Annotated in this window: 54 protein-coding genes, 2 tRNA genes and 2 pseudogenes (2 of these 58 cut by a window edge); 31 read left to right on the plus strand and 27 right to left on the minus strand. The window is 70.4% G+C overall.

What is annotated here, in order from left to right:
• Positions 1-776 carry the final stretch of a M3 family metallopeptidase gene (locus tag RV983_RS23485; RefSeq protein WP_475987707.1) on the plus strand. 1,246 nt of this gene lie to the left of the window's left edge, so the window shows 776 of its 2,022 coding nt (coding positions 1,247-2,022); its start codon lies off the left edge, out of view; the stop codon is at positions 774-776.
• A 27-nt stretch (positions 777-803) separates the two neighbouring features.
• Here RV983_RS23485 and RV983_RS23490 read toward each other — a convergent pair whose 3' ends face one another.
• The gene (locus tag RV983_RS23490; protein WP_475987708.1) at positions 804-1,163 is read right to left on the minus strand and encodes an ArsR/SmtB family transcription factor; all 360 of its coding nucleotides are present in this window, start codon (positions 1,161-1,163) and stop codon (positions 804-806) included.
• Positions 1,164-1,181: 18 nt separating this feature from the next.
• Here RV983_RS23490 and RV983_RS23495 point away from each other — a divergent pair, with 18 nt between their 5' ends.
• The gene (locus RV983_RS23495; RefSeq protein WP_475987709.1) at positions 1,182-2,228 is read left to right on the plus strand and encodes a cation diffusion facilitator family transporter; all 1,047 of its coding nucleotides are present in this window, start codon (positions 1,182-1,184) and stop codon (positions 2,226-2,228) included.
• A gap of 11 nt (positions 2,229-2,239) precedes the next feature.
• Here the strand turns inward: RV983_RS23495 and RV983_RS23500 are convergent, their stop codons facing one another.
• Positions 2,240-2,668 (minus strand): hypothetical protein, encoded by a 429-nt coding sequence (locus RV983_RS23500; RefSeq protein ID WP_475987710.1) that lies wholly within the window; start codon positions 2,666-2,668, stop codon positions 2,240-2,242.
• 80 nt (positions 2,669-2,748) lie between these two features.
• On the opposite strand from RV983_RS23500, the gene RV983_RS23505 reads away from it, so the two are divergent.
• From RV983_RS23505 to RV983_RS23570, 14 genes are all read left to right on the plus strand, one after another.
• Positions 2,749-3,384, plus strand: coding sequence for an FxLYD domain-containing protein (locus RV983_RS23505; RefSeq protein ID WP_475987711.1), 636 nt, complete (start codon positions 2,749-2,751; stop codon positions 3,382-3,384).
• A gap of 924 nt (positions 3,385-4,308) precedes the next feature.
• Entirely contained in the window at positions 4,309-4,674 is a 366-nt protein-coding gene (locus tag RV983_RS23510; protein WP_475987712.1) for a hypothetical protein, read from the plus strand.
• A complete protein-coding gene (gene pstC / locus RV983_RS23515; RefSeq protein ID WP_475987713.1) occupies positions 4,671-5,705 on the plus strand; it encodes a phosphate ABC transporter permease subunit PstC in 1,035 nt (344 codons plus the stop codon). Before RV983_RS23510 ends, pstC begins: the two co-directional genes overlap by 4 nt.
• A gap of 1 nt (position 5,706) precedes the next feature.
• Positions 5,707-6,945 carry a phosphate ABC transporter permease PstA gene (pstA, locus tag RV983_RS23520; protein WP_475987714.1) on the plus strand — a complete coding sequence of 413 codons (1,239 nt, stop codon included), beginning with the start codon at positions 5,707-5,709 and terminating at the stop codon, positions 6,943-6,945.
• A gap of 50 nt (positions 6,946-6,995) precedes the next feature.
• Positions 6,996-8,726: a phosphate ABC transporter substrate-binding protein PstS gene (locus RV983_RS23525; RefSeq protein WP_475987715.1), complete on the plus strand. Its 1,731-nt coding sequence runs from the start codon at positions 6,996-6,998 to the stop codon at positions 8,724-8,726.
• Positions 8,723-11,254 (plus strand): hypothetical protein, encoded by a 2,532-nt coding sequence (locus RV983_RS23530; RefSeq protein ID WP_475987716.1) that lies wholly within the window; start codon positions 8,723-8,725, stop codon positions 11,252-11,254. The genes RV983_RS23525 and RV983_RS23530 overlap by 4 nt, the downstream gene beginning before the upstream one ends.
• Before the next feature lie 99 nt (positions 11,255-11,353).
• Complete coding sequence (locus RV983_RS23535) at positions 11,354-12,352, plus strand: hypothetical protein (RefSeq protein ID WP_475987717.1); 999 nt, start codon at positions 11,354-11,356, stop codon at positions 12,350-12,352.
• An 86-nt stretch (positions 12,353-12,438) separates the two neighbouring features.
• Positions 12,439-14,013, plus strand: coding sequence for an Ig-like domain-containing protein (locus tag RV983_RS23540; RefSeq protein WP_475987718.1), 1,575 nt, complete (start codon positions 12,439-12,441; stop codon positions 14,011-14,013).
• 130 nt (positions 14,014-14,143) lie between these two features.
• Positions 14,144-15,997, plus strand: a complete 1,854-nt coding sequence (locus tag RV983_RS23545; protein ID WP_475987719.1) for a hypothetical protein — start codon at positions 14,144-14,146, stop codon at positions 15,995-15,997.
• Positions 15,998-16,043: 46 nt separating this feature from the next.
• Positions 16,044-16,946 (plus strand): hypothetical protein, encoded by a 903-nt coding sequence (locus tag RV983_RS23550; protein ID WP_475987720.1) that lies wholly within the window; start codon positions 16,044-16,046, stop codon positions 16,944-16,946.
• Positions 16,947-16,960: 14 nt separating this feature from the next.
• Positions 16,961-18,259, plus strand: a complete 1,299-nt coding sequence (locus tag RV983_RS23555) for an Ig-like domain-containing protein (RefSeq protein WP_475987721.1) — start codon at positions 16,961-16,963, stop codon at positions 18,257-18,259.
• Positions 18,256-19,248, plus strand: a complete 993-nt coding sequence (locus tag RV983_RS23560) for a sortase (RefSeq protein WP_475987722.1) — start codon at positions 18,256-18,258, stop codon at positions 19,246-19,248. The genes RV983_RS23555 and RV983_RS23560 overlap by 4 nt, the downstream gene beginning before the upstream one ends.
• A gap of 40 nt (positions 19,249-19,288) precedes the next feature.
• Positions 19,289-20,092 carry a phosphate ABC transporter ATP-binding protein gene (locus RV983_RS23565; RefSeq protein WP_475990433.1) on the plus strand — a complete coding sequence of 268 codons (804 nt, stop codon included), beginning with the start codon at positions 19,289-19,291 and terminating at the stop codon, positions 20,090-20,092.
• 9 nt (positions 20,093-20,101) lie between these two features.
• Complete coding sequence (locus RV983_RS23570) at positions 20,102-20,665, plus strand: flavoprotein (protein WP_475987723.1); 564 nt, start codon at positions 20,102-20,104, stop codon at positions 20,663-20,665.
• Between the two features lie 448 nt (positions 20,666-21,113).
• Here the strand turns inward: RV983_RS23570 and RV983_RS23575 are convergent, their stop codons facing one another.
• Positions 21,114-23,555, minus strand: coding sequence for a SpoIIE family protein phosphatase (locus RV983_RS23575; protein ID WP_475987724.1), 2,442 nt, complete (start codon positions 23,553-23,555; stop codon positions 21,114-21,116).
• A 238-nt stretch (positions 23,556-23,793) separates the two neighbouring features.
• On the minus strand, positions 23,794-24,153 hold the full coding sequence (locus RV983_RS23580) for a hypothetical protein (RefSeq protein ID WP_475987725.1): 360 nt from the start codon (positions 24,151-24,153) through the stop codon (positions 23,794-23,796).
• 22 nt (positions 24,154-24,175) lie between these two features.
• On the opposite strand from RV983_RS23580, the gene RV983_RS23585 reads away from it, so the two are divergent.
• Complete coding sequence (locus RV983_RS23585) at positions 24,176-24,781, plus strand: LysR substrate-binding domain-containing protein (protein ID WP_475990434.1); 606 nt, start codon at positions 24,176-24,178, stop codon at positions 24,779-24,781.
• Positions 24,782-25,153: 372 nt separating this feature from the next.
• Here RV983_RS23585 and RV983_RS23590 read toward each other — a convergent pair.
• Together RV983_RS23590 and RV983_RS23595 are read right to left on the minus strand one after the other, a co-directional pair.
• Positions 25,154-25,297 (minus strand): annotated as a pseudogene (locus tag RV983_RS23590) (NUDIX hydrolase); the annotation flags it as partial.
• A gap of 430 nt (positions 25,298-25,727) precedes the next feature.
• Positions 25,728-25,800: transfer RNA gene (locus RV983_RS23595), tRNA-Arg, on the minus strand.
• Between the two features lie 333 nt (positions 25,801-26,133).
• On the opposite strand from RV983_RS23595, the gene RV983_RS23600 reads away from it, so the two are divergent.
• From RV983_RS23600 to RV983_RS23615, 4 genes are all read left to right on the plus strand, one after another.
• Positions 26,134-27,768 carry a dynamin family protein gene (locus tag RV983_RS23600; protein WP_475990435.1) on the plus strand — a complete coding sequence of 545 codons (1,635 nt, stop codon included), beginning with the start codon at positions 26,134-26,136 and terminating at the stop codon, positions 27,766-27,768.
• A 4-nt stretch (positions 27,769-27,772) separates the two neighbouring features.
• Positions 27,773-29,425, plus strand: a complete 1,653-nt coding sequence (locus tag RV983_RS23605; protein ID WP_475987726.1) for a GTPase — start codon at positions 27,773-27,775, stop codon at positions 29,423-29,425.
• Positions 29,426-29,541: 116 nt separating this feature from the next.
• Entirely contained in the window at positions 29,542-29,988 is a 447-nt protein-coding gene (locus tag RV983_RS23610) for a single-stranded DNA-binding protein (protein ID WP_475987727.1), read from the plus strand.
• A gap of 234 nt (positions 29,989-30,222) precedes the next feature.
• Positions 30,223-31,635, plus strand: coding sequence for a Cys-Gln thioester bond-forming surface protein (locus tag RV983_RS23615; protein WP_475987728.1), 1,413 nt, complete (start codon positions 30,223-30,225; stop codon positions 31,633-31,635).
• 448 nt (positions 31,636-32,083) lie between these two features.
• Here the strand turns inward: RV983_RS23615 and RV983_RS23620 are convergent, their stop codons facing one another.
• The 11 genes from RV983_RS23620 to RV983_RS23670 all read right to left on the minus strand — a co-directional run bounded on the left by RV983_RS23620 (position 32,084) and on the right by RV983_RS23670 (position 39,081).
• Positions 32,084-32,524, minus strand: coding sequence for a VOC family protein (locus tag RV983_RS23620; RefSeq protein WP_475987729.1), 441 nt, complete (start codon positions 32,522-32,524; stop codon positions 32,084-32,086).
• Between the two features lie 462 nt (positions 32,525-32,986).
• Positions 32,987-34,252 (minus strand): tyrosine-type recombinase/integrase, encoded by a 1,266-nt coding sequence (locus RV983_RS23625; protein ID WP_475987730.1) that lies wholly within the window; start codon positions 34,250-34,252, stop codon positions 32,987-32,989.
• Entirely contained in the window at positions 34,252-34,449 is a 198-nt protein-coding gene (locus RV983_RS23630; RefSeq protein WP_475987731.1) for a helix-turn-helix transcriptional regulator, read from the minus strand. The genes RV983_RS23625 and RV983_RS23630 overlap by 1 nt, the downstream gene beginning before the upstream one ends.
• A 2-nt stretch (positions 34,450-34,451) precedes the next feature.
• Positions 34,452-35,846, minus strand: coding sequence for a replication initiator protein RepSA (gene repSA, locus RV983_RS23635; protein ID WP_475990436.1), 1,395 nt, complete (start codon positions 35,844-35,846; stop codon positions 34,452-34,454).
• A gap of 5 nt (positions 35,847-35,851) precedes the next feature.
• Positions 35,852-36,040, minus strand: a complete 189-nt coding sequence (locus RV983_RS23640; protein WP_475987732.1) for a hypothetical protein — start codon at positions 36,038-36,040, stop codon at positions 35,852-35,854.
• Positions 36,041-36,135: 95 nt separating this feature from the next.
• Positions 36,136-36,405 carry a hypothetical protein gene (locus RV983_RS23645; RefSeq protein ID WP_475987733.1) on the minus strand — a complete coding sequence of 90 codons (270 nt, stop codon included), beginning with the start codon at positions 36,403-36,405 and terminating at the stop codon, positions 36,136-36,138.
• Between the two features lie 16 nt (positions 36,406-36,421).
• Positions 36,422-36,610, minus strand: coding sequence for a mobile element transfer protein (locus RV983_RS23650; protein ID WP_384290315.1), 189 nt, complete (start codon positions 36,608-36,610; stop codon positions 36,422-36,424).
• Positions 36,611-36,615: 5 nt separating this feature from the next.
• A complete protein-coding gene (locus RV983_RS23655; RefSeq protein ID WP_475987734.1) occupies positions 36,616-36,795 on the minus strand; it encodes a hypothetical protein in 180 nt (59 codons plus the stop codon).
• A 15-nt stretch (positions 36,796-36,810) separates the two neighbouring features.
• Positions 36,811-37,503, minus strand: coding sequence for a DUF2637 domain-containing protein (locus RV983_RS23660; protein ID WP_475987735.1), 693 nt, complete (start codon positions 37,501-37,503; stop codon positions 36,811-36,813).
• An 83-nt stretch (positions 37,504-37,586) separates the two neighbouring features.
• A complete protein-coding gene (locus RV983_RS23665; RefSeq protein WP_475987736.1) occupies positions 37,587-37,769 on the minus strand; it encodes a hypothetical protein in 183 nt (60 codons plus the stop codon).
• An 88-nt stretch (positions 37,770-37,857) separates the two neighbouring features.
• A complete protein-coding gene (locus RV983_RS23670; RefSeq protein WP_475990437.1) occupies positions 37,858-39,081 on the minus strand; it encodes an FtsK/SpoIIIE domain-containing protein in 1,224 nt (407 codons plus the stop codon).
• 177 nt (positions 39,082-39,258) lie between these two features.
• Here RV983_RS23670 and RV983_RS23675 point away from each other — a divergent pair, with 177 nt between their 5' ends.
• Entirely contained in the window at positions 39,259-40,227 is a 969-nt protein-coding gene (locus RV983_RS23675) for an IS5 family transposase (RefSeq protein WP_475987737.1), read from the plus strand.
• Here RV983_RS23675 and RV983_RS23680 read toward each other — a convergent pair.
• The 3 genes and pseudogenes from RV983_RS23680 to RV983_RS23690 form a co-directional block, all read right to left on the minus strand.
• A complete protein-coding gene (locus RV983_RS23680) occupies positions 40,172-40,630 on the minus strand; it encodes a hypothetical protein (protein ID WP_475987738.1) in 459 nt (152 codons plus the stop codon). The two genes, RV983_RS23675 and RV983_RS23680, sit on opposite strands and share 56 nt — an antisense overlap.
• 195 nt (positions 40,631-40,825) lie before the next feature.
• Positions 40,826-40,960 (minus strand): annotated as a pseudogene (locus RV983_RS23685) (plasmid transfer protein); the annotation flags it as partial.
• 3 nt (positions 40,961-40,963) lie between these two features.
• Complete coding sequence (locus tag RV983_RS23690) at positions 40,964-41,293, minus strand: SCO3933 family regulatory protein (protein ID WP_389245129.1); 330 nt, start codon at positions 41,291-41,293, stop codon at positions 40,964-40,966.
• 156 nt (positions 41,294-41,449) lie between these two features.
• On the opposite strand from RV983_RS23690, the gene RV983_RS23695 reads away from it, so the two are divergent.
• The 4 genes from RV983_RS23695 (at position 41,450) to RV983_RS23710 (ending at position 44,327) form a co-directional block, all read left to right on the plus strand.
• Entirely contained in the window at positions 41,450-42,244 is a 795-nt protein-coding gene (locus tag RV983_RS23695) for a GntR family transcriptional regulator (protein WP_475987739.1), read from the plus strand.
• A complete protein-coding gene (locus RV983_RS23700) occupies positions 42,241-42,906 on the plus strand; it encodes a YdcF family protein (RefSeq protein ID WP_475987740.1) in 666 nt (221 codons plus the stop codon). The genes RV983_RS23695 and RV983_RS23700 overlap by 4 nt, the downstream gene beginning before the upstream one ends.
• A 470-nt stretch (positions 42,907-43,376) precedes the next feature.
• Positions 43,377-43,946 (plus strand): hypothetical protein, encoded by a 570-nt coding sequence (locus RV983_RS23705; RefSeq protein ID WP_475987741.1) that lies wholly within the window; start codon positions 43,377-43,379, stop codon positions 43,944-43,946.
• A 234-nt stretch (positions 43,947-44,180) separates the two neighbouring features.
• Positions 44,181-44,327, plus strand: a complete 147-nt coding sequence (locus RV983_RS23710) for a hypothetical protein (protein WP_475987742.1) — start codon at positions 44,181-44,183, stop codon at positions 44,325-44,327.
• Positions 44,328-44,591: 264 nt separating this feature from the next.
• Here the strand turns inward: RV983_RS23710 and RV983_RS23715 are convergent, their stop codons facing one another.
• On the minus strand, positions 44,592-44,864 hold the full coding sequence (locus RV983_RS23715) for an 8-oxoguanine DNA glycosylase OGG fold protein (RefSeq protein ID WP_475987743.1): 273 nt from the start codon (positions 44,862-44,864) through the stop codon (positions 44,592-44,594).
• Between the two features lie 1,848 nt (positions 44,865-46,712).
• Here RV983_RS23715 and RV983_RS23720 point away from each other — a divergent pair.
• Complete coding sequence (locus RV983_RS23720) at positions 46,713-47,252, plus strand: hypothetical protein (RefSeq protein ID WP_475987744.1); 540 nt, start codon at positions 46,713-46,715, stop codon at positions 47,250-47,252.
• A gap of 3 nt (positions 47,253-47,255) precedes the next feature.
• On the opposite strand, the gene RV983_RS23725 is transcribed toward RV983_RS23720, so the two are convergent.
• The 3 genes from RV983_RS23725 to RV983_RS23735 form a co-directional block, all read right to left on the minus strand.
• Positions 47,256-48,314 carry an IS630 family transposase gene (locus tag RV983_RS23725; protein ID WP_475987745.1) on the minus strand — a complete coding sequence of 353 codons (1,059 nt, stop codon included), beginning with the start codon at positions 48,312-48,314 and terminating at the stop codon, positions 47,256-47,258.
• Positions 48,315-48,542: 228 nt separating this feature from the next.
• Positions 48,543-48,664: transfer RNA gene (locus RV983_RS23730), tRNA-Lys, on the minus strand.
• Positions 48,665-49,336: 672 nt separating this feature from the next.
• Positions 49,337-50,071: a hypothetical protein gene (locus RV983_RS23735; protein WP_475987746.1), complete on the minus strand. Its 735-nt coding sequence runs from the start codon at positions 50,069-50,071 to the stop codon at positions 49,337-49,339.
• A 568-nt stretch (positions 50,072-50,639) separates the two neighbouring features.
• On the opposite strand from RV983_RS23735, the gene RV983_RS23740 reads away from it, so the two are divergent.
• The 4 genes from RV983_RS23740 (at position 50,640) to RV983_RS23755 (ending at position 54,253) form a co-directional block, all read left to right on the plus strand.
• Complete coding sequence (locus RV983_RS23740; RefSeq protein WP_475987747.1) at positions 50,640-51,173, plus strand: hypothetical protein; 534 nt, start codon at positions 50,640-50,642, stop codon at positions 51,171-51,173.
• 230 nt (positions 51,174-51,403) lie between these two features.
• The gene (gene ettA, locus RV983_RS23745; protein ID WP_475987748.1) at positions 51,404-53,068 is read left to right on the plus strand and encodes an energy-dependent translational throttle protein EttA; all 1,665 of its coding nucleotides are present in this window, start codon (positions 51,404-51,406) and stop codon (positions 53,066-53,068) included.
• Positions 53,069-53,075: 7 nt separating this feature from the next.
• Positions 53,076-53,555 carry an acyl-CoA thioesterase gene (locus RV983_RS23750; RefSeq protein WP_475987749.1) on the plus strand — a complete coding sequence of 160 codons (480 nt, stop codon included), beginning with the start codon at positions 53,076-53,078 and terminating at the stop codon, positions 53,553-53,555.
• Positions 53,552-54,253 carry a DUF8185 domain-containing protein gene (locus tag RV983_RS23755; protein WP_475987750.1) on the plus strand — a complete coding sequence of 234 codons (702 nt, stop codon included), beginning with the start codon at positions 53,552-53,554 and terminating at the stop codon, positions 54,251-54,253. Before RV983_RS23750 ends, RV983_RS23755 begins: the two co-directional genes overlap by 4 nt.
• A 64-nt stretch (positions 54,254-54,317) precedes the next feature.
• Here the strand turns inward: RV983_RS23755 and RV983_RS23760 are convergent, their stop codons facing one another.
• The 3 genes in view from RV983_RS23760 to RV983_RS23770 are tightly spaced (at most 41 nt apart) and all read right to left on the minus strand, a layout consistent with a single transcriptional unit that may run on beyond the window.
• Positions 54,318-54,731, minus strand: coding sequence for a globin (locus tag RV983_RS23760; RefSeq protein WP_475987751.1), 414 nt, complete (start codon positions 54,729-54,731; stop codon positions 54,318-54,320).
• A 29-nt stretch (positions 54,732-54,760) separates the two neighbouring features.
• Entirely contained in the window at positions 54,761-55,765 is a 1,005-nt protein-coding gene (locus RV983_RS23765; RefSeq protein WP_475987752.1) for an FHA domain-containing protein, read from the minus strand.
• A 41-nt stretch (positions 55,766-55,806) separates the two neighbouring features.
• A protein-coding gene (locus RV983_RS23770; protein ID WP_475987753.1) for a VWA domain-containing protein crosses the window boundary here: on the minus strand, positions 55,807-56,750 show its 3' portion. Its footprint extends 406 nt past the window's final position; only the last 944 of its 1,350 coding nucleotides appear in the window; the start codon falls outside the window, past its right edge — the gene reads right to left on this strand; its stop codon occupies positions 55,807-55,809.

The following is a 56,750-nucleotide window of genomic DNA, read 5'->3' on the forward strand; positions in this document are numbered from 1 at the left end:
GTGCCTGGATGAACAGCCTGGTCAAGCAGTCGCACCTGTTCGGCAGCAAGCCCGTGGTCGTCAACAACCTCAACATCGCCAAGCCCGCGCCGGGCGAGGCGGCACTGCTCACCTTCGACGAGGTCCACACCCTCTTCCACGAGTTCGGCCATGCCCTGCACGGGCTGCTCTCCGACGTCCGGTACCCCTTCTTCTCCGGTACCGCCGTCCCGCGCGACTTCGTGGAATACCCCTCCCAGGTCAACGAGATGTGGGCGACCTGGCCGCAGGTGCTGGCCCACTACGCGCGCCACCACGAGACCGGTGAGCCGATGCCCGCGGAACTGGTGACCCGCATGGAGGCCGCCGAGCGCTTCGGGCAGGGCTACCGTACGGTGGAGTACCTGGCCGCCGCCGTGCTCGACTGGGCCTGGCACTCCATCCCGGCCGGCCATGACCCGGGCGACGCGGAGGAGTTCGAGGCCGCCGCGCTGAAGGAGGCCGGGCTCGCGCTGCCGGCGATCCCGCCGCGCTACCGCAGCACCTACTTCGCGCACATCTTCGCCCACGGCTACAGCGCCGGTTACTACTCCTACATCTGGAGCGAGGTACTGGACGCCGACACCGTCGAGTGGTTCAAGGAGAACGGCGGCATGCGGCGGGAGAACGGCGACACCTTCCGGCGCGAACTGCTCTCGCGCGGCGGCAGTGTCGACTCGCTCGCGGCCTACGAGGGATTCCGGGGGCGGGCGCCGGAGATCGCGCCGCTGCTGACCCGCCGCGGCCTGGCCGGCTGAGCGGGAGCCGCGGGAGGCCCTGCCGGGTCAGGCGTGCGGCCGTGCTCCGCTGAGGCGGTGGTCGGCGAGGTTCAGCGCCTCGTCGACCACCCGGCGCAGATGTCCGTCGGCCAGCCCGTAGATCATGCGGCGGCCTTCCTTGCGCACGGTCACCAGCCCGGCCAGCCGCAGTTTCGCCAGGTGCTGGCTGACGGCCGGGCGGGCCGCGCCGCACATCCCGGTCAGCGTGCCGACGTCGGCCTCCCGCTGCCCCAGGGCGTGCAGGAGCCGGAGCCGGGTGCGGTCGGCGAGCAGCCCGAGTGTCTCGGCGGCGAGGGCGTACTGCTCGGCGCCCGGGTCTCGCGGGTGCGCATCCTGTGCAGGTGATAGGTGCATGCGTGCGCTCATACGCACATAATGACAGTCATGGACGAGCACCGGCACCCCCACCCGCACGACGGTCACGGTCAGGCGCACGACCACAGCCATGACCCCGGCGGCGGCCACGGCCGCGCGCACCCCCGGCCCCACTCCCACGCCGCCACGGACAAGCTCGACCGCGCCCTCGAAGGCTCAGCGGAGGGCATCCGCGCTCTGTGGATCTCCCTCGCGGTCCTCGGCGCCACCGCCGCCGCGCAGGCGGCCGTCGCCGTACTGTCCGGTTCCGTCGCCCTGCTCGGCGACACCGTGCACAACGCCGCCGACGCGCTGACCGCCCTCCCGCTCGGCCTGGCGTTCCTGCTCGGACGCCGCGCCGCCACGCGGCGCTTCACCTACGGCTACGGCAGGGCCGAGGACCTGGCCGGAATCGTCATCGTCGCCACCATCGCCGCGTCCGCCGTCGTCACCGGTTACCAGGCGATCGACCGCCTGCTGGACCCGCGGGACGTCTCCCATCTGCCGGCTGTCGCCGCCGCCGGGCTCGCCGGATTCGCGGGCAACGAATGGGTGGCCCGCTATCGCATCCGCACCGGGCGGAAGATCGGTTCGGCGGCGCTCGTCGCGGACGGGCTGCACGCCCGAACCGACGGCTTCGCGTCGCTCGCCGTGCTGCTCGGCGCGGGCGGCGCGGCACTCGGCTGGCGCGCGGCCGACCCGGTCGTCGGGCTGCTCATCGGCGCGGCCATCCTGCTGGTGCTCCGTGACGCGGCACGCGAGGTGTTCGGCCGCCTCATGGACGCCGTCGACCCCGCGCTCGTCGATGCCGCCGAGCGAGCGCTGCGCGACCGGCCCGGCGTCCTGGACGTCGCCGAACTGCGGTTGCGCTGGATCGGCCACCAAGTGCGGGCGGAGGTCGCCGTCGTCGTGGACGGTTCGCTTGACCTGCGGGCGGCGCACCAAGTGGCCGTGGACGCCGAACACGCGCTGCTGCACGCCGTCCCCCGGCTGAGTGCCGCCCTCGTCCACCCCGACCCGGCTCCGGCGGCCGGCCTCCCCGATCCGCACGCCGGCCTGGCCCACCACGGGACGTGAGGAACCGCCGTTCAGCCGGGCCCTGTGCCGCGGTCGGCCGCCGCCTGCGCGGCCGCCCTCCGGACCCGCTCGCCCAGCGCCCGCAGCCGGTCGGCGGGGGCGCCGAGTCCGTTGAGCCGCAGGCGGTCGGTCTCCGTGCGGGTGTCGGCATTGGCGGTGAAGGCCAGATTGAGTGCCTGCCGCACCATCCAGTGGTCGTACGTCAGCAGCCGGACGGCCTCGTCACGCGCCGCAGCCTGCTCCCCGTCGGCGGGCAGGTCGCGCAGTCGCTGGGTGATGCCCTGCAGCACCGCCGCCTGCCGGCTGCCCGCGCGGGCCACCTCCGTCGGCACGGGGCCCGGCTCGCCGCAGGCCGCCACCACGCGGTCGGCCTCCGGCTGGGCGGCCACCGCCTGGTCCAGGAGCGCGACCAGCGCTGCCAGTTGCTCGTACGAGGACATGGCTCCTCCGGTCGGCGTTGCGTGGCCACAGACCCCCAGTGTGCGCCTGGGGGGCGTCGGGCGGGGGATGGGCGCGGACCATGAGGAACGATCTGTACCGGACCGGTCACGGCAATATCACGGACCGCTCGCATGTCTGCGCGGACCGTGAGGGCGATGTCACGGTGTCCCCCACACCCAAGCCTCAGGGGGCTCCTGTGACACCGTCGGCGCACACGCAACCACCGGGTTCGCACCGGTCACAAGGGCCCGGTGGGGTCCAGCCGCCGAAGAAGTCGGGCGCCGGCAAGATACTCGGTTTCGGCATCGTCGCCATCTTCGCCGTGATCGGCGGCAGTGTCGCATTCGCCCTCCGCGCCGGCGCCGGTGACAGTTCCGGCGGCGACGCCCCGACGGTGAGCACCGGTCCGACGCAGGACGCCGCCGGGCAGGAGCAGTTCAAGGCCGATGTGAAGATCACCTCGTGCGGGCTCGCGGCCTTCACCAAGTGGCCCAGTGCCGAGGTGACCATCACCAACCACGGGGACCGGAGCGCCGGCTACCAGGTGCGCGTGGCGTTCACCGACGCGACAGGGGCCCGGATCGCGCAGGGCGTCGCGACGACCGCGGGGCTGGCCGCCGACGCGTCCGTCAGTGAGAGCGCACAGGGAACCGTGGCGGCGGCAGGCGAGATCGCCTGCAAGGTCATCGAGGTGGGCCGCACCGCCCCGAATTGACGCGGTGCGGGAGGAACGGCTCCGGGTCGCCGTTCGCGCCGGCTTTTCCGTCGCCGGGTGACTCCGGTTCGCCATGCCGGCCCGCGGCCGGGAGCCGCGGGTATTCCGCGCGAATGGCGCGCCGGCGGTTTTCGCACGGACCGGTGCGCGGTCCTGAGTGCCGGGTGGGACGGCTGATCGCCCGCGCCCGGACATGTGGCCGTCCTCCGCGTGAACGCCTCGCGGTGACCGGCGAACTGGCGAGAAACGTCCTCCGAACAGGTTCCGCATGCGCGCTCCGCGGCCGGCCGCGAATGACGGGAATCCGGGCCTGTCATTACAACTGCACTTGTCCGTGCGACTGTTGACGATCAGTCTCATGCAAGTGCCGCTCGATGCGTACTGCTTCTGTGCGAGGTTGCCTGCGTCGGACCGTGGCTGAAAAAGCGGAGCGTCACCGGGGCCTTGATCATCATCACCTTGTGTGGATCTGCACGTCTCGTTCATCTTGCATCCGTTCGGCGTTCTCTCCCCCTTGAACACAACCCCCTCATGTGCCGCGACTGTCAGGACCGCTTGGGGATGTATTTCGGCCTGTTGCGCGAAAAACAAAAGGGGAGGGAGGTCGGCCCTATGGTCCGGCCGCGCGTTCTGTACATGTTCACCCAGGGGGATGGCAGGTACCTGCCAGGGGTGCAGCATGTGCGTTCGGGGAATCCGGGCGATCCGGACCTCTCCCCGGAGGGGTCGCCGCGTATCGCGAGACCCGAAAGACCCGAAAGACCGGGAAGACCCGACCGACAGGACCGCCACGACCGGGCCGACCGGCAGGAACGGTCCGAGGGTCATCCCCCCGCGGTCGGCTGGCGGCTGGTCGGTGCCAACAACCGTGAACTGGGGCGCAGCGCCCGCGCGCACGCCTCACTGACCGAGTGTCAGGCAGCCGTGCTCATACTCCGCGAGAACATCGGGCAGGTCCGCGCGCAGCTGGCCATGGCCGATGCCGGCAACACCTGGACGTGGCGGGTCGCGCTCGGCGGCAAGGACGTCGCCGTGTCCGGCCGCACCTACCAGCGCCAGCGCGAGTGCCAGCAGAACCTGGGCCTGTTCCTGGCCGCCGTCACGGTCGCGGAGATGACCGAGGGCACAGCCCACCGGCCGCGGTTGCGCGGTCTGCGGGCCGCAGCTCAGCCGGGGTCTACGCGAGAAGACTCCGACGAGGGCCGCGGTACGTGCGACGCCCAGGACGCCCGGAGTCCGCGGGACACCACGCCGCCCAGCGGGCTGCGGGCCGGGGCGGGGGTCCGATGACCGTCGCACTCCCCGGGTTCGGCCGTTCCTCAGAGCCCGGTCCCGACCAGGCGGACGACGCACCCCGTGACATCCGCGGCAGTGCCGAGCCCGCCGACCTCGCCTTCCGCCTCGTGGCGCGGGGGAGCGGCGCCGCGGTGCTCGTCATCATGCTGCTGGTCGGCGTCTTCCTCACCTACCGGGCGTGGCAGGCGCTGAGCGTCGCCGGCTTCTCCTTCCTCACCACGGCGGCCTGGGAACCCGATGCCCACCACTTCGGCATCGCGGCCGTGCTCACCGGCACGGTGCTGATCGGCCTGGTGGCGATCGCCTTCGCGCTGCCTCTGGCGGTGGGCACCGCGCTGTACATCTCCGAGTACGCGCCGCGTCGCCTCCGGCGCACCCTCGTCAGCCTCGTGGACCTCATGGCGGCGGTGCCGAGCGTGGTGTACGGCCTGTGGGGGGCCTTCTTCCTCCAGGCCCACGTCGTCGGACTGTCGCGCTGGCTGGCCACGTACTTCGGCTGGATCCCGATCTTCAAGGTCGCGGGGACCGACCCCGACGACCCGCTGGCGACCTCCACGGTCTACACGTCCTCCACCTTCATCGCGGGGATGGTCGTGGCGCTGATGGTGACGCCGATCGCCTGCTCGGTGATGCGGGAGGCCTTCTCCCAGGCGCCCGTGGGCGAGCGGGAGGGCGCATTCGCGCTCGGCGCCACCAAGTGGGGCATGGTGCGCACCGTCGTGCTGCCCTTCGGGCTCGGCGGCATCATCGGCGGCACGATGCTCGGCCTCGGCCGGGCGCTGGGCGAGACGATCGCGGTGTACATGATCATCTCCCCGGTCTTCGCCATCCAGCCGCACATCCTGCAGAACGGCGCCAACTCCGTTTCTGCGCTCATCGCCCTGCGCTACGGCTCGGCGAGCACCTTCGGCATGTCGGCCCTGATGGCCGCCGGCCTCGCCCTGTTCCTCATGACGCTGGTCGTCAACTTCATCGCCTCCTCGATCGTTGCGCGCAGTCGCTCCGGCGCGGGGGTGGAGGCCTGAGATGAACGACCTCCTCACCAAGGAGCGGACGGCCCCTGCCGCCCGTCCCGCCGAGCCCGCCGCCGAGATCCGGCGCAACACCTCCGGTGTGCATCTGACCGACCTGCTGTCGCTGGCAGGAGCCCTCGTCGCCTCGGTGGCCCTGACCTCGCTGCTGTTCTTCTGGGTCGCCCCGTTCGACTCCCTCCTGGGCTTCGTGGTCGTGGTGTACCTGTGCTTCCTCGGCCTGTACGCCGTGCTGGTCTCCCTCGACCAGAACGGCTCGGCGGTCCGGGACCGGGTGGCGGCGGTGGTGTGGCAGAGCCTGGCGCTGCTGCTCCTGGTCGCGCTGGTCTTCGTGGTCTTCTACACCCTGTGGCGCGGCCACCGGGCCCTGGTGCACCTGAACTTCTTCACCGAGGACCTGTCGGAGACCGGCCCGCTCCAGCCGCTCACCCAGGGCGGTGTGCTGCACGCCATCGTCGGCACCCTGGAGCACATCACGATCGCCCTGGCCATCACGGTGCCGCTCGGTCTGGCCTGCGCGGTGTTCCTCAACGAGGTGCCCGGCGGGTACGCGCGCTTCGTGCGGACCATCGTGGAGGCGATGACGGCCCTGCCCTCGATCGTGGCCGGCCTGTTCATCTACGCCACCGTCATCCTGATCATCGGTCTGGAGAAGTCCGGCTTCGCCGCCGCGCTCGCGCTGAGCGTGATGATGCTCCCGATCATCATCCGCGCCTCCGACGTGGTGATCCGCCTGGTGCCGAGTTCGCTGCGCGAGGCGTCGTACGCGCTCGGGGCTGGGCAGTGGCGCACGGTGTGGACCGTGGTGCTGCCGACCGCGCGGTCCGGCCTGACCACCGCGGTGATCCTCGGCACCGCCCGCGGCATCGGCGAGACCTCGCCGGTCCTGCTCACCGCCGGGTTCACCGCCAGCCTCAACACCAACCCGCTGAAGGACGCGCAGATCTCGCTGCCGCTGGCGACCTTCTCCCTCGTCGGGTCGCCCCAGCCGAACCTGATCGCCCGCGGATTCGGTTCCGCGGCGCTGCTGATGGCCCTGGTGCTCCTGCTGTTCCTCCTGGCCCGCGCCATCGGCGGTCGCGGCCCGGGAGAGCTGACCCGCGGTCAGCAGCACCGCCGGGTGGTGGCCTCCCAGCGGGACGTGGCGCGCATGAGCGCCCGCCATCTGCCGGCCGCGCAGCCTGCCCCCGTGCAGCCTGCCGCGCCCGCCGACCGCGATCCGGCCGACTCGTGACATCCCGCCGCCCAGAACGCACCACCCGTACCGATCAGGAGCCGCCCGTCATGTCCGGAGCCCGTCCGGCACCGCCCGCACGTTCCCGTTCCCAGGCCGTGAGACTGCTCGCGCTGCTGGCCGCCCTGCTGTTCACGGCCGTCCTGCCGACGCCCGACCAGGCCGCCGCCGCGACGTACGTCCCGATCTCGGGCGCCGGATCCACGTGGAGCCAGAACGCGCTCGACCAGTGGCGGGCCAACGTCAAGCAGTACGGCATGACGGTGAACTACAACGGCACCGGTTCCTCCGACGGCCGCAACCAGTACCGCAACGGCACGGTGGACTACGGCGTCTCCGAGATCCCGTACGGCATCGAGGACTCCGGCGTCGTCGACCCGCCGCCCTCGCGCAAGTACGCGTACATGCCGATCGTCGCGGGCGGCACCTCCTTCATGTACAACCTCAAGATCGGTGGCCGCCGGGTCACCAACCTGCGGCTGTCCGGCGACGTCATCACCAAGATGTTCACCGGAGTCATCAAGACCTGGAACGACCCGGCGATCAAGGCGGACAACCCCGCCCTCGCCAAGGCCCTTCCCGCGCTCCCGGTCGTCCCGGTGGTCCGCTCCGACGGATCCGGCACCACCGCGCAGTTCACGACCTGGATGTCCAAGCAGTACGGCTCGCTGTGGGACGACTACTGCCGCAAGGCCGGCCGCAGCACCCCCTGCGGGCAGACCTCCAACTTCCCCCTCGTGAGCGGCACCCGCATGGTCGCCCAGGCGGGCTCCAACGGCGTCTCCGGCTACGTCGCCCAGGCGGGCAACGTCGGCACGATCACCTACGTCGAGTACTCCTACGCCGTCTACACCACCGGCTTCCCGGTGGTGAAGGTGCTCAACGCGGCGGGCTACTACGTCGAGCCGAAGGCCACCAACGTCGCGGTGGCACTGCTCCAGGCGCACATCAACCCGGACCTCACGCAGAAGCTCGACCAGGTCTACTCCGATGGCGACCGGCGCACCTATCCGCTGTCGAGCTACAGCTACATGGTCATTCCGACCCAGCTGGAGTACAAGTTCAACGCCCAGAAGGGCAGGACGCTCGGCGCCTTCGCGTACTACTTCCTGTGCCAGGGCCAGCAGAGCGTCGACGACCTCGGGTACTCGCCACTGCCGATCAACCTCGTGCAGGCCGGCCTCCAGCAGGTCCGCAAGATTCCCGGCGTCGACGTCGAGTCGATCAACATCAAGAACTGCCACAACCCCACCTTCTCCACCAACGGCACCAACACTCTCGCCAAGACCGCCCCGTACCCCCCCGCCTGCGACAAGAGGGGCGCGACGCAGTGCGCGACCGGCACCGGCGGCGCGAAGACCCCGACCAATGTCGGCGGTTCCGGTGGCAGCGGAGCTTCGGGCGGCACGAACGGCAGCGGTGGCGGAAACGGTTCCGGCGGTTCGGGCGGAACGAACGGCAGCGGCACGAACGGCAACGGCGGGGGCACCTCCGGGTCCGGTGGCGGTGACGCGGGTGCCACCGGCGGCGCGGGCGGCGCGACCGGCGGCGGCAGCGCCTCGCCCTCGCTCGACCCGGACACCGGTCAGGTCGTCGACAACGGCGCGGCCGCGGCCGACGGCGGCGGCAACGGTGCCTACCCGGTGCCCGTGACGACCGCGAGCAACATCAGCGGCGGTACCCAGACGACCCTGATGGTGCTGGCCGCGGTGCTGCTGGTGGCCCTCACCATCGTGCCGCCGCTGCTCAACTCCCGCCTCGGCCGCAAGGGGCGGTCATGAGATCCCTCCGCCGGCCGCTGGCCGGTCTGCTCACCGTCCTCGCCCTGGCGCTCACCGGGGCCGCGGCCCCGGCCTCCGTCCCGATGGCGGCCGCCGCGTCCGGGTCCAAGGTGACGGTCTTCGGCCACGACGCCTTCCCCGGCATGAAGGTCACGGTCAGCCAGACCAAGAACCTCGTCAACCAGGTGGTCAAGGTCTCCTGGAAGGGCGCCGCGGAGACGGTCTCGGACAGCAACTACGCGGCCGACTACCTGCAGATCATGCAGTGCTGGGGCGACGCCTCCACCGGGCCCGACCCCGAGCAGTGCCAGTTCGGCGGCTCCTCCGCGCTCGGCGCGGGTGCGGGCAGCCAGGGCGCAGGCGCGTACACCAACACCCGCCAGCTCAACTACGGCACCCTCAAGGACCCGGCTCAGACACTGCCGCCGCCGACCCCGTCGGGGAACTCCTACGTCCCCTTCCGCTCGGTGACCGGCGACAAGACCGCGCCCGGGAACTGGAACGACTTCTACGACGTCAGCACCTCGAACGAGGTCCCCTACGCCCGCAGCGGCCCGGACGGCACCGGCGAGGTCTACTTCGAGGTCCAGACCGCCCTGGAGGCCCCCGGCCTCGGTTGCGGCGAGGTCCCCGAAGGCCACACCGCCACCACCGGCCGCAGCTGCTGGCTGGTCGTCGTGCCGCGCGGCGAGAGCGAGGTGGACGGCAGCGCGTACGGCAGCCAGCCCAGCGGCCTGCTGCAGTCCTCGCCGCTCAGCGCGACCAACTGGAAGCAGCGCATCGTCGTCCCGATGCAGTTCGAGGCGATCGGCGACTTCTGCCCCATAGGCGCCGACGAGCGCGGCACGCTCGGCGACGAGGCCGTCGCCGAGGCCGTGGTGCGCTGGCAGCCCACGCTGTGCCAGAACGGCTCCAAGACCATCTACGGCTATGCGCAGATCACCGACGACACGGCCCGCGCCAAGCTGGTCTCGGGGAAGCCCGGCATGGTCTTCCTCAACCGTCCGGCGACCGGCGACCAGGTCCCCGCGGACCAGAAGCCGGTGTACGCGCCGGTGACCCTGTCGGGGCTGACCTTCGGCTACTTCATCGAGAGCCGGGCCGGCTTCGGCGCCCCGGAGGACGTCAAGGCAAGCAACGGAACCCGGCTCACCTCGCTGAACCTCACCGCCCGGCTGGTCGCCAAGCTCCTCAGCGAGTCCTACCAGGACGGCAACTCCCGCCTCGCGGACAGCACCGTCAACAACCCCTTCAACCTGGCCCACGACCCGGAGTTCCTGAAGTACAACCCCGACTACGCGGACCTGGACTTCGGCGGATCCCTGGGCGACGCCCTCGTGGCCGAGCCGCTGTCCGACGCCACGTCGGCGCTGTGGAGCTGGGTGGAGCAGGACCCGGCGGCCCGGGAGTTCCTGGACGGCACCGCCGACAACACTGGTGCCCACGGCGACCCCACCTTCTCGGGGATGAAGGTCAACCCGCATTACAAGAGCCTGCACTTGCCCGTCAACTCCTTCCCCAAGAGCGACCCGTTCTGCCAGGAGTTCGACACCCACCCGGACAACCCGCTGTGCATCCAGGACAAGCACCCCTACGCCACCGACATGCACGCCGGTGCCCGCGCCGTCGCACGCGGCGAGACCCTGGCCCGCACGATCTGGGACGCCACCACCCAACCTCCGGCGTACAAGAAGGACAGCCCGCAGCCGGCGGGCCAGCGGGCCGTCATCGCGGTGACCGACACCGCGACCGCGCACCGCTACGGGCTGGTGACCGCCGCCCTGCAGAACGCCGCGGGCAGCTTCGTGGCCCCGACCACCGAGTCCCTCCTGGCGGCGCAGAAGGCCATGAAGCCCAGCGGTGTCGCCGGTGTGCTGGAGAACGACCCCGCCACCAAGGACGCCGCGGCCTACCCGGTCCCGCTGCTCAGCTACGCGGCCACCGTGCCCGAGAAGCTCGGGAAGAAGGAAGGCCGGGAGTACGCCGACCTGCTGCGGTACGCGGTCGGTTCGGGCCAGCGCCCCGGCGTCTCCGCCGGCACCCTGCCCGACGGATATGCGCCGCTGCCGCAGGCCCTGCGCTCCCAGACCCTGCAGGCGGCCTCCGCGATCGTCTCCAGGTCGGGTCCCACGATCCCGGACCCGGACCCGGACCCCGAGCCCGGCAGCGGCGACGGGGGGAGCACCGGCGGCGGGGACACGGGTGGCGGCGGTGACGGCGGTGACGGCGGCGCCGGCGTGCCGGCTCCGCCCGTCGAGAGCCCCACTGCCACCGCGTCGCCGAACCCCTCGGCGCCCGCGCCCTCCAGCCCGCCTCCCTCGGTCGCTCCGGTGGCCGCCGGCAGTCCGCTGCCGCCCACACCCGACTGGGCGCTCGGCGCCACGCGCTTCGCCCTCCTGATCGCCCTCGTGGCCGGCCTTGTCGCGGCCGTCTGCGGCCCCCTGCTGCCGAGAGTGGCGCCGCGGGTCGCGACCGGTCTGCGGGCCCTGCGCACGAGGGACCTCAACACACCGCAAGAAAAGGGGTGATGCCCGCACTCGAACCATCGACAGGTCCGCGCCAACGAACTGTCTGAACCTTCGCGCCGGGCACCACCCGGCGAAAGCCTAGCCGAGAGGTAATTTCACGTGAACATCCGCAAGCTCGTCGTCGCGGCCATCGGTGCCGCCGGCCTTCTCACCGGCACCGTCTGCGGCAGCGTGGCCGTCGCCGACCCGTCCGGCTCGCCGGTCTACCGCCAGCTGTCCGGTGTGGGCTCCGACACCACCCAGGACGTGATGAACGGCATCGCCAACGCCGTCACGATCAACGGTGTCAAGGTCATCGGCTCGTACAACGCCACCGGCACCTCGACCGTGACCACCAAGGACCCCAACACGACCCCGGGCTGCAACATGAACCGCCCGAACGGTTCCGGCGCCGGCCGCACCGCGCTGCTGACCTCGCTGAACGCCAACAACGGCTGCCTGGACTTCGCGCGCTCCTCCAGCCTGACCCTGACCGCCGCGAGCCCGGGTCTGACCTACGTGCCGTTCGCCGTGGACGGTGTGAGCTACGCGATCACGCCCAGCAGCACCGTGCCGCGCAAGCTCGCCCTGGCGGACCTCAAGGCGATCTACCACTGCGACAAGGACTTCGTGGGCACCGGCCCGAACTACAAGCTGACGGCGCTCCTGCCGCAGGCCGGTTCGGGCACCCGTTCCTTCTGGGAGTCTCAGGTCGGCATCACCGAGGCCGACGTGGTCGCCAACGTCTACCCCTGCATCAAGGACACCAAGGGCGGCGCCCCGGTGCAGGAGCACGACGGCCGTGTGCTCGACGACAAGTCGATCGTCCCGTTCTCCATCGCCCAGTACAACTCGCAGTCGTCGCAGACCGTCGCCGACCTGCGCGGCCGGGCGATCCTGGGCACCATCGACGGCCTCGCGCCCAACGTTCTCAACACCAACTTCGTTGTGAAGCGCGACGTCTACAACGTCATCCCGACCAGCAAGATCGGCACGGCGCCCTGGAGCACCGTGTTCGTCGGGTCGAACTCGCTCGTCTGCCAGCAGACCGGCGTGATCAACACCTACGGCTTCGCGGCCAACGCGAACTGCGGTGACACCAGTAAGCAGACCCCCTGACGCGGTCGCTGCACCTCATCCCCCCATGGATGTCTGAACCTTCGCTTTCGCCACTTTCTCATCCTTCCCAGAGGGAGAGCACGACTGTGTTGAAGAACAAGTTCTCGCGAGCCCTGGCGGGCGGTCTCGCGGGTACGGTGGCCGTCCTGACGGCCGGTCTGCTGGTAGCCCCCGCGGCGCACGCCGACGAGATCGGTACCGCCGTGGCCAACCCCGCGCGCGGCGCCGACACCCAGAGCATGGACTTCACGACGAGCGGTCCCTGCCCGGACCCCTCGACCAACATCCTCGTCTACGTCCAGGGCTCCGGCTTCCCGGACGAGGGCCAGAACGTCGTCGGCAACTCTCCGTTCGAGACGTACAACTCGACGGAGAACGGCGGGCTCATCATCCCGCTCACCGAGACGATGCGTGACTACGCCAACGAGGCGGGCTTCAGCACGCTTCAGGGCAAGTACACGTTCACCGTGACCTGCCGCAAGCCGTTCGGTGACACCATCTACGGCGAGTTCAAGTCCTCGATCTGGTTCACGTCCAACACGACGTACCAGAGCACGGACCCGGACGTGAAGACGGCCACGACCACCGCCCTCGCGGTGTCCCCGAACAGCCCGGCGACCGCCGGCACCCCGGTCACCCTGACCGCGACCGTCGGCCCCGCCGGCGTGGCGGGCTCGGTGCAGTTCAAGGACAACGGCGCCGCCCTCGGCACCGCGAAGTCCGTGACGGACGGCACCGCGGCCCTGACCACGAGCAACCTGTCCTCGGGCAGCCACTCGCTGACGGCCGAGTTCACCCCGTCCGACACGGCCTACGCCGCGTCGCAGTCCTCCGCGGTCGACTTCGTGGTGAACGCCGCCCCGGCGACGTCCACCACCACCGCGCTGGCGGTCTCCCCGTCCGGCACGGCGCCGCAGTTCAGCCCGGTCAAGCTGAGCGCCACGGTGGCGCCCGCCGCCGCGGCCGGCACGGTGAAGTTCCAGGACACGGTGGCCGGCAACACCTCCACGCTGGCCACGGTGCCGGTCAACGGTGGTGAGGCCTCCTTCACCACCAGCAGCCTGCCCAAGGGCGACCACGCCTTCTCGGCGACCTTCGTCCCGGCCGACACGGCGGACTACCTCGGTTCGGACTCCGGCGCGATCCCGTACGTGGTCGGTGCCTTCAGCGGTGTCTCCGCCTCCGAGGACATCACCACCACCGTCGAGGCCGGCGCGCTGGCCATCAGCGTGGACAACCCGCACGTCACCCTGCCCTCGCCGGTGCTCAACGCCAACGGTGACCTGCTCACCACCGCGGGCGAGATCAACCCGGTCACGCTGACCGACACCCGCGCCGGCAACCCGGGCTGGTCCGCCAGCGGCCAGGTGACCGACTTCTCCGACGGCGGCACCCACGCCATCAACGGCCAGAACCTCGGCTGGACCCCGAACGTCATCGACCACTCCCCGGCGCAGACCGTCACCGCCGGCACCCAGGTCGATCCGGCGCACGGTGCCGAGCCCACGGACGCGGGCACGGCGGGTCTGAAGTCCTCCCGCTCGCTGGCCATCGGCACCGGGCTCGGCACGGCGCACTTCGGGGCGGACCTCGCCCTGAACGCTCCGACCTCGACCGTGGCCGGTACCTACACCGCGACCCTCACGCTGACGGCCATCTGAGTCGTCCGCAGGTCATGGGGCGGTCCCGCTCGCGGGGCCGCCCCGGGCCGGGACGGGCAGCGATGCCCGTCCCGACTTCCGGCCGCACTCATCCCTCCCGTACTGCCCGCGCCCGAACGGACGACCTGACATGATCACTCGTTCCGCCCGCCGGCTGGCCGCCGTCCTGGCGGCCTGCCTTTTCGCCGTCCTCCCGGCCGCCGAAGCCGCTTCGGCCGCCCCCGCACAGCCGTCGCACGCACGGCCGGCCGCGGACCCCCACGGGCGCACCACCTTCGGCGTCCAGCCTTCGTCCGCGAAGAAGCCCGACGCCCGGCCCAACTTCTCGTACGGCGTGACCCCGGGCGCCGCCGTGCGCGACTACATCGCCGTCTGGAACTACGGCAACGAGCCGCTGACCTTGAACGTGTACGCCGCCGATGCCATCAACACCGCCCAGGGCGGGTTCGACCTGCTCGCGGGCGGCGTCACGTCCAAGGACGCCGGTGCCTGGGTGAAGGTCGGCAAGAGCCGCGTGACCATTCCGCGCCGCTCGAAGGTCATCGTGCCCTTCACCCTGACCGTCCCGGCCACCGTGACCCCGGGCGACCACGTCGCCGGCATTGTCGCGTCGCTGGCGGGAGTCCGCACCGACAAGAAGGGCGACCGGGTCAAGGTCGACCAGCGCGTCGGCGCCCGTGTCTACGTCCGCGTGGCCGGCGAGCTCAAGCCGCAGCTGACCGTGGAGGGCGTGCACACCAGCTACCACGGTACGGCGAACCCCTTCGGCAGCGGCTCCGCCACCATCACGTACACGGTGCGCAACATCGGCAACGTCCGGCTGGGTGCCCGTCAGATCGTGTCGGTCCGCAATCTGTTCGGCGGCACCGCCAAGATCACCGGTGTCGAGGACATGGCCGAGCTGCTGCCCGGCACCGCGCTCACGTTCACCGCCAAGGCCACCGGCGTGCTGCCCACGGTGCGCGACACCGCGACCGTGCAGGTCGACCCGGTTTCCGTGCGCGGGGACATCAAGCACCCTGTGCTGCCTCGTGTGACCCGCACCCAGGGCTTCTGGGCCGTGCCGTGGATCTGGGTGGCCGTCGTGCTGGCCGCCGCTGTCGCCGTCCTGGTCGTCCGGCTCCGCCGCCGTCCGAGCCCGACCGTCCCGATCAGCCGCCCCGCCGCCGGCTCCAAGCGGGCGCCCAAGGCGAAGGCGGCCGCGCCGGTCGCCATGGTGCTCGCCGCGATCGTGAGCTGGGCGGGCGCGCCGAGCGCCGCCGCGGCCGCGCCCGGCGGCCTGTCGGTGTCGCCGCCCCGCGGCTCCGCCGTACAGCCGATCACGCTCACCGCCGCCGCCCCCTGCCCGGCGGCCGCCACGTACGTCATCGTCCGGGTGCACGGTGCCGGTTTCCCCAAGGGCGGCCAGAACGTCGTCGGCAACGCCCCGCTCACCACGTACCCGCAGGGAGTCGGCGGCGGCCTGGCGATCCCGCTCACCTTCACCATGCAGGACTACGCCGCCACCGCCGGCTTCCGCGACCTTCACGGCGCCTACACCTTCACGGCGACCTGCCTCAAGGCGCCCTTCGACGACAAGGGCCTGAGGGACTTCACCGGGTCGGTGCGCTTCGTCTCCAAGGACTCCTACCGCGACGGCACGCAGGCCGAGCCCGAGAACCCCGCCGGGGGCACGCCCGGCGGCGGCCAGGAGGTGCAGGGCATGCAGGGCGGCACGGGCCAGGGCGGTCCCTCCGCCCCCGCCGGCCAGAGCGCGGTGGTGCCGAGCGGCGCGCCGAACGCTTCCGCGGCGCCGAACGCACAAGGCGGCACCACAGGCGGCGCCCCCCTGGTGACCGCGGCCGCCACATCAGGCTCCCACTCCGCGCTCGTCGCATGGTCGCTCGCCGGCTTCGTCGTCGCCTTCCTGGTGGTCGCCTTCGGCGCGACCCAGTGGGCCCGCGGCCGCAGGGCCCTTACCGCCCGCGCCGGTTCGGACGACTGAGCACCTGCCACCACATCAGATGGCCTACGCAAGAGGAGAGAAGATCATGTCCATCAGAAGCCTGTCCCGGCCGGCAGCGGCCGGCCTCGGAGCCCTGGTGCTCGCGTGGGGCGCGGTGGGCCTGCTCGGTGCCTCCGCCGCGCACGCCGAAGTCCTGGGAACGATGACGGTGACCCCGGACCACGGTTCCGACACCAGCGGCATGGCCCTGAGCACCCCCGCCCTCTGCCCGGCGCCCGCGGACTACATCATCCTCTCGGTGAAGGGCACCGGCTTCCCCGCCGAGGGCAAGAACCTTGTGGGCAACTCGCCGGTGAGCACCTACAACCAGACGCCCGACGGCGGCTTCGAGGTCCCCCTGATCATGACGATGCGCGACTACGCCAAGGAGGCGGGCTTCGACACCCTGCAGGGCAAGTACACCTTCACCGTGACCTGCCAAAGGGCCTTCGGCGACAAGACCTACGGCGACTTCACCGCGTCGATCTGGTTCACGTCCAACACCACGTACCAGGACAAGGACCCGGCCGGCCCGACCACGACGCCCAGCACCACGCCGTCCACGACGCCGAGCACCACGCCGAGCACGACGCCCACCACCACGCCGACGGACACGGGGACCCCGACCGACACCCCCGAGCCGACCGACACCTGCGAGCCGACCGACACCGGTGAGCCCACCGACACCACCACCCCGACCGACGATTCCGTGAACGGCGGGACGACGGACGGCGGTTCCACGGACGGCGGTTCCACGGACGGGGGCACCGAGGGCATCTCCACCGACGTGAACGGCGGCGGTTCCGGCGGCGGCTCCCTCGCGGCCACCGGTGCCGACGCGGCCGTTCTCGGCGGTACCGCCGCCGCCTTGGTGGCATCCGGATTCGCCGCGCTGCGCATCGCGCGCCGGCGCGGACTGCTCACCTTCCACGACACCCCGAACGACTGAGGCCGGAGACGACCATGAAGTCCACCACCGCACGCCGCTGCCTGTCGGCCGGCGTCGCCTCCCTGCTCGCCGCCGGCGCGCTCGCCCTCGGCACTCCGGGGGCCAGCGCCGAAGTCCTCGGCACCATGGAGGTCACCCCGTCGACCGGTGCCGACACCACGGGCATGGCCCTGAGCACCCCGGCCCTCTGCCCGGAGCCCGCGACCAACATCATCGTCTCGGTGAAGGGCGCCGGCTTCCCCGCCGAGGGCCAGAACGTCGTGGGCAACTCGGAGCAGGCGATCTACAACGCGACGCCCGACGGCGGCTTCGAGGTGCCGCTCACCGAGACGATGCGCGACTACGCCAACGAGGCGGGTTTCAGCACGCTGCAGGGCCGCTACGACTTCACCCTGACCTGTCGGAAGGCCTTCGGCGACACGACCTACGGCGACTTCACCGCGTCGATCTGGTTCACCTCCAACACCACGTACCAGGACACCCTGCCCCAGGTCGCCACCACGACCGCCCTGGCCACCTCCCCAGCGAGCCCGGTCATCGAGGGTTCGGCCGTGAAGCTCACCGCCACCGTCGCCCCTGCCGGGGCCGCCGGTTCCGTGCGCTTCCTCGACGGCGCGACGCAGATCGGCTCCCCGGTCACCGTGGCGTCCGGCACGGCGTCCCTGAGCACCAGCGCCCTCAAGGTGGGCACCCACTCGCTGAAGGCCGCTTTCACCCCGGCCGACCCGGCGGCGTACGGCGCGTCCACCTCGGCGGCCCGCTCCTTCGTCGTGAAGATCAAGCCCCCGGCGCTCGTGACGGCCGCCAAGGTGACGGGCTCGGCCAAGGTCGCCTCGACCGTGACCTGTTCCGTGAGCTTCCGCGGCGCCAGCACGGTGACCTACGCGTGGCTGCGCGACGGCAAGACGTTCAGCGGGAAGACCGCCAGGACCCTCGGTCTGGCCGCCGCGGACTACAAGCACAAGATCGCCTGCCGTCCGACCGCCGCCAACAGCACCGGCAAGCTCACGGTCACCAGCCCCGCGGTGACCGTGGCCGTCGGCCCGGCCCTGCAGGCCGCCGTCAAGCCCTCGGTCTCGGGCACGGCCAAGGTGGGCAAGCGTGTCACCGCCAAGGCCGGCACCTGGAAGCCCTCGGGCACGTCCTACAGCTACGTCTGGCGGCGTGACGGCCACACCATCAAGGGCGCCACGCACTCGACGTACGTCCTCACCAAGTCCGACCGCAAGCACCTGGTGTCCGTCGTGGTCACCGCGAGGCGGTCCGGTTACACCAACGGCAGCGCCGTGTCCAAGGCGGTGAGAGTGGGATGACCCCACCCGGCACCTCGGCCCCGGTCGCCGAACTCGGCGAACGGCCCGCCGCCCCCTCGGGGGTCGGCGGGCCGTGGGGCCACCCCCCTGTGCCGGAAGCTGAGCCCGAGGCCGGCCGGGCGCGCACGACACGCCCGGCCGCCCCCGGGCTGCGCGTGGCAGGCGCCGCGCTCAGCATCCTGGCGGCACTGCTCCTCGGTTTCGTCGCCGACGTCGGCCTGCTCGGCCACGTCCGGCACGTCCGTGACCGGCAGGTCGACTACGCCGACCTGCGCGGCGAACTCGCCAACGGTGTCGCGCCCGTGGGCGCGGCGCCGCAGGAGGGCATCGAGCCGCTCGCTCCCGGCGTGCCCTTCGCCGTGCTGGAGATCCCGCGGCTGCACCTGCGCGAGGTCGTCGACGAGGGAACCACCGCCCGCACCCTGTCCCGCGGGCTGGGCCACCGCCGCGACACGCCCCTGCCCGGCCAGGCCGGGGTCAGCGTCGTCATGGGGCGCCAGGGCATGTACGGCGGGCCCTTCCGCGACCTGGACGGACTGCACGAGGGCTGGACCATCAAGGTCACCACCGGCCAGGGCACCCACACCTACCGGGTGATCGACGTGCGCCGCGCCGGCGACCCCCAGCCGCAGGCCGTGGCTCAGGGCGGCGGCCGCCTCACCCTGATCACGGCCGACGGCACGCCCTTCATGCCGTGGGGCATCCTGCGCGTCGACGCCGACCTCATCTCTCCCGCCCAGCCCGCCTCGGCGCCCGCCGTCGCCGCGGCCGCCCTGCCGGACGACGAGAAGCCCATGGCCGTCCAGCAGTCCGCCTGGCTGCCCCTGGTGCTGTGGGGCCAGGCCCTCGTGGGCGCGGCGGCCCTGCTCGCCTGGGCCCACGCCCGCTGGGGACGGCGGCACGCCTGGGTCGTGGGTGTTCCCGTGCTCGGCGTGCTCGGCCTCCTCGTCGCGGACAACGCCGCGCTGCTCCTGCCCAACCTGATGTGAGGACCCGTCCGTGACCGAGACCACCATCCCACTCCCGTCGATCCCCGGGAACCACGAGAACGCCGCTGCCGGCGCCACCCTCGAAGCCCACCGCGTCTCCTGCTGGTTCGGCGACCACAAGGTCCTCGAACAGGTCTCCCTGACCATGCCCGCCGGGCAGGTGACCGCCCTCATCGGCCCGTCCGGCTGCGGCAAGTCGACCTTCCTGCGGACCCTCAACCGCATGCACGAACTCGTCCCGTCCGCGTCGCTGGCCGGCGAGGTCCTGCTGGACGGCGAGGACATCTACGCGCCCGGCCGCCGCCTCACCGAGGCCCGCCGCCGTATCGGGATGGTCTTCCAGAAGCCCAACCCGTTCCCGGCGATGTCCCTCTACGACAACGTCACCGCGGGCCTGAAGCTCACCGGGCTGCGCGTGCGCAGCGACGCCAGGGACGACCTCGTCGAGGAGTGCCTCACCAAGGCGGGGCTGTGGAAGGAGGTCCGGTCCCGGCTCCGGCAGCCCGGCGGTGCCCTGTCCGGCGGCCAGCAGCAGCGGCTGTGCATCGCCCGCTCGCTCGCCGTGCGCCCCAAGGTCCTGCTGATGGACGAGCCCTGCTCGGCGCTCGACCCGACCTCCACGCGCCGCATCGAGGAGACGATCCGCGAACTGGCCGACGAGGTCACCATCGTGATCGTCACGCACAACATGCAGCAGGCCGCCCGCGTCTCCGACCAGTGCGCCTTCTTCCTGGCCGAACATGGCACCCCCGGCGGCATCGTGGAGCACGGCCTGACCACGACCATGTTCTCCACGCCCGCCGACCCGCGCACCGCGGACTACGTGGAGGGCCGCTTCGGGTAGGGGAAGGCCATGCCTCCTCAGCCGGTCCGTGGAGTCCTCGCCGTCGTCGGCTCGGCCGCCGGCGGCGTCGAGTCCCTGCGCGACGGCCTCGTGCTGCCCGCCCGCGGCTGGCGGGTGGCGGTCACCCTCACGCCCACCGCCGCCCGCTGGCTGCGCCCCCTCGGCGAGATCGACGCCCTGGAGCGCGCCACGGGCCTGCCGGTGCGCGACGCGCTCCGGCTACCCACCGAGCCCCGGCCCCACCCGGCCGCGGACTGCCACGTGGTGGCGCCCGCGACCGCCGACACCGTCGCCGAACTCGCCCTCGGCATCGGCGACAACCAGGCCCTCACCCAGACCTGCGAGGCTCTCGGCACCCCCGGCGTCCCGGTCGTCGTCCTGCCCGCGGTCAACGCCGCCTATGCCCGGCACCCCGCCTGGCGCCGGCACCTCGCCGCGCTGCGCGAGGCCGGAGTCCACCTCGTCGACGACCCGGCCGCCCACCCGCTCCCCGAGCCCGGCGCGTCCCTCACCGCCCCCGAACTGCCCTGGGCCGCCGTGCTCGACGCGCTGGACCGCGTCACCGGCGGCTGAGCGTGCCAGGGGCGGGTCGGCGGGTCAGACCCCTGTGTCCCGTCGGCCCGCGGTCTCGTAGCGGAGGATGTTCGGCCTGGTTCAGGCCATGGACCTTGCGGGACACCGTCACGCACTCGTTCCACACCCACCGGCACCGCGCCCACTCCGCCTCCAGACCGGCCCGCGCCGTGGACGACGCCCGCAGCCGGAAGGTGTACCGGGTATACCCGGCCCCCTGCTCCGCCGTCGTGCCCCGGAACCTCACAGCCCCCACCGACAGTCAACTCCGCCGCTTCGCGGCTCCGGCCCGAAAACCCACTCCTCCCCGGCCCGAAGGCCCGGGCCTCCCGGGAGAAAACAGGTGATCACTTCCGGACTCCCGGGTACGCGCAGGCCACGGCCCGAGGGCCGTCCGGCTGCGCCGCGTGCTCGCCACTGCCGCGGGCGGGGCCGTAGGCCCGTTCCGTCAGGACGTGGACGCCAGTTCCGCCTCGGCCCAGACGACCTTTCCGCCCGACACCGAGCGCGAACCCCACCGGCGGGACATCTGGGCGACCAGGAAGAGGCCGCGGCCGTTCTCGTCGACGGTGCGTGCGCGGCGCAGATGCGGGGAGCACACATCGGTGTCGAACACCTCGCAGGTCAGGACGTGGTGGTGGATCAGGCGCAGACCGATCGGGCCGGTGCTGTGGCGGACGGCGTTGGTGACCAGTTCGCTGACGATGAGCTTCGTGGACTCCTCGACGCCTTCCAGGCCCCATGCGTCCAGCTGAAAGGACGCCAGATGCCGGGCGCGGCGCGCGGCGGTCTCGTCGCTGGGCAGGGTCCAGGAGGCGACCTGGGCGGGGTTGAGCGAACGGGTGCGGACCAGGAGCAGGGTGACGTCGTCGCACGGCGCCTGGTCCGGGTAGGGCTCCGTCGCGAGGTCGCAGAGGTCCTCCAGGGACCGGCCCGGCTGCGCGAGGGAGGTCCCCAGGCGGTGCATCCCCTCGTCGATGTCGTGGCCGCGGGTCTCGATCAGGCCGTCGGTGTACAGGGCGAGGAGACTTCCTTCGGGCAGTTCCAGTTCCACCGACTCGAAGGGGACCCCCAGCCCGATGCCCAGCGGGGTCCCGGTGGGCAGGTCGGGGAAGGTGACCCGGCCCCGCGGGTCGATGATCGCGGGCGGAGGGTGCCCGGCCCGTGCCATGGTGCACAGGCGGGTGGCCGGGTCGTACACGGCGTACAGACAGGTGGCGCCCACGGCCGCGGGGGTCTCTTCGCCGTCCTCCTCGGCCAGTCGCTGGACGGTGTCGTCGAGGTGGGCCATCAGTTCGTCGGGTGGCAGGTCCATGTCGGCGAGCGTCTGCACGGCGGTACGGAGCCTGCCCATGGCCGCGGCGGCGTGGAGGCCGTGCCCGACCACGTCGCCGACGACCAGCGCGACCCGGGCGCCGGACAGCGGGATCACGTCGAACCAGTCGCCACCGACGCCGTGGTCCATGTCGGCGGGCAGATAGCGGGAGGCCGCCTCGACCGCCGTACCGCCCCGCAGACGGCGCGGGAGCAGGTTGCGCTGGAGGGCGAGGGCCGCGGTGTGCTCGCGGGCGTACTGACGGGCGTTGTCCAGCGACACCGCGGCGCGGCTGACGAGTTCCTCCGCCAGGAGCCGGTCCGCCTCCTGGAACGGGACCGGATCCTCGGTGCGGATGAACACGACCATGCCGAGCACGGTGCGCCGCGCGCGGATGGGCACGATCATCAGCGAGTGCACGCCGTGCTCGTGGACCTTCCGCGTCAGTGCCGGGACCTTGTCGAGCCACAGGCCCGGAGCGGTGTCGAGGATCGGCTCCAGATGGGCCTTGCCGGTGCACAGGACCTCACTGAAGGGCGAGTCGGGCGGTACGGGCACCGGCTCACCGCGCACCCAGACGGACTCAGGGACCCCCCGGTGGATCGAGGCCAGTCCGGCCCGCCGGAAGACGGGACGGCGCTCGCCCATCGGCCCGACGCGGACCGGGGGCCCCTCGCCGAACGGGACCGACTGCTCCAGGTCCACGGCGACGTAGTCGGCGAGCAAGGGCACGGCGAGGTCGGCGAGTTCCTGGCTGGTCTGCATCACGTCCAGGGTGCTGCCAAGACGGGCCCCGGCCTCGCCGAGGACGGCGAGACGCTCGCGCACCCGGCGGCTCTCGGTGACGTCGACGCTGATGGTGCACACGCCGACCGGTTGGCCGTCGGCGCCCTGCAGACAGTGGAACGAGGCCGCGAACGGGTGCTCCGGGCCCAGATTCGTCGGCAGCCACGTCCGGTACTCGTGGACCTTGGTCGCACCGCTCCTGAGCACCTGCCGCATCACTCCCTCGAGTGCTTCGGCCTTGGCGCCGGGCAGCGCATCGATGAACCGGCGTCCGAGCCGGTGGCCCAGGGGGATGCCGTCGTGGTTCTCCATCACCTCGTTCGCCCAGGTGCACCGCAACTGCCGGTCGCGGACGACGATGCCGATCGGCGCGCGGGTCAGCAGCGCCCCCCTCATCGACTTGTTGCTCGCCTTTCCGGACATCGCACCGACGTCGCCCACGGACGCGAGCCAGCGCGTGGTTCCGTCCTGCCCCTGCACCATCGAGAACCGCAGGCCGACGTCGACCGGGCGGCCGTGCCGGTCGTGCACCGCCGTCGTGCCCGGCCAGCCGCTCTCGGCCCGGCACCGCTCGATGAACGCCGGTGTCGTCGGCGTTTCCGCGAAGGAGGGGAGGAGGAGTGCTGCGGACCGCCCGACCACATCGCAGGCCGAATATCCGACGAGCCGCTCGGCGGCCCGCGTCCACGCGACCACCGTGCCCTGCTCGTCGAGCAGTGCGATGGCCGAGTCGGATATTCCGGTCGTGTCCGTGTGGTCACTGAGAGTCAGTGTGTCGGTGCTGGTCATCGCACTTCTCCCTCGAGCGGGTGGGGTGCCTATGGCGGGTTGATATGTCGTATTTCATGTCATTTACGATGTCGACCGGGCAAGGCCCCGATCTGTGACAAAGCGCCGCGGGCGACGCGCGGACGCACATGGAGGCGCGTGGGGATGCGACGAGCAGGGGAAGCAGGGGAAGCCGCGATGGGCGGTTGCGGTTGTCGGGTGCGTGAGAGCGGCTCGTGGTCCCGGGCAGCCGTGCGCCTCAGCCGCGATGTTCGGGGTGCGGGCCGCGGACGTCGCCCTGGGACGTGTGCCGCCGGGCGCGGGCTGCCCACGTCCCACGGCGCAGACGGACGTCCATGAGCACCTGGCGGGCGGTGAGCCGGCCGGACGTGGCGTTGTTGCCGGCGCCGGGCCATGTCGCCGCGCCGGTCAGGTACAGGCCGGGGACCGCCGCGCGGTAGCCGCTGTGACCGGGCATCGGGCGGAAGACGAGGTTCTGGCACAGGTGGTGGCTGCCGGCGACGCTGTCGCCGCCGACCAGGTTGGGATCGGCCGCCTCGAGGTCCTGGGGGCTGTAGGCGGCAGGCAGTGCGTCGCCGCGGCTGCGGGTCGCTCTCAAGGCCGACGTCGACGGCGGTCTGCTGCCGCAAGTCCTGGACACCTACGGCGCCGACGACGCATCCTTGCCGCCCGAGCTGGTCCTCGGAGGGTTCGGCGAGCAGTCGCAGGCACTGCGCGACGGCCTCGCTGACGTGGGACTCGTTCTGTGCCCCTTCGACAGCCGCGGCCTGGACAGCGAGCCGCTGCTGACAGAGCCCGTCCTGGTCGCCCTGGCCGCCGCCGATCCGCTGGCCGCCCGGACCCGGCTGTGCCTGGACGACCTGGCCGACCGCAAGCTCCCCGGAGGCTCCTCGGCCGGCCATGGCCGGCCCGTCGAGCACACCCCTCAGTCCGGGGCGACACGGCCGGCGTCGAACCTGTCGGAGATCTTCAGTCTCGTCGAGACAGGCAGCATCGTGTTCTTCGCGCCCGCCTCGGTAGCCCGACGCTACCCGCGACCCGGCATCTCCTACCGGCCGGTCAGCGACCTCCCGGACGCCACCCTGGCCGTCGCCTGGCCCCAGGACGCGCGTTCACCGGCCGTCGCCGTCGCCGTCGCCGTCGCCGTCTTCGTCCGCGCCGCCTCCACTGTCGCAGCCGCGCAGCACGCTCAGGTAGAACCCCCCGTACAGAGCACCACCATCTGAGCCGCGTCCGCCTCGGCCTGGTGCCACCGACTCCCTCAGCGCACCAGCGACTCCACACAGGCGCCCCCTCGCCGAACTCGACCTGCGCGACCGCGTCCAGATCGCCGACTACGCCTACGACTCGGCATCGTCCGACCTGGCCACAACTCGCCGCCCCAGGCGCAGAAAACGGGGTTCCTGGCTGACCAGGCGCCACGCACGACTCCGGCACCCGAGTCAACCCCCGAAGGACTTGTGCGGGCACTTCAGTTCGCGCTCCAAGGCTGCCAGGAGCTCAGAGGCTTGGGACTCGTCGGCTGTGCCGCCGGTCAGGAGGCGTTGAACAAGGGGTATTGCCCCGTCGCGGCTCATTCCCTGATTGCGCCTCGACGTTCATTGGACCGGTGTGAGGCGCTTGCCGTCGTGTCTGCGGCCATGTGGGCCAGCGCTGTCCAGGGCGTCCAGAAGCCGAACCGCGATGACCTCGGACATGCGCTGTGCGACTTCTTGGGGTGTGAGCCAGCCGACGGCTGTGGGGCGCTGCCGTAGACGTACGTACCGCGCTGTGTGAGTTCGCCTCGCCGCTCGGAAAGCGCGAACGACCTGCGGCACACCTGTCCGACGACATGGCTGAACGCGGGGATCCCGCCGACGCAGGTGGCCGAGTGGGCGGGCAACGGTGTCCCCGTCCTGCTGGCTACCTACGCGCGTTGTATCTCCGGTCAGCTCAGAGATCATCAGAGGCGGATCGAAGCCGGGGGAGACCTCCCCGATCCGGATGAAGATCGCTGAACCGCCGGGAGAACTTCGACACGTATGTGACAGGGCGACCCGCGAAAACCCGGTGACAGCCGGACGGCGTCGGACCACTCTCATGATCACTTGGGGGAGTTCCGGCGCCGCGGCGCTCGCTCCGGCAGCGTCCTGACCTGCAGAAAGCCCCTCCCTGAGGGAGGGGCGCAAGACGTGCCCCCGGCAGGACTCGAACCTGCGGCCAAGCGCTTAGAAGGCGCCTGCTCTATCCACTGAGCTACGGGGGCCGGACGATGGCCGCGACCGAACCCGCCCCTTGGTGTCGACGGTATCCGTGACCTTGCCGGGGACAAGGATAGGGCGCGGCTGATGTGCGGCCGGTTGCTTCGCCTTCATGACACGTTGTGTAGGTTCGGTGAAGCGGTCTGATAATCGCAGGCAGGTACGAATGTCGCACCACTTTTGACGCACCAGTCTGCGGCTGTTGTGCACTCGTTATGCCGCTGTCTCCCGGTCCTCATCTGTCCCGTTGGGACCCTCTTGCGGGCCGAAAGGCGTGAAGTACGCGAAATACGCTTCAAAAACCCACCAAAATGGGGCATTCTTCGTCTGTGGCGATCTTGGACACGAGGCCCGATCTGCTGGACGTGCTCTCCGCGATGCGCGACCGCGTTGACGCCGCGCGCTTTCCTCTCCCGATTCCCGGGGCGGAGCGGGCCCGCCGGACGCGCCGGGAACTGCTCGCGCAGCTCGACGACTACCTGATGCCCAGACTGAGGGCGCCGGAGGCGCCGTTGCTGGCGGTGGTCGGCGGTTCGACGGGCGCGGGGAAATCGACGCTGGTCAACTCGCTGATCGGGCGGCGGGTGAGCGACTCGGGGGTGCTGCGGCCGACAACGCGGACACCGGTGCTGGTGTGTCATCCGGAGGACCGGGCGTGGTTCGCCGATCCACGGGTGCTGCCGGGACTGGCGCGGGCGTGGGCGCCGCGGCCGCGGGCCGCGAGCGACGCGGACGACGGGGGCCGCGAGGCCGACGACGACCATGGCGGCTGCGACGGCCCACTGTGGCTGCGGCTGGAGACCGACGACACCCTGCCGCGCGGACTGGCGTTGCTCGACGCGCCCGACATCGACTCCCTCGTCGTGCGCAACCGCGAACTCGCCGCCGAGCTGCTCTGCGCCGCCGACATCTGGATCCTGGTGACGACCGCGGCCCGCTACGCCGACGCGGTGCCGTGGCATCTGCTGCGTACGGCCAAGGAGTACGACGTCACCTTGGCCACCGTGCTGGACCGGGTGCCGCACCAGATCCTCGACGACGTCTCCGACCACTACGCGGCGCTGCTGGACCGGGCCGGCCTCGGGGACGTACCGCGGTTCACGGTGCCGGAGCTGCCGGAGTCCGCGGGCGGCGGCGGGCTGTTGCCGCACACCGCCGTGGCCGCGCTCGGCAGTTGGCTCGCGCACTGCGCGGAGGACCCGGCCGCGCGGCACCAGGCGGCCCGGCGCACCGCGTCAGGCGTCCTCGGCTCGCTCGACAGCCGGCTGCCGGAACTCGCGGGCGCGTCCGCCGCCCAGCACGCGGCGGCGACGCGCCTGGCCCGGTACGTGGACGACGCGTACGACGCCGCGCAGGACACCTTCGACGAAGCCGTGACCTCGGGGGCCGCGCTCTCCGGTGAGGCGCTGGCGTGCTGGCGCGGTTATCCGGACTGCGGCTCAGGAGCCCTGCAGAGCGCGCTCGCCGAGGGAATGGCGGTCCTGCTGCGCACACGGATCACCGCCGCCGACGAGCGCATCCTGGACGACTGGCGGCGCGACCGCGCGGGCAGCGCCCCGCTGGAGGCCGCGGCCCGTATGCCCGCCGACGAGGGCCTCGAGGACCGCATCGAGGAGACCGTCGCCGACTGGAGCTGGAACCTGGCCAGGATCGCGTACGAGGCCGTGAGTTCCGCGCCCGACGACGTGGATCCCGAGGACGCGGCCGCGCTGCTCGGCGTCGCCCTGCTCGGTGGCCGCGCGGGCGTACCCGCAGGCGAACGGCTCGCCACGCTGGGCGGCGCCCTGGCCGCGCTACGGGCCGGCGACCGGGCGCGCGAGGCACTGGACCGGATCGTCGGGGAACTGCTGGACGCCGAACGCGAGCGCCGCATGCGGCCGGTGGACGCGCTGGACGTCACGGCGGGCCAGCAGGCATCGCTGATCGCGGAGCTCTCCGTGATGCAGAAGTCGTACGCACTGTGGGAGAGGTGAGCGGGTGCTCGCGGAGCGGGTGGACGCGCTGTCGGAACTGCTGGGGCTGTCGCGCACGCGCGTGAGCCCGGAGGCGCTGGACGGCGCCGGGGAACTCCTGGAGCGGGTCGGCGACCGGCGCAGGCTGTCGGCCGACCACACCGTGGTGGCGCTGGCCGGAGCGACGGGCAGCGGGAAGTCGTCGCTGTTCAACGCGCTGACCGGGCTGGACCTCGCGCGGGTCGGCGTGCGCCGGCCCACCACCTCCGAGCCCGTGGCCTGCGCCTGGGACCCGCTGGGCGCGGCCGGGCTGCTGGACCGGCTCGGCATCCCGCCGCGGCACCGGCACGCCCGGCACAGCGTGCTCGACGGCGGGCACGCGGCGGGGGAGGGGGGCGCGGAACACGAGGGGCCCGTCGCACTCGGCGGGCTCGACGGGCTCGTTCTCCTCGACCTCCCCGACCACGACTCGGCGGCGCTGACCCACCGCGACCAGGTGGACCGGCTGCTCACCCTGGTCGACGTCGTCGTGTGGGTGCTGGACCCGGAGAAGTACGCGGACGCGTCCGTGCACGAGCGCTATCTGCGGCCGCTCGCCGGGCACGCCGACGTGACCCTCGTCGTCCTGAACCAGACCGACCGGCTGCCGGGCGACTCCGCGGAACTCGTCCTGGACGACCTGCGGCGCCTGCTGGACGAGGACGGGCTCGCGGTCGGAGAGCACGGCGAGGACGGCGCCATGGTGCTGGCCACCTCCGCGCTGAGCGGCGACGGCGTGCCCGAACTGCGGGCGGCAATCGGGCAGATCGTGGCGGAGCGCGCCGCGGCGGGCCGGCGGCTGTCGGCGGACGTGGACGGGCTCGCCGAACGGTTGCGCCCGCTGTACGTCGCCGAGGGCGCGACGGGCCTGACGGACGCGGCACGCGAGGACTTCGCGATCCGGCTCGCGCAGGCGGTCGGCGCCGCGGCTGCCGGGCGGACCGCCGAACGGGAGTGGATCCGGGCCGCCGACGAGGCGTGCGGGACACCGTGGAGGCGGCTGCCGGGCCTCGTGCGGGGTGTACGGGCCCCGGCCGGTGAGGGGCCGCACGACGTGACGCCGGCCGGACGGCGGCCCGCGCTCGCCGCGTCGCGGGCGGCCGTGGAGGAGGCGGTGCGCATGGTGGCGGCCGACGCGGCCGTCGGACTGCCCGCCCCGTGGGCGCAGGCGGTGCGTGAGGCGGCCCGGCGCGGTGGCGACGCCCTGCCGGAGGCGCTGGACGCGGCGGCGGAGCGTGTCGAGCCGGGAGAACCGGCGCGGCCGGGCTGGTGGTCGGCCGTCGGCACCACGCAGTGGCTGCTGGCGCTGCTGGTGATGGCGGGCACGTTGTGCGGTGCTGCGGCCGCGGCGGGCACCGCGGGCGCGCCGTGGTGGCTGTCGCTGGTGCTGCTGGGTGCCGGGGCGGGCGGCGGGCCCGCACTGGCCCGGGCCGGCTGTTTCGCGGCGCGCGGTCCGGCCCGTCGCCACGGGCAGGCGGCGGAGCGCCGGCTGGCGGACGCGGCGGCCGATTGCGGCCGGGCGGGTGTGCTGGAGCCGGTCGCGGCGGAGCTGCTGCGCTACCGGGAGGTGCGCGAGCAATACGGGGTTCTCGCTGGTCGTCACTTCCGGGTGACGGAGTTGTCCACAACCAGCCGGTAATCCACAGGTTGAATCCGATTTCTCCATGACCGCCGCCTTCGGGGCACGATGGCTGTGTCGCGAGGGCGGCGGCAAAAGGGCCGCCGCCGCGGCACGGAAACAAGGGGGAATCGGTCGTGAGCGAGACGCTGGTCACCGTCGTCGGGAATGTGGCGACCCGGCCGGAATTCAGGAAGACGCCGACAGGCGTGCCGGTCGCCCGGTTCCGGCTGGCCGCCACGGCGCGCCGCTGGGACCGCGAGCGCGGCGGCTGGTCGGACGGTCACACCAGTTTCTACACGGTGTGGGCCTGGCGGGCGCTCGGCGAGCACGTGGTGGCCTCGGTGGGGGTGGGTGAACCACTGCTGGTCCAGGGGCGGCTGAGGGTGCGTGAGGAAGAACGGGACGGGCAGCGCTGGATCTCGGCCGACATCGACGCGGTCGCCGCGGGCCACGACCTGACCCGGGGGACGTCGGCGTTCCGCCGTGTGGTCCTGCCGCGGCCGGAATTGACGCTTCCGCAGCCGGCGCCCGACAGCGGGGAGTCCATGCCGACCGACTCGGCGGCAGCTCTGTCCGGATAATCCCGACAGCGGACATTTCGCGCCCCGAGAACGTGCGAGGATTTATCGACAATCGCGCACTCACACGTACGCGCCGGTAACGATTGCGATTCGAATTCCCGGGCCGCCGTGAATCCTGATGGCTTTGATACGCGTGCTTCCTAGGATCCTTCGGGTACCCCGGCGTTCACGGGGGATCCACAGCTGTTGGCGAGGCACGTGCCCCACGACCGGCCTCGCCCGGAGGGGAATTTCATGTTCACTGTACGGAGGCGGGGAGCTGCCCGTCTTGCCGCCGCGATAGTGGCCTCCGGCCTTATTGCGGTCGGTTCCATAGCCGGCGCCGGGTCCGCTGCGGCGGACGACGCGACCCCCACCGCGGGCGCCAAGGCCACGCTCGGCCATCTGAAGACGTTCGACAAGGCTGTCATTCACGACAAGGGCAAGAACGACAACGTCTCCGCCGGCCTCTTCGAGATGACCGTGGACGGTGGCGGCACCATCCAGACGTACTGCATCGACATCCACAACCCCACCCAGGGCAAAGCCGGCTACAAGGAAGTCTCCTGGGACCAGTCGAGCCTGCACAACAACGACAACGCCGGCAAGATCAACTGGATCCTGCAGCACTCGTACCCCCAGGTGAACGACCTGGCGGCACTCAAGTCCGCGGCCAACCTCAGCGGTGACCTCACGCCGCAGCTCGCCGCCGCCGGTACGCAGGTCGCCATCTGGCGCTTCTCGGACAACGCCGATGTGGACGCGGTGAACCCCGTCGCGGAGGAGCTGGCCGACTACCTCGGCAAGAACGCGCAGTCCCTCGACGAGCCGGCGGCTTCGCTGACCCTCGACCCGCCGGCCGTCTCCGGCAAGGCCGGTGACCTGCTCGGCCCGATCACCGTCCACACCAACGCCGCCAGCGTCACGGTGACCCCCGCGCCGAGCACACCCGCCGGTGTGAAGATCACCGATAAGAACGGCCAGGAGGTCAGCACCGCCAAGGACGGCGACGCGCTGTACTTCGACGTCGCCGCCGGCACCCCGGACGGCACCACGTCCCTGATCGCCTCCGCCAACACCAAGCTCCCGGTCGGCCGTGCCTTCACCGGCATCGACACCACCACGCAGGTCCAGATCCTGGCGGGCTCCAGCGACAGCACCGTCACCGCCTCGGCGACCGGTACCTGGGCCGCCAAGGGCCCGATCCCGGCGGTCTCCGCCGAGGTCGACTGCGACAAGAACGGCGTCGACGTCACCGCCACCAACGAGGGCGACCAGCCGTTCACCTTCACGCTCTCCGGCAAGGAATACACGATCGAGGCCGGCAAGTCCGAGACCGTGACCGTCCCGGTGGACGAGGACCAGGCGTACAAGGTCACCATCACGGGCCCGAACGGCTTCGAGAAGACCTTCGAGGGCGTCCTCGACTGTGACACCGCCGGCTCCGGCGGCACCACCACCCCCTCCTCCTCGCCCAGCCCGGCCTCGGCCGGCGGCTCCAGCGAGGGCACCGCCGACACCGGCTCCGCCACCGGCGGCGACCTCGCCGAGACCGGCTCCAGCAGCGCCACCCCGATCATCGCGGGCATCGCGATCGCACTGGTCGTCATCGGCGGCGGCGCGGTCTTCTTCCTCCGGAAGAAGAAGCCGGCTGCTCCCGCCGAGTGAACTGACTGACCGGCTCCGGCCGTAGTCCCACCCCCAGGGGGCGGAGGTCACCGACCTCCGCCCCCTGGGCTTCTCCCCGACCCTTCGCGGAACCCTCACCCCGGGGGGGGGCGGCGTCTGTGCCTTCGGCACAACGGCAGGAAGGGCGGGGGACGAACGCCATGGTCGAGGGACGCAGACGGTGGCTGTGGGCCACGTTGGGGATCATCGGGGTCGGGGTCGCAGTCCTGGCCCGGATCGCCAAGGTCGTAGCCGTGTGGCGCAATGACGAGGGGCCTGCACGTCCTGCCACCGTGCGGCCGGTGCCGGGAGTTCATGCGCCAGATCGCCCCGGCGAACCTGGACACGGAAGTGATCCTCGGACGCGCCAGGACGGCGAAGCTCCGTGATCTGCTGCCCGCCCACGAGTGGCCCGGTCCGCTGGACTGACCTCGTGGTCGCCCTCCTGTCAGCGCAGTTGCTCGGCCAGTCCGACGATGATGCCCTCAGGGCCGCGGAGGTAGCAGAGCAGATAGCTGTCCTCGAACCGGGCGATCCCGCCGAGGAGTTCGGCGCCGTGAGGGCGCAGGCGGGCAACGGTGTCCTCGATGTCGTCGACGGCGAACATGACGCGGTGCGTGCCCAGAATGTTGTGCGGCCGGTTGCGCGGCTCCGCGCTGATCGCCGCGGGGCTCCGGTACTTCGCCAGCTCGAGCCGGCTGTGACCGTCCGGGGTCCGGACCATCGCGATGTCACAGTGGACGCCGTCGAGTCCGGTGCACTGGTCGGCGACGAGCCCTTGGACCTCCGCCCGGCCCTCCAGTTCCATTCCGAGTTCCACGAAGAACGCGATGGCGGCATCCATGTCCTCGACGACGATGCCGACGTTGTCCATCCGCTGAATCGCCATGCTGGTTTCTCCTTCTTCCTCGTGTGGCCGGTGGTGGCCGCTGGTGTCCCTGGGACGGAGCCGGTGGCACGTTCTCGACATCCGTCGCGCCTCGGGTGAGATTCATCAGGATGTGTCAACCCACCGCCGGCGCGATGAGAACGGCTCCCACGAAGGCCCGCGCCGTGGCCCCTGCCCGGGCGTGCCTGCTGCTGGAGTGACGGTGAGTGGTGCGTCGGAGAGGCGGTAGCGCGTCGCGGCCCGGCCACCTGCTGGCCGCCTGCGGGCCGGATGAGGCGGGCCAAGGGCGACCGACATCGACAGATCGACTACCTGTGGCTCTTGAGAGTTCGCAGGTCACGGGGCTCCCGAACTACTGGTTTCCGCCCGGGGGTGGCGGTCAGGCAAGATGGGGTGTTTCTTGCCGGGGGAGGGCATGAAAAGGCCCCTCACCAGCAGGTTTTCCGCCGACGAGGGGCCGTGTCATGCCGCTTGGGCCGTCCCTGGGCCGTCGTGGCTTCTGCTGGCGGCCCGGTACATGGCGCTGATGGCCCTGCGAGTTCGTTCCTCGCTGCTGGGCATGAGGTGCGTGTAGACCCGCAGGGTGAAGCCGGGGTCTGAGTGGCCGAGGTACAAACTCAGAGCCTTGATGTTCTCGCCGGCGTCCAAGAGCACCGAGGCATAGAAGTGCCGGAGCGCGTGCATGCCGTGCTCACGGGCCGCCGCGTAGCGCTTGCCCCGCTCCGGAGCGGCGATGATGCCGGCAGCGGCGAGGGCAGGTTTCCACACCTGGTCGTTGAAGGCGTTGCTCCACAGCGCGTGTCCGGCCGGTCCGGTGAACACGAGCTTCTTGCTGACCTTGGGCCCGTCCGGCGTCAGCCACGGCAGGGTGACCTCGACCGGCGGGAACCGCTTGACGTGGTGCGCGAGTGCTGCCGCGACCTCCGGGTCAAGAGGCACGTCTCGCAGCTTGCCGCGCTTTGGAGGGGCGAAGACGAGCGTGCCGCGGATCTTTTTCACCTGCTGCCGGACGTAGAGCCAGCCGGTCGGGAAGCTCAGGTCCTCGACGGCGACACCGAAGATCTCACCTTGCCGCAGCCCGGCACCCCCGCCGAGGTCGGCCATCGCTTGGTACCGCTCCGGCAGTCCCGCACGCACGCCGAAGACCTGCTCAACCGTCCAGGGCCGCACCCGCGACGGTGCAGGTTGAGGGGCCTTGACCGACTGGGCGCGGCACGGGTTCTTGACCAACAGGCCGTCGTCAACGGCGGCATTGAGCACCGAGGAGACAGCGTCGAAGATCAGCCGCCGGTATGAGGCCACGGGCAGGGCGTCCTCCAACTGCTTGAGCCACTCGCGGATGTGCTCCGGTTGGAACGAGCCGAGCGGACGCGGGCCAAGGTGGGGGAAGGCGTGAAGCCGAAGCCGCCCCTCCACAGCCGCGCGGCTGGCAAGGTCCGTCGTGAGGGCGTCCAACCACTTTTCCCCGTATTGCCGGAAGGTGATCCGGGCTGCCTGCGGATCTACGTACTGACCGCGGGCCATATCCGCTTCGATCTGTGTGAGCCACTGGTCGGCGAGCCGCTTTTGCCTGTCGGGGAAGCTCTTGGACTTCTCGGTGCCGTCCGGGCCGACGTAGCGGGCGCGGTAGCGCAGACCGGAGCCGTGACGGTCAGTCTTGACTCTGACGGTCTTGCCGTCCGGTGCGGTCTCGGTCCGGTACCAGCGGTCTTGGATGTGTCCGGCCATCAGGCAGCCTCACCTTCCATCAGGCCGGCGATCCAGCGGCGGACGTCTTCGGGGTCGTAGCGCAGGTGCCGGCCGACCCGGAAGCCGCGGGGACCGGTGCCTTTGCGGCGCCACTGGTAGACGGTCTCCAGCGGTACGCCCACGAGGTCGGCCAGGTCGGTCGGGGTCAGGAAGCGGGCAGGGAGCGAGCGGGCCACGGTCACCACTCCTCTCCCGCGTCAAGGTCGGCGCGCGCTTCCCGTGCCGTGTCGCGGTTGGTTTGGATGTCGCGGTGGATGGTGGCGGCGAGCCAGGATTCGCCGGGGGTGTGTCCGTGGCCGGCGTAAGTCCAATGGGCGAGGACGAGGGTGGTGGCTTCCGGGGAGTCGTCGGGGTCGGGGAGGCCGAGGGCTTCGCGTTGTTGGGCGGCGCGGTAGTCGGCGCGGACCTGGCGTAGTGCGCCGAGGGTGGTGGAGTAGCGGCGGGATTTGGTGGAGAAGTGGCCGCGGAAGCCGAGCATGTGGGCCCAGTCGAGGAGCTTGCGGTCGGGGTAGAGGCGGTGGAGGTCGAAGCAGGCTTCGATCAGGCGGCGCGGGTGCGTGGGTACGCCGAGGAGTTCGAGGGCTTCGCGGTTGCCGACTCGGCGGTCGACGGTTCCGGTCGTTTCTGCGGCTTTGGTGGCGTACTTGGCCACGTAGGAGGCGACGGCCTGTTCGGTCAGCTCCCCGTCCGTGCCGGCGTCGGCAGAGCGGATGGGCTGGACATCGAGCTGTGTGCCCCAGCCGAGGGTGCGGGCCGGGTAGTCGCCGGCAGCCGGGACCGGGACCCCGACGCGGCGGGCAGCAGCCCGGATAGCGTCGGTGAGCATGTCGAGGGTCGCCCACGGCGGCGGCGGGGAGTCGGGTCCGTCCGGTCCATCGAAGCGGACGACGGCGTGGAAGTGGACGGCGCCGCGGCGCTGGTATTCGGCGACCTTGCCGAAGGAGACCCGGCACTGTTCGCGGGCGGCTTTCTGGGTCAGGCCGGCGCGGGCGGCGATCTCGCGGCGGAGGTAGATGGTGAAGTACCGCCACAGGTCGGAGGCGTGGTTGTTCCACAGCACCGCCCCCGCATAGTCGTAGCCGTCCGGGTCTAGGGGCGTGCCTAACGCCGCGTCGTCCTCACGGTGAGCTGCACCGCAGCGGCAGCGGCCCGACGTCGGGCGGTTGTGGACGGGGCCGAAGGACGGGGCGGTGAGGGTGGCAAACACCTTCGGATGCACCCGCACGGTCTCGGGGGTGCCCTTGGTGGGGTCGCCGACGAGGCCGGCGCGGATGAGGTGGTAGGTGTCGCCGGCGTAGGTCCAGGCGCAGGCGGGGCAGCGGGAGGCGCGGCGGTTGCCGCAGGCGACGCGGAGCCGGCCGCCGGGTTCGGTGTCGGTGGAGTACGAGTGGAGGACCTGCCCGGTGGCCCGGTCGAGGGTTTTGGTGTAGCCGGTCAGGTGGATGGGGTCGGAGCAGCCGCCGGTGCGGCGGATTTGGTCTTGCCAGCGGTCGAAGCCGTCCGACCCGGCCACCCGCAGCAGATCGTGCAGGGTGGCCGGGTCCAGGCCCGCCGCGGTGGCGGTGTCGGTCAAGTCGCTCACCTCCCGATCCGAGCCAGAACTCCGGCAGCGGTACGGGTGGTGTGGCCGGTTCCCTGGCAGGCGGAGCAGGCGACGCGGAGCGTGGCGCGGGATCCATCGGTCAGGCGGGTGCCGGTGGTGATGGCGACGACGGGGAAGCCGTCGCAGTCGCGGCAGACCGGCCGGTTCAGGGCGTGCTGGGGCATGATGAGGGAGTCCTTTCGGGTCCGTTGGATCGAGAAGGGGCGCAGGCTTCCGGAGCGGCGGATGCTTGGCGGCTGAGTGCCGCTCCGGGGGCCGTTCAGCGTTTGCGCGCGAGGTTGATCGAGACGCTGGCCCCGCCCACGGTGGGGATGGCCGCGGCGGCAGCGGCGGCGATCGTCTGGAGGGCGAAGGCCAGGACGACGATGACCAGGGCGGTGCCGGCGCTGACCGTGAGGGTGAGCAGGATCTTTCCGGCGTAGGAGGGCGGGGCGGCCTGGATGACGACGACATGGCCGGGGTGGACGCCGGGCGGGATCAGTTCGGACGGGCGGTGGTTGGCCCGGAGCTGTGCGTCGGGGTAGCGCACGGTGGGTCATCTCCTTTCAGGGCTGGCAGCGGTGGGTGCGGGCGGCGAGTTCGGCGCCGGAGCGGTCGCGGTAGTCGGTAGAGAAGCCGCAGCCGGGCGCGGTGCAGGCGGCGGAGTGGCGGGTGCGTCCGCGGCCGTCGTGGTAGCTGCCGACCCTCACGGGGCCGATGCGGATCACGTCGTAGAAGCGGTTCGGACGGGACACGGCGGTCAGTCCTCCTGTCCGGTGAAGTCGTCGGCGTGGTCGGTGAGCCACTGCCTGATCTCGGGGTGTTCGTCGTCGGTGGCCTGGTTGATCGCGGCCTCACCCATGCGCATGCCGTCGACCAACCGGTTAGCGCGAGTGAGTTCGGCGGAGCGTTCCAGGGCGGCGCGGATGTGCGGACGCATCGTGGTGTCCTCCTGTCAGGTGAGTTGGGCGGCGATCACATCGGCCAGGGCCGGCGGGACGCCGAGGCGGGTCCGCAGGGTCGCGGTGTCGATCGGGGACCCGGTGGTGGCGTGGTGCGTGTCGGCGACCTTCCGGGCATGCGCCAACAGGGCAGGCGGGACCGAAGGCGAGGACACTGGCGCCGGTACGGGAACGGTCTCCGGCTGCGTAGCGGCGGGGAGCTCGGGCGTGGGGTCGGGGGCCCGTTCGACGGTGACCTGTGGGGCCGGTTCCGGAACCGGGGCGGTGTCGGGTACCGCGACGTCCTGAGTGACCGCGGCGGGTTCGGGTGTCGGTGTGGGGGTGTGGGCGAGGAGGGTGCCGCCGAGGAAGGCCAGGGCGGGCCAGCCGGCGACGAGGATGCGCAGCCAGGCCGGGACGGCGTTCATGTCGAGCAGTCCCGCGGTGGAGACGTTCGCGCCCAGCGACGCGGTCAGGGCGATGACGAACCAAGTCCACGCCGCGCGGGCCGGGCAGTCAGCAGCCCGCAGGATGCGCATGCGGCGCCAGGCGGCGACCAGGAGCAGATCGACGGAGACGGGGTAGGCCCAGGCTTTCCAGCCGTGTTGGCCGGCGGCTTCGGCGATGTCGTGCAGGTGGGCGAAGGACAGCGCACCGGCGATCACGGCCTGAATCAGCACCGGGTCGAAGCGGTTGGGGCGGGACACCGGGTCACCTCCTTTCGGGTTGGTCCCGGGGCCGGGCGGGGAACGAGTTCTCCAGCCGCCCGGCGCCGTGGCGTTGAGGGTCGTCAGGACGGGGCGGTGCCAGTGCCGAAGCAGGTCAGGCACAACGCGGCCTGCCGGTCACCGGTCTCACGGCCCTTGCGGGAGCCGACGCGGACGGTCTCGGTGATCTCGCCGTCCTGGCAGTCCGGGCACTTCGGCGGTTCGGTGGTGGCCGGGCGGCGGGCGGTGGTCTTGCGAGCAGCCATTACGGATCACTCCTTCCGGGCTTTGGCATGGGTGGGGTAGGGACCTGGCGGGAGGCGGTCACGCCAACCGGGGTGCGGGGAGTGCGGGTTATTCGGTGACCGGACGGGGCCGGGCCAGCGGCACCACATCGGCCGGAGCAGCGATCTCCGGGACAACCGGCCGGAACGGCGCCAGAGCCGGCAGATCGGGGACCAGGTGAGCGTGTGCCCGGCAGACCGCGGCGGTCTCGGTGATCGAGGTCAAGGGGGTGCGGATGTGGGTCCAGCCGCCGGAGGCATCCCCGGCGACCGCGACCCCGGGCCGGTCGGCAGCGATAGCGGTTGCGGCGTGCATGGCCTCAGGTGAGATGTCGCCCAAGCCCATTTCGGCGGTCTGCTTGTCGTTGACCCGGTGGACCACGCGGCCGGTGAGCTGCGCGCGGAGCATGGTGGCGCCCTTGCCGAGCTCGGCCCCGAAGCGCTGCCCGCAGATCTCCAGGTAGATGCCGACCGCGCGGGACATCTGCGCGAGCCGGATCAACTGGGTGACCATGCGGTCCCGGCGTTCCTCATCCTTCTTCGTCGCCGTCAAGAACAGCTCAGCCACCTCGTCCACGAGGACGACGACCGGGACCGGCCGCACGCTCTCGGGAAGGCCCCAGATGTCGGACGTGATCTCCCCGTTCGGCGTCGACAGGGCCGTTCCTTGATACTCCTTGAGCAAGTCGAACCGGGCTTCCATCTCCCCCACCAGCGCGTCCAGCAGGCCCGCGGCTTGGTCAGGGTCGGTGGCCAGGGCCGACAGGCGCGGCGCATACGGGGTCTGTTCCACCCCGCGCTTGCAGTCGATCCCCACCAGCGCCACCGGGAGCTTGGCGAGTTGCTTGATCAGGTTGCGCTGATACATCGACTTACCCGACTGATTCGCCCCGAGCGTGAGGGCGTGCGGGATCTCCCGGTAGTTCCGGGCGAACGCGGTCCCGTCCTCCCGCAACGCCACCGGCACCACCATGGGACCGGACGGCAGGCGGCGCGGCATCCGCACCGTGCGAAGGACGTCGTAGCCGGTCATGCGCAGCTCGACCACGCCGGGCTTGATCTCGGCCACGTGGACCGCGTGGACTCCCCAGGCGTGCCGGAGCCGATTGGAGGCAGCGGCGACGTCGTCGGGTTCCAGGCCGGCGGGGAGCCGGAGACGGACCCGCATGCCGGTGGCGGAGCCGGCGACGCGGCGGATCTTCGGCGGGACCGGCTGCACCTCACGACGGGCCAGGTTGCGGACCATGAACGCCCGCAGCCGGGACGGGGCCACCGTCAGCCCGCACACATCCATCGTGGAGGCGTAGGTGAAGTGAGAAGCGGTCCGCAAACCGTGGCCTGCGTTTGGAAGTTGGACGTGCGTTCGCCCTTGGTTCCTGGTTCGAGTGATCCCGCCTTGGCTACGGCATGAAGACAGGGCCCCTGCGCAACTTGGAGGTTGTCGAGACCGAAAAGTTGCCTGGAGGCCCTGTTGCCGTATTTCTACGCCTTCGCGGGGGTCGGGGGCAATCGGGCTCCACGGGAGTGTGACTGCCTGGCGCATCGATTCGGGAACGCGCGCGACGGCGGGGAGCGTGTTCGGCGCTACCCGAGCGATCTGAGCGATGCGGAGTGGGCGGCGGTACGGGACCTGCTGCCGACGCCGGCGTGGATGGATGGCCGCGGCGGGCGGCCGGAGGGTTACTGCCACCGCCAGATACTCGACGCAGTCCGGTACGTAGTGGACAACGGGGTGAAGTGGGCCGCGCTGCCCGCGGACTACCCGCCGTTCAAACGGGTCCACGCCTTCTTCACCCGCTGGCGTGACACCGGCCTGCTGGCCGAGTTCCACGACCGGCTGCGCGGCTCGGTCCGCGAGTCAGAGGGCCGTAACGCGGAGCCGACCGCCGCGGTCATCGACTCGCAGTCGGTCAAGGCCGCTGCCAACGTGAGGAGTGCAAGCCGCGGCTACGACGGCGGCAAGAAGATCAACGGAAGGAAACGGCACCTGGTCGTTGACACGATCGGCCTCGTCCTGGCGGTGCTGGTCACCCCGGCAGACGCGGGCGACCGTGCCACCGCCGCCGGCATACTTCCCGCGCTCATGGCCAAGTGCCGCCGCCTGCGCAGACTCTGGGGCGACAGCGGCTACACCGGTGGCCTCGCCGCCTGGGCCAAGGAAAGGTTCCAACTGGCCGTCGAGATCGTCAAGCGCACCGACGACCTGTCCGGGTTCCGTGTCGTCCCCCGCCGCTGGGTCGTGGAAAGGACGTTCGGCTGGCTGATGCGCTCACGCCGCCTCGCACGTGACCACGAGACCCGTCCCGACAGCGCCGAGGCGATGATCTTGTGGTCCATGACCGTGGTCATGAGCAGGCGCCTTGCCCGCCGACGCGCCGCACGCCTCACCCCGCCGACGCCGGCATGGGCTCAGGATCGGGCAACAATCGCCGCGGCATGAAGCGGGAGCCGGAGCCGTCGACCGCCAGCCATCCGCGTTCCACCAGCCTCTTCGCCTTCGTCCGCAGGTTTTCCTGCAGCAGGGTGTCGACCTTCCGCTCCGGTTCCATCACCTCGGCCACCTCCCGCGCGCGCAGGCCGCCGCCACCCGCAGCCGCCGTCTCGACCGCCTCCACCAGCCGCCGGTAGTCCGGAGCCAGCGCCGCCGCCGGGTCCAGGCCATCCCGCCACCGCGGGACCACCGCCCCCTTCGGCGGCACCCGCCCCACCCTCCCGGCCGCGGCCGGGACGGCCGGCGCCGGCTCCTCGGCAGGGGCCAGCGCCGCCGTCAGCTCCTCCACCGCCACGACCCTCCGCTCCAGCACCACCCGGGCCTCCTCCAACTCCTTCTCGACAAGCGCCATCCGAGACTCCAGGCCCTCGACCCGCGCCCGGGCGGACTCCCGACGCGCTTCCAGCAACCCCAGCGGCGACGGTGGCATCACACACTCCGTTCCCGACCTCGACAACCCGACACCGAAACCCTGCCGCACGAACAACCAGACCATGCCTGACCAGCGGAAACCCATACATCACGCACGGTTTACGGATGGCTTCTGAAACCGGCCCAACGCGACCGGCAGACCCACCAGCGACCAGTACACGCCCGGCGCCTTCACCTTCGCGTAGCCCAGGCCGCCGGCAGCACCCGCGAGCGGCGTGCCGATCTCGATCAGCGTCGCCACATCCACCATGGCTCAGACTCCCGCCGTGATGGCCACCGCGCGGAACGAGATCCCGTGCCGGGTCTGGCCGTTGAAGGTGTTCTCCCAGTCCCGGGCCCGCAGGCCGATCACCGACACCGGTGTCCCCGGCGTCAGCGTCGCCTCCACCCCCGTCGACGGCACGGTCACCTGGTACAGGTTCCCCTCACCCTCATCGGAGATCAGCAGACCCACGGTCATCAACTGCGCACCGGTCTCCCGGTCGACGGCCACCTCACCGGTCTGCTTGCTCACCAGCTTCGGGGTAGGCGCAGTCGCCACGAACACCACGGCCGTAGAAGTGTCGATCTTGAAGGACGGCATCTTTCACTCCTGTGTTGACGTCGGACAGCCCAAACGGGCCGCTACACTCGCTGTCCTAGGACTGCGAGCGCCTTAAGAAGATAGTGCACCGCAGTCCTGGGACTGTCAACAGTCCTAGGACTGTGTTTGACTGGATCCTGTCGAGAGGGGTTCGAGATGGCGCCCAAGTGGCGGGAGCTGGCGGACAGGCTGGCTGAACAGATCAAGCGGGGTGACTACGAGCCGGGCCAGCAGTTGCCGCAGATCAGAGAGCTTGTAGAGGCTGGCGAAGGCTCCAAGTCCACCGTTCATGCCGCCTATAAGGCGCTGGAGGCCGAGGGCCTGGTTACCTCCTCACGAGGCCATGGCACCGTCGTGCGCCAGCAGGTGCCGCTCAAGCGACTCGGCATCGCCCGGTACGACAAGGCCAAGTGGCGTGACGGCGACGAGGTCGCGTTCATTGCGGACCGCGTGGCCTCCGGGCGGGCGTACCGCCGAAATGAGCAGACCCAGACAGTCAGCCTCGTTGCAGCCCCCGCCGCGGTAGCAGCCGCACACGGCCTACCGGCAGGCGCCGAGGTCTACGCCCGCGCACGACTGGTCAAGGAAGGCGATCAGCCGACACACACGCTGACCAGCTACTACCGGCCCGAGCACGTGGAAGGTACGCGTCTCGTGGACCCGGCGCCCGGTCCGGCCGGTCGGGGCGGCGGCTTTCGCGTTCTGTACGACGCGGGCTACGAGATCGACCACATGAAGGAAGAGCTCTTCGCCCGGGCAGCCACATCGGACGAAGTGAAGACTCTGCAACTGCCCCCCGGCGAACCGGTTGTCGAGCTACATCGGACGACCTACACCGCCTCTGACACGGTGATCGAATTCGCCATCGGCGTGCACGCGGCTTCGCGCTTTGCCTGGGAGTACGACTTCAAGGTTCCGGACTCCGCCAAGGACAGAGAAGGCCAGCAGTGATCTCGACACAGGACTGGGCAGACGCGCGACGTCTGTGGGACTACCACCAGATGGGCCACGCGCCGCGGCCGTGCTCGGTGGCGATCGGTCTCGGCAGCCACGATCTGGGCGTGGCCGATACGGCAGTTGACCTGTACAAGCGCGGCATGGCGCCACTGATCGTGTTCACCGGCGCCACCAGCGCCACGACCCGCGAACGCATGCCCCGTGGCGAAGCCGTCCACTACCGGGAGCGCGCACTGGAGCTCGGTGTTCCCAGCTCAGCCGTGCTTGTAGAGCCCCGCGCGCGCAACACGGGCGAGAACATCCGCTTCTCCAAAGACTTGCTCGAAGAGGCCCGCGTCGAGGTGTCCTCGGTTCTACTGATCAGCAAGCCGTACGAGGAAAGGCGAGCGTTCGCCACGGCACGCAAGCTATGGCCCGAAGTCGACGTCATCAGCGCTTCCACTCCGATGACGTTGGGCGAGTACGTCGACTCCATCGGCGACGCTCGTCTAGTGATCGACATGCTTGTTGGCGCGCTCCAACGACTGCTGCTCTACCCGGAGCAGGGCTTCACGATCAGCCAGCCGGTGCCAGACGACGTGATGGCCGCGTACGAACGACTGCGTCAACACGGCTTCACGAGGCGGCTGATCACCACCGAGTCGAGCTCCGCCTAACGTGCTTCGAAGCGAGCTGTTACAGGTTTCTCTACCTCATCAAGGCACCCGGCGTCGCTCACGCTCCGCCGGGCGCGCGGCCCGCGTCCGGCCGCGCCCACGCTCCAGTCTTCGCCCCGCTCGGCGCGCCGACCGCGGCCGCGCGCCAGCAAAGGTAGGCCGAGGGCATGAGGTGAGAACCGCGGTGGCTGGGCGGCCGGCGCTCCGATGCTTTAGGCAGCCACCATGGGGCGAGCCTCGAAGATCGGGGCCCACATCGGGCCTTAGCGGGCAGGTCCACAGACCGCCCGAGTCGCCGCAAGCTTACGGGCCCCGATCTCTCGCCCCATGGCAGCTCCAGCCCAAAGCCTCTACGCGCCAGCAGTATCCGTCGCTTCGGCTCGGAGTTGCCAAAGTGCACGACTGGCGGGACCTGTTCGCATACGGGTGTGGGCCTACCGACGACGTGACCCCCAGCGTACGGTTCTGCCATGCAATCCGGCGACGCTGCTAGACGTCCTGCTCAGGCTGATGTGCGCTGGGATCCGTCGAAGTTCCCGAAGAGTGGCCGCGACGACAGCGATTGGCTCTGGAGCAATCCGGCCGCCCTGCTCGTGATCGCGTTGCTGATCCTGGCTGGGGGAACATGGATCGCGGCTATAACGGCGCCGATCGCGCTCGAGCTTCGCAGCGGGATCCACGCTACCGGTACTGCACACAACCGCGGGACAGATGGCCACGCCGAGTGGTGGGTCACCTTCAAGGTCGCCGATGAGACCGAGACTCGACGTCTTTTGCCAGAGAACCTCGGCCAGAAACTCCTTGATGACGGCGATCGGATCAAGATTGTCTACAACCCGGCCAACCCGTCGCATGTTGCGCGAGAAAGTGACATCGGCCTGCGCAGCCTGATCCTGCCTTCGGGAATGCTGTTGGTTGGGTTGATCCTCTTGGCGACCTTTGGTGTCGTCTGGTTCCGCCGGCGTCATGCTGTACAGCAACGCAGTACGGCAACCTCGGCCCCCACGGATGACCGTCGCTGGCTACCGGGGACTGACTGACGCGCCCCGCAGACCTTAGCGATCGTCATGCCCATAGTTCGCATCGAGGGGGTCCTGCGGTCGGGCTGCGCATAGCACGGTGCGGCCATTGCGCTGTGTACGTCGGGGCATCCGCGTTAGGAGGACACTGATCCTATGGCCCTACCCAAAACGCATAATTGCTCTTCCTGCTCGGACGGTGGCGCGCAGGAAGAGGTCATCCACGAAGACCTAGTCGTCGGAGCACCGCTGTCCATGGAGGATCTCACTGAGGCGCAGCGCCTCGACCGGTTCGCCCGCAAGTACTCCCACGACGGTTGCGAGGTCAGAGAAGTCCGACAAGTCCCGCACGACTGCTTGAGCGGCTACGCGTGGTCCGTCCTCTTCGTCGAGAGTTCCTGACCAAGCATCACCGGGTAGCCCCGGAAAGATGCCTGCCAGGAGGAGCCCCGACCCGATGGACAGCTTCGGACTTTCTCGCAGCGGCCGGCGATGCCGCGCCCTCCATGGATGTGGCAGAGCCTTGACCGTGCCCGATGCGTGCCCGATCGAGCAGTGAACCACGGTCAGCCGGGGTCTGCCGCGGGCCCCGCCAAGGAGACACAAGCCACAATTTTTCCAGGTCAGCAGCGGTTTTACGCCCGTCGTACCCGGTGATTCCCAAGCTCAGGGCACGTCGACCTTGCCGTTCCGGTGGAACATCAGCCATTCCAGCCACGTCGCCGTTACGCCCAGGGGCTCGGCCCATCTGTGCATGGCAGTCACGTAGGTGATGTACCGGGCAGACCAACGACGACTGCTGGCTGCCTCCTGGCTTGACCAGCCGAGCCTGTTGAGCGAACGGCAGACTCGTCTCCTCTCGACTCCCCATGGCGTAGCCCATACCGTGCAGTGCAGTGCAGGGCAGGGCAGTCGGAGGGTGAGGAGCGAGGTGCGCAACGAGATCGCTGCTACGAGTCACGAGGCCACCGACTACCGGGTTACGGGCACTTGGGCCCGCCGGCGACCAGCAAGCTACTTCACTAACAACTGGCGGAGAGCCGAGCGGGTGGCGCGCGAGATGGCGAGCAAGGATGCTCGGGTAACGCTGTACATGCGAGGCGAGCGGAAGCGCTGGGAGCCAGCTGCGTACTTCGGAGAGGGCGACAACGAGGTTTGGGCCCGTGAGCGCAGTCTGTGGCTTGAAGGCAGACAGCGAGCTCAGGAGAGCGCAGCCAGACGTCGGAAGAAGCAGGTGGAGGAAGGAGAAACCAGGAGAGCTGCCGCGGCAATAGACGAGGCACTCCTAAGGGCCGCCACGGGCGAAGTTGCTCCATCGCTTTCGTCATATGAGCAGTTGCATCAACTCGCCGAGCGAGCGGCTGGCAGAGCTGCACGTGCCCCCGTAGTCGGTGCCGTCAGGAGCCGCGGCAAGTACTCCTCTAGTCCTCGCTGACAGTCGCACGAGGCAGAACGCCCTCAGCCCACGATGACAGGGCTGGTGCTCCGGGTGCCGGCCGGGACCCTGATCTCAGTCGTGGTCTCATTTCTGGTCTCATTCGCATGCGTCTGGTCCCGTCCAGATGAGTCCCGCCTCAGGCCCGAACCTGCGGGAACGAACCGACGTGAACGCAGGTGAATGATCCCGTACAGAACGCTGACTGGCCTACGCAGACTTGGAAAGCGTGCACCTGGCCCGCGTGCTTGTCGACGGCAATGACGGCAACGCTGACGGCAACAGAGGCGGACGACAACAGCGGTTGGCACTCAGCCACGGCGATGGGAGCGGCCCGCCAAGGCCGGTTCCAGGGGCATGCCCGCATCTTCTAAGCGCTGGCTCGGTCGCGGCCGACATCACCAGATGACATCAACGCGCGTGGACGGCCACGGAGCCAGGCAGCCGGAGACCGAGCGGAGGCTGCCCATGTAGGCGCCTTCCGGCAGGTCGCACGGAGCCGGGCGCGAACTTACAAGGCAGATGTCGGCCTCACCCGGTCGGGGGCACAGCCCGCAAGCCCGTCCGCGGCTGTCACACCGGGGCAACTCCAGTAGCGGGGCGGATGCATGTGACGGTTGGATGGGGGAGTGCCGAAGAGCGATGACTATGAGAGAACCAGCGCCAGACTCACCACATGGGGCTGCCTTGCTGGGTTCGCCCTCGCTGTCACTATCCCGGTAGGGATCTTCCTGGCCGTCATGCTCTTCGGGATGCCCACCCCGTAACCCATCGCAGCGACGATCGAGGTCGGCGCGATGTCGCTGATTCGCGACTCCTGACGGCAGGAGATGACGGCAACAGGGCCACACGTACGAAGACCCTGCGGTAGCAGGGGACCAACCCTGAGCCGGTCCAGTGGCAACGCGGCAGCACCCACGTAGCCGTGAACGAACTCCTTAAGCGGGCGTCGCCCTGCAAGTTGAACATCGTCGCCGGGCCGTCCCTGGGCCGTGGAAGGTGGACCAGCACTGACCAATGTTGACAACCAGCGACGGCATCAACGCTGGTCAGCGGGTCGTGCCGTCCGGAGCCGCAGCCCAGCCAGGCGGCTGCTCAGTAGACCGACTGCTGAGCCGCGCGCACGGCGAACGGCCTGCAGCGCGCTACGCCATCTGGCGCGGTCCAAGAGCGTGGGGTTCCGGTACGTCAACGACGGCGCAGCCGTGCCTGCGGCATTGTCCAGCGCGTTGGAACGCCAGGGACAAGACTTCACCGAGCAACGCCGGGCGCGCCTGACTGGGGAGCCGGTGGCCGACCGGAAGCGACGGGTCGCAGTACAGCCGACCGAACAATGAGGAGAGCAGGGAGCTATGGAGCGTAGGAAGCCAACCCCCGCCACGGCAGAGCAGCGCGACGCGCAGCGCCGTGTCGTTGCCATCGTCAGAGCAAACAGCGTCCTCAACCGCGGAGGCATGGCGCTGTGGCGGCCGGACGATGACGACGATTACGGCAGCGCCGACGCGGACGCAGTGACGGCCGACCTGGATCTGCTGGGCGTCCGCAGTGAGATGGCCGTCCGGTACATGCCACCGCGGTCGTATGAGCGGAGCCTCCGGAAGGGCCGGGAGGTCCGTGTGTCGTGGTCGGAGTTGGCGACCCTCGTGCACTGGATGCCGTCGCTACGGGAGCGCATGGAGCAGATCACGGAGGACGCCCCCAAGGTCTTCGAGTTCTTCTACTGGGAGCCCCGGCCGGAGGGCATGGCCCTCTGTACGGGGGTTTTCGCGGCGCAATGGCGCTGGTGGACGGAGAAGCAGGCCCGGCGCATGGGACTGATGTGCACCGACTGCGGAGCTGACCTGCGGGAGCCGGGCCGCAATGCTTACCGGCTCCTAGTGTCGCGTGCTTGAAGTCTATTTACGCTTGATCTTGTCGAGGATCTGGTCGGCGGTCTTGGTCCACGTGAAAGGCTTGCAGCGGCTGTTGTAGCCGTCGATGAAGGTGCGGATGGCGGCCTTGAGGTCGGGGACGGACTCGAAGGTGCCGCGCCGTATGGCCTGCCGGGTGATGATCCCGAAGAAGATCTCGACCATGTTCAGCCAGGAGCAGGAGGTTGGGGTGAAGTGCAGGGTGATGCGGGGGTTCTTCGCCAGCCACGCCTTGACGTTGGGATGCTTGTGTGTGGCGTAGTTGTCGACGACGACGTGCAGTTTCACCCGGGGGTGGGCCTTGGCGACCTGCTTGAGGAAGGCCAGGAACTCCTTGTTGCTGTGCCGCTCGAAGCAGGCATCGGCGCTGATCTTTCCGGTGGCGACCTCCAGGGCGGCGAACAGCGAGGTCGTGCCGTTGCGCTTGTAGTCGTGCGTCTGCCGCTCGGGCAGACCCGGCCGAAGCGGCAGCATCGGGGCGGTCCGGTCCAGCGCCTGGATCTGGGTTTTCTTGTCCACGCAGACCACGACCGCCTTCTCCGGCGGAGCAAGATACAGCCCGACGACGTCACGGATCTTCGGCTCCAGCTCGGGATCGGTGGAGAACTTGAACGTCTCCACCCGGTGCGGCTGCAGGCCCCACTTGCGCCAGATCTTGGCCACCGCGGAGAACGACAGTCCCAGCTCCGCGCCCAACAGCCGCGACGACCAGTGCGTCACCCCCAGACGGGCCGGCGGCCGACCGTTCTCGGCCAGCGTCGCCACCAGCACCGCCACCTCATCCACCGTTCCCGGCCGGCCTGGACGCGGCAGGTCCCCGAGCGCGGCGATTCCCGAAGCCCCGTACCGGTCACGCCACTTCAGCACGGTCGGACGTGAAGTCCCCAACCGGGCGGCAATGTCCGTGTTGGACACACCCTCCGCCGCCAGCAGCAGGATCCGCGCCCGCTGCACCAACCCCGCTGGGGCCGTCGACATCCGCGTCAACGCCTCCAAGCGCGACCGATCACCCTCACGGAGCTGCAACGCAGCGGCCAGATACATAGCCCCATTGTCCCGAAACCGCAAACGTAAAGCTACTTCAAACACGCAACACTAGGTGAGGACGGCCGCTATCGCTTTCATTGTGGCGACTGCTGCAACCAAGGCCTAGACGTACTGCAGGCACTCAGCCAGTGACGGCCTGGCGGTCGTCGACACCAAACCGGCTGGCGGCCGGGCCGTCGTCGGGTAGCTGCTGCGCCTGGTCGTGCCGATGGCAACGGTCGGGTGCGGCGCCGGCGGGATTCGAACCCGCGGGCTGGGTAGGGCAAGGGCCGCCCGGACCCGCACTGGAGCGTCGTAGGAGGGACCTCCCCTACGACGATCGCAATCGACCGCTCTGCCACGGCGCCGCAACCTACGGGACCGCGCGATCCCGCTTCGGCGAGCGTAGAGGCAGTCTCGTGCAAAGGGCCACCACATTGTTCTTGGATGCCGACCCAGCTCAGAGAAGACGAAGGTGCGATCCTCGCTGAGGATCGCGCAGGACTTGTTACGTGCCACAGCCGTGCCACATCGGGCGGTCAGCCACGGTCAACGACGGGGCGCCGTGGTCGCAATGACTGGCTGAGCTGGGGAATCTTCAAAGCCGCTCTGGCCTGCGCACCCTCGACAACCCTGACCACCAGGCTTACAAGGCAGACGTCCGTTCCGAGCGCCGTGTCCAGGCGGCGCCATACTCTTCGCGCGGCTGTAGAGAAGTTCCCAGGTCTGGCCTGACCTGATGGGTGAGAGGCACGGGAGGTCGTGGCCGGCACATTGGACCCCGGGTGTGCCTTGGAACTCCATCGCAGCCCTGCAGCAGCGAGTCGTCGTAGAACTGCTTGCACTGGTGGTGCAGGTCCTCGTAGCCCTGGCGCTTGGCGAGGCCGCAGTGCTCTGAGTGGCGGGGAACCATGAGGTGCGGCGGATAGCCACAATGACCAGAAAATAGACCGGCCCCCGACCAATTTATTGATCGGGGGCCGATTTCCAATGGCGTGGCAGCGCCAGGATTCGAACACGGGAAGGCTGAGTCGACAGATTTACAGACTTGGGTCGTGCTCGCCCTCAACAGCTTCAACGAGGCTTTGCGGCTGCCGGAGTTCCTTGGCCAATTCAATACCGGTCATGTGCTCTCTCCACAATGCGAAGGCCAGCACCCCAACGACCGCAGACACGAAGGCGTAAGTCCAAGCCAGATCGAGGTGTACGCCACTCGCCAGGAGGACACCCCCGAGGAAACTGATCAGCGCTGTTAGGCTCGCCCCCATGGCGTCGGACTTGAGCCGCCCTCTATAGTATTCCATTGCGCTGCTCAAGGCCGGTTCGTAAGAACTCGCCTTCATAAGGTGCTTGGCTCGCAGTATGCTGATCGCGCCGAACCCGCCGACTCCAACCATACCGAAGAGCCACATCTCTACTATTGTGTCGAGATTGGCGAATGGCGCCACGGTGCGGGTGAGTACACCGAAGACCATAAATTGAGCCAGGCCGATGAGGAGAGGGATCGCCAAGTCCCAGAGGCTCGGTATGCCAGCCGGCAGGGTGAAGGCCCCCGTGACGGTTCCGACATATACCACCGCAATCGCGAGCACGCCGCCCACCCACATGAGCCAAAGCACGCCACTGCTGGCAGGGTGTCCTCGGGTTGCGAGGGCAAGGCTCGCGGCAGCAAAGCCTGCAGCCCCAAGTGCGATGCTCACCAACGTGCCATGGAGTTGCATGTAGTGGTTCGTCAGATAGGTGTGAAGACGTTCCTCAAACTGAACGCGGGTCACGGGAGTAGTCACAGATCAGCCCCCTGGTGCGCCAACGAGACGTCAGCCCCCAGAATAAGGGCAAGGTGCTCTTCCCGTATCCCTGCTGTGCGGACACAGCCACACCTCTGCAACCAGGTCGCCAGCCTTCCGGGTGCACACCTACTCGAAGCTTCATGGCCGCAGTACAGCGGAAGTGCAGACAGGCACGCTGTCGAATGCGTGTCGACGGAGGCCGCATCCGTGACGCCAACGTCGGCATTCGGGCAGGTCAAACAGCCCCCGCAGTGCGAGCGCCCACGCGCCTTCTAAGCGCTTGCCGGATGCGACGGGTCACAGGACCGTGCCAGCACGCAGGGAACGGCGGGGAACCGCGCCCGTATACGCCACCTCCCAGACCTGGTCATGCCGTGGCCGGATCGCCACCTTGTGTGTCGTGCACGTAGCTGTCACACAGGAAGCAAGGCGGGGTGGGCCAGGGGAGGGGCGATACGGCATGCCTGGATTCGGTGACGGCGCGGCGGTGCCTTCCGTGTGGGCAGCACGACGGTTTGGGGAGCAAGCTGGCGCGCTCGCGGCTCGGGTGCCGATGCAGCTGAGCAAGGCCCATGCGCGGGCTCGCGAGGTACATCTGGCTGCGCGATTGAAGAAGCGGAGCCCCTACGGCTCCACCCTGGCGGAGGCGGTCCGCGAGGAATTGGCGGTCGCAGCCCAAGAGCTGGGCGGAGCCGTACGCGTTGTCCGCGGCTACGACTATGCCGTGATCAACGACCACGCCCTCTTTCCCTACAAGTACGCGAACGGCCCGACAGCGCTGGACCGCGCCCGGCTCCCCTCCGATGCATCCTCAACCCGCCGGCGGATGCTGATCGGGCACGGGCCGGAGCCACAGGAGGGTCTGTTCGCACTGGAGGACGACCTCACGACCGAGGAGTACGAGAAGCTCCATGAGGCGTTCGAGGAGCTAGGGGCGTCCACGAAGCTCGTCTGTGTGTTCTTCACCGCCGACGCAGAAGGCGGCATCCACGCCATTCATTGGGGCGAGGCCCACTTGGAGCCTGACCGGACTTTCACGTGGCTGCACAACGAGCCCCTGCCTGTGGCGCGCCTACCGCTGGAGTGACCGCCGCGGTGTGCGGCAGAGACGATAGCGCGTGGCGTCCCGGGCCGTCTGTGGGCCGTGCGAGGCGGCCCAGGGGTGACCAGAGGCGACCAATGGTGACGGGTCGACTACGGGCATGGCTCAGGAGTCCGCAGGTCAGGGGTCCCGTGAGCTACTCGTTTCCGTCGAGGGGTAGCGGTCAGGCAAGATGGGGTGTATCTGCCCACACATCGATCGCCGGACGGTTTCTCTTGGCTGAGTTCATCTACACCATGCGCAAGACGCGCAAGGCGCACGGCGACAAGGTGATCCTCGACGACGTCACCCTGAGCTTCCTCCCCGGAGCGAAGATCGGTGTCGTGGGGCCGAACGGCGCCGGTAAGTCCACGGTGCTCAAGATCATGGCGGGCCTGGAGCAGCCGTCCAACGGTGACGCGTTCCTTTCACCCGGTTACAGCGTCGGCATCCTGCTCCAGGAGCCCCCGCTGGACGAGTCCAAGACCGTGCTGGAGAACGTCCAGGACGGTGTGGGCCCGATCAAGGGCAAGCTGGACCGCTTCAACGAGATCGCCGAGCTGATGGCGACCGACTACTCCGACGCGCTGCTCGACGAGATGGGCAAGCTGCAGGAGGAGCTGGACCACGCCAACGCCTGGGACCTGGACGCCCAGCTGGAGCAGGCGATGGACGCCCTCGGCTGCCCCCCCGGGGACTGGGCGGTGACCAACCTCTCCGGTGGTGAGAAGCGCCGCGTCGCGCTCTGCAAGCTGCTGCTGGAGGCCCCCGACCTGCTGCTGCTCGACGAGCCCACCAACCACCTGGACGCCGAGTCCGTCCAGTGGCTGGAGCAGCACCTGGCCAAGTACGCGGGCACCGTCGTGGCGATCACCCACGACCGGTACTTCCTGGACAACGTCGCCGAGTGGATCCTCGAGCTCGACCGCGGCCGCGCCTACCCCTACCAGGGCAACTACTCCACGTACCTCGAGACCAAGCAGTCCCGTCTCAAGGTCGAGGGCGCGAAGGATGCCAAGCGCGCCAAGCGGCTCAAGGAAGAGCTGGAGTGGGTCCGCTCCAACGCCAAGGGCCGGCAGGCCAAGTCCAAGGCGCGTCTGGCCCGCTACGAGGAGATGGCCGCCGAAGCCGAGAAGATGCGCAAGCTCGACTTCGAGGAGATCCAGATCCCGCCGGGCCCGCGCCTGGGCAGCATCGTGGTCGAGGTCAGCAACCTCTCCAAGGCGTTCGGTGAGAAGGTCCTGATCGACGACCTCTCCTTCACGCTGCCGCGCAACGGCATCGTCGGTGTCATCGGCCCCAACGGCGCCGGCAAGACCACGCTGTTCAAGATGATCCAGGGCCTGGAGGCCCCGGACTCCGGCTCGATCAAGGTCGGTGAGACGGTCAAGATCTCGTACGTCGACCAGAGCCGCGCCAACATCGACCCCAAGAAGACCCTCTGGGCGGTCGTGTCGGACGAGCTGGACTACATCAACGTCGGCCAGGTCGAGATGCCGTCCCGCGCCTACGTCAGCGCCTTCGGCTTCAAGGGCCCGGACCAGCAGAAGCCGGCCGGCGTGCTGTCCGGTGGTGAGCGCAACCGCCTCAACCTGGCGCTCACCCTCAAGCAGGGCGGCAACCTGCTGCTCCTCGACGAGCCGACCAACGACCTCGACGTCGAGACCCTGTCCTCCCTGGAGAACGCGCTGCTGGACTTCCCCGGCTGCGCCGTGGTCGTCTCCCACGACCGCTGGTTCCTGGACCGGGTCGCCACCCACATCCTCGCCTACGAGGGCGAGTCCAAGTGGTTCTGGTTCGAGGGCAACTACGATTCCTACGAGAAGAACAAGGTCGAGCGGCTCGGTGCGGACGCGGCCCGTCCGCACCGCGCCACGTACAAGAAGCTCACCCGGGGCTGATCGCCTGATGGCCCGTCATATCTACAGCTGCCCGCTCCGCTGGTCGGACATGGACGCCTTCGGGCATGTCAACAACGTCGTCTTCCTCCGCTATCTGGAGGAGGCGCGCATCGACTTCATGTTCCGGCTGGCGCCCGGGGAGGGCAGCGCGTCGTTCACGGGCGGGTCGGTCGTCGCCCGTCACGAGATCGACTACCTGCGCCCGCTGGTCCACCGGCACGAACCGGTGACCGTCGAGACGTGGGTGACCAAGGTGGGGGCGGCCTCGATGACCGTCGCGTACGAGATCAAGGACGAGGGGACCGTCTACGTGCGGGCCTCCACGATCGTCGTCCCGTACAACCTCGAGCAGGGCCGGCCGCGGCGGATCACCGCCGAGGAGCGGACGTTCCTGGAGGAGTACTACGACGACGCGGCCACCGCCACCGCCACCGCCACCGCCAGTGCCGGCGCGGGCGCCGGCAAGGAGGAGGCCGCGGCCGCATGACGGCGTCGCTGCGACTCGCCGAGGCCAGGGAGGCGGAGGGTTTCGCCGCCTTCCTGGCCCGGCTGCTGCGCTGGGACAAGGCCGCGGTCGTCCGGCTGCAGGCGTTCGGCGCGGTGCTCGCGGTCTTCGGCCAGCCGCCCTTCGGGGGTGGGGTCGTGGCCGTGCGTACGGCGGAACTCACCGAGCCGCACGAGGTGGACGCCACCGTCTCCGCCGGGCAGTTGCTCGACGGCCTCGACGGGGAGGCGGGCACGCTGGCAGTGCCGGCCGCCGTCACCGGCCCCGCCTGGGCCGGGATGCTGCCGCCGCGCGGTGGCTGGCGCCGGGTGGAGGGACTGCCGTCGCCGGAGGACGTGCGGGCGGTGGCCGCCGCGGCGGTGACGGAGTTCCGCACGCGCAGCGAGGCCCTCGTGCCCGAGCACCGCACGCGTGCGGAGCTCGACGCGCTGGCGGACGACATCTGGTCCCGCCGGCTCGGCGCGACCGGCCTGCCGCTGCGGGCGGTGCACGCCGCCCACGCCCTCGGTTTCCTGCGCCCGGTGCGCGCCACCGTCCCGGCCCCGCGCTCGGCGGGCGGGGACGGGGAGCCGGCGATGGACCTGCTGGCGGCGGGGTCGTGGCTGCGGCTGCGCACGTCGTACGGCTCGGTCGCCGTGCGCAGCGGCAGCGGCCTGGGGCTGTCGGTCAGTCCCGTCTGACCGCGGGCTGCCGGGCCGCCGTGCCGTGCGGTCCGGCGTGCCGTGCGGTCCGGCGCGCCGCCGGTCAGCCGGGCGTGTTCACCATCGACGCGGCCGCGTACACCAGGTAGTCCCACAGCTGTCGCTCGTGGTCGGGCTCCAGGCCCAGTTCGTCCAGCGCGTCGCGCATGAGGCGCAGCCAGGCGTCGTGCGCCTCCTGGTCGACCTGGAAGGGCGCGTGCCGCATCCGCAGCCGGGGGTGCCCGCGGTTGTCGCTGTAGGTGCGCGGACCGCCCCAGTACTGCATGAGGAAGAGGGTCATCCGCTCCTCGGCGGGGCCCAGATCCTCCTCGGGGTACATCGGCCGCAGGACCGGGTCCTGCGCGACGCCCTCGTAGAAGCGGTGGACGAGCCGCCGGAAGGTCGGCTCGCCGCCCACCGCCTCGTAGAACGACTGCTGGTCGAGTGTGCCCCGCGGAATCTCGTTCACGTGTCCCATGGTCTCAGACGGTCCGGCGGAGCCGGGAGTCAGTCGCGCAGGATCCTGATCGTCGTCCAAGCGCCCACGTGCACGCGGTCCCCGTCCCCCAGCGCGACGGGCACGAAGGGCGTGATCGAGTCCTCGCCGTTGTTGACCGTGGTGCCGTTGGTGGAGTTCTGGTCGACCACCGACCAGCTGCCGTCCGGCTGCTGCACGAGCACGGCGTGCTGGTGGGAGACGCCCGGGTCCTCCGGCGCCCGTGCCAGGTCGACGTCGGGCGCCTCGCCGGTGCTGTGCCGGCGGCGCCCGATGGTGATCTGCGGGCCCGTGAGTGGCAGGCGCTGCTCGGGGGAGTAGGAGGGGAAGTACAGGCCTTGGGCCTCGGGGCCGCTGCGGGCCATCATCGCCGTGAAGTACTCCCGGTCGGCGCCGATCACGGCGGTCCAGGTGCCGGGGCCCGCCGGCGCGAGCTCGGGCTCGTACGCGGAGGGCGGGGTGAGCAGGAAGTCGCCGGACCCGCCGGTCACCGACTCCGGCTCCAGCGGCTCGGCGGGCCGGTTCACCTGGGAGGGGCGTGTCATGGACGACTCGTAGCGCTGGTACGGCGGCATGCCGGGCTGGGCCGCCGGGCCAGGGGGTGACCCCGGCCCGCCGACGGGCGACTGCGGGACGAAGGTCGTGCCCGCGTGCGTGACGAAGTTGTAGCGGCACTCCTCGCAGAACTGCGCGTAGCCCTCGCGCGGCGTCCCGCAGTGGGGGCACGGCTCGACGGCCGCCGTGGCGTCCGGGTCGTAGGACCGGCCGCCGAAGCCGCGTCCGGGGTCGTAGCCGGTGCCGGAGCCGAGCCCGGGGTCGTAGCCGGAGCCGCGGCCCGGGTCGTAGCCGGAGGCGTACCCGGGGTCGTACCCGCCCGAGTACGGCGGCGGGGGTGGGGGCGGCGGATAGGAGGAGGCAGGTGGGGCGGAGGTGGCCGCCGGTGAGGTCATGCGCAGCCCGCACACCTCGCACCAGTCGTCCGTCGCGGACTCATGACCGTTCGGGCAAGTCGACATGTCGTTTTCTCTCCCCCTCCGCCCCGTTTTACCCCACCACGCTACTTCTTGACGCGGACAGTCTTCGTCGAACGCGTCTCCAGGGTCATCTCGTCGGCGTCCGCGACCCTGGCCTTCAGCCGCACAGTACCCGTCACCGCGTCGACCACGTCCACCACCTTGGCCAGCAGCTTCGCGGTGTCCTCGTTGCCCGAGGCGCTGGCCAGCTGCACCGCGCGGCCCAGCTTGGCGGTCGCGGAGTCGAAGTCGCCCTGCTTGCGGGCCTCCAGGCCCTGCTGGATGACCTGGGCCAGCTCCGCCTGGCCGGTGTAATGGGCGACCTGCGGGTTGATCCGCGTGGAGGCGACCATGTCGTCGGTCCACACCGCCCGCACCAGGCCCTGCCCGAGGACCTGCGTCGTGCCGTCGGGCTGCCGCTGGACGAGCGAGATCCGGGCCGCCAGCATCTCCTGGCCCACTCCGGCCGTCGGCACGACCACGTTGACGTGGTAGTCGCGGGACTCGTCGCCCCAGGAACCGGTCGGGTAGTCGCCGGCCCGGGGACCGGCCTCGGCGCGCCGGGCGGTGAGGTCCTCGACGGTGGGCGCCACCTGCTTCACGTACTGGATCTCCGCGCCCTGCGGGGTCCACACGCGCAGGGCCACGTCCGCGACCTCCTTGCCCATGGCCGTCTCCATCATCTGCCGGAAGTCCTCTTCCAGGCCGGAGGGGTCGGCGACGATGTCGACGGAGCCGAGCAGCGCCGAGGCGATGCCGGTCAGCTCCTTGACCTCCCAGTCGGTGCCCACGCCGCGCGCGTCGCAGGTGAAGCGGCCCGCGCAGGCGTCGAGGGCGGCGCGCAGGTCCTCCGGCTTCTCGTGCTCGTTGCGGCCGTCGGTCAGCAGGATGCCATGGCGTATCGGCACATCGGCGGTGGACAGCAGCCGGTCGGCCAGCCGCAGCCAGGTGCCGATCGCGGTGCCGCCGCCCGCGCTGAGCCGGCGCA

Source organism: Streptomyces sp. RLA123, assembly GCF_056270165.1.

Coding starts and splice junctions, on each gene's coding strand:
- RV983_RS23490 (WP_475987708.1), bottom strand. CDS start 1,163: ATGAGCGCACGCATGCACCTATCACCTGCACAGGATGCGCACCCGCGA.
- RV983_RS23495 (WP_475987709.1), top strand. CDS start 1,182: ATGGACGAGCACCGGCACCCCCACCCGCACGACGGTCACGGTCAGGCG.
- RV983_RS23500 (WP_475987710.1), bottom strand. CDS start 2,668: ATGTCCTCGTACGAGCAACTGGCAGCGCTGGTCGCGCTCCTGGACCAG.
- RV983_RS23505 (WP_475987711.1), top strand. CDS start 2,749: ATGAGGAACGATCTGTACCGGACCGGTCACGGCAATATCACGGACCGC.
- pstC (WP_475987713.1), top strand. CDS start 4,671: ATGACCGTCGCACTCCCCGGGTTCGGCCGTTCCTCAGAGCCCGGTCCC.
- pstA (WP_475987714.1), top strand. CDS start 5,707: ATGAACGACCTCCTCACCAAGGAGCGGACGGCCCCTGCCGCCCGTCCC.
- RV983_RS23525 (WP_475987715.1), top strand. CDS start 6,996: ATGTCCGGAGCCCGTCCGGCACCGCCCGCACGTTCCCGTTCCCAGGCC.
- RV983_RS23530 (WP_475987716.1), top strand. CDS start 8,723: ATGAGATCCCTCCGCCGGCCGCTGGCCGGTCTGCTCACCGTCCTCGCC.
- RV983_RS23545 (WP_475987719.1), top strand. CDS start 14,144: ATGATCACTCGTTCCGCCCGCCGGCTGGCCGCCGTCCTGGCGGCCTGC.
- RV983_RS23550 (WP_475987720.1), top strand. CDS start 16,044: ATGTCCATCAGAAGCCTGTCCCGGCCGGCAGCGGCCGGCCTCGGAGCC.
- RV983_RS23555 (WP_475987721.1), top strand. CDS start 16,961: ATGAAGTCCACCACCGCACGCCGCTGCCTGTCGGCCGGCGTCGCCTCC.
- RV983_RS23560 (WP_475987722.1), top strand. CDS start 18,256: ATGACCCCACCCGGCACCTCGGCCCCGGTCGCCGAACTCGGCGAACGG.
- RV983_RS23570 (WP_475987723.1), top strand. CDS start 20,102: ATGCCTCCTCAGCCGGTCCGTGGAGTCCTCGCCGTCGTCGGCTCGGCC.
- RV983_RS23575 (WP_475987724.1), bottom strand. CDS start 23,555: ATGACCAGCACCGACACACTGACTCTCAGTGACCACACGGACACGACC.
- RV983_RS23615 (WP_475987728.1), top strand. CDS start 30,223: ATGTTCACTGTACGGAGGCGGGGAGCTGCCCGTCTTGCCGCCGCGATA.
- RV983_RS23620 (WP_475987729.1), bottom strand. CDS start 32,524: ATGGCGATTCAGCGGATGGACAACGTCGGCATCGTCGTCGAGGACATG.
- RV983_RS23625 (WP_475987730.1), bottom strand. CDS start 34,252: ATGGCCGGACACATCCAAGACCGCTGGTACCGGACCGAGACCGCACCG.
- RV983_RS23640 (WP_475987732.1), bottom strand. CDS start 36,040: ATGCCCCAGCACGCCCTGAACCGGCCGGTCTGCCGCGACTGCGACGGC.
- RV983_RS23655 (WP_475987734.1), bottom strand. CDS start 36,795: ATGCGTCCGCACATCCGCGCCGCCCTGGAACGCTCCGCCGAACTCACT.
- RV983_RS23665 (WP_475987736.1), bottom strand. CDS start 37,769: ATGGCTGCTCGCAAGACCACCGCCCGCCGCCCGGCCACCACCGAACCG.
- RV983_RS23670 (WP_475990437.1), bottom strand. CDS start 39,081: ATGGATGTGTGCGGGCTGACGGTGGCCCCGTCCCGGCTGCGGGCGTTC.
- RV983_RS23680 (WP_475987738.1), bottom strand. CDS start 40,630: ATGGCGCTTGTCGAGAAGGAGTTGGAGGAGGCCCGGGTGGTGCTGGAG.
- RV983_RS23690 (WP_389245129.1), bottom strand. CDS start 41,293: ATGCCGTCCTTCAAGATCGACACTTCTACGGCCGTGGTGTTCGTGGCG.
- RV983_RS23695 (WP_475987739.1), top strand. CDS start 41,450: ATGGCGCCCAAGTGGCGGGAGCTGGCGGACAGGCTGGCTGAACAGATC.
- RV983_RS23705 (WP_475987741.1), top strand. CDS start 43,377: ATGCAATCCGGCGACGCTGCTAGACGTCCTGCTCAGGCTGATGTGCGC.
- RV983_RS23710 (WP_475987742.1), top strand. CDS start 44,181: ATGGAGGATCTCACTGAGGCGCAGCGCCTCGACCGGTTCGCCCGCAAG.
- RV983_RS23720 (WP_475987744.1), top strand. CDS start 46,713: ATGGAGCGTAGGAAGCCAACCCCCGCCACGGCAGAGCAGCGCGACGCG.
- RV983_RS23725 (WP_475987745.1), bottom strand. CDS start 48,314: ATGTATCTGGCCGCTGCGTTGCAGCTCCGTGAGGGTGATCGGTCGCGC.
- RV983_RS23740 (WP_475987747.1), top strand. CDS start 50,640: ATGCAGCTGAGCAAGGCCCATGCGCGGGCTCGCGAGGTACATCTGGCT.
- RV983_RS23750 (WP_475987749.1), top strand. CDS start 53,076: ATGGCCCGTCATATCTACAGCTGCCCGCTCCGCTGGTCGGACATGGAC.
- RV983_RS23755 (WP_475987750.1), top strand. CDS start 53,552: ATGACGGCGTCGCTGCGACTCGCCGAGGCCAGGGAGGCGGAGGGTTTC.
- RV983_RS23760 (WP_475987751.1), bottom strand. CDS start 54,731: ATGGGACACGTGAACGAGATTCCGCGGGGCACACTCGACCAGCAGTCG.
- RV983_RS23765 (WP_475987752.1), bottom strand. CDS start 55,765: ATGTCGACTTGCCCGAACGGTCATGAGTCCGCGACGGACGACTGGTGC.